This window comes from Pseudoalteromonas sp. CST2, from assembly GCF_028599385.1.
Classification (GTDB): Bacteria; Pseudomonadota; Gammaproteobacteria; order Enterobacterales; family Alteromonadaceae; genus Pseudoalteromonas; species Pseudoalteromonas atlantica.
In genome coordinates, this window is the sequence record NZ_JAQREO010000006.1 from 57,672 (window position 1) to 115,342 (window position 57,671).

Sequence of the window (57,671 nt, forward strand, 5' to 3'; positions counted from 1 at the left end):
GAACAAACACCAGAGTGGGATCAGTTAACGTGGAACTGGACAGGCGTTCCACATTACGACCAAATGTTTGCTGAGGGCTGGGGTACACTGCGTGAAAATACGTTAGCGTATTTAAAGTTTGAGTATGCACTTTCGCCAACATCGCTTCTTACAGTAAGCCCTTATTATCATAAAAACTCGGGCCGTGGCGATTGGATCCCACCGTATTTAACAACTCCAGTAGATGAAAACGGCAACCCAACTACAGAGGGCGGCACTAACGCAGGCTCTTACGGTTTTGTAGATAGCGCAGGTAACGCACTGGCACCAAACGAAGGTTGTACGGCAAGTTTAAGCTGGCCGTGGGAGTCGGGCCCTGGTTTAAACCCTGCATGTTACGATGATACGGCAATACCTGTAATGTCGTATCGTCATACGCATTACAAAAAAGACCGCTTAGGGGTTACTGCCAACTACCAAGCTACGTTTGGCATGCACGACATAGAAGCCGGTTTTTGGTATGAGCAAAGCGACCGTGACGAGTCTCGCGATTGGCACAAAGTAATTAATGCCAGCATTTACCACCACTTTGATAGCACGCCATACTGGACCCAGTATAAAAACACCTTTGAGACCGACACCCTTAAATGGTATGCGCAGGATTCAATGGCACTTGGCGATTTCACGCTTAACGTAGGTGTTAAAAAGTACCTTGTTGATATTGAAAAGTACGACCATTATCAAAATGCCACAACTGCTAAAGTTAATAGTGACTCTGATGTGTTATTTAGTGGTGGTATTTTGTATCAGCTAAATAACTCAACCGAGCTATTTACCAGCTACAGCGAAAACTTTGCAGCCATAAAAGACGGTGTACTTGAGCGCGACAGCTCTGATTTATCAGCCATTGAAGCTGAAACCGCTGAAAACATCGATTTAGGTGTACGTTATCAAAATAACGCGTTAAACCTGACCGCAACAGCGTATTCAATTGAATTTGATAACCGTATTACGTTCATTGCCCCAGGTAGTGACACTGGCGGTATTGATTACACCATAGGTACAAATGGCTCTTACTTAAACGTAGGGGGTATTGAATCGCAAGGTTTAGAGTTGTCGGCAAGTTACATGCTAAGCCCACAATGGAGTGTATATAGCTCGTACACGAATAATGATTCAGAGTACAAAGGCGATGCACCCGGGTTTGAAGCCGGTGAAAAAGTAATAGACTCAGTAGATGACTTATTTGTGCTATCGACCGATTACTTTAGCGGTGATTTCCGCTTTGGTTTATCGGCTAAATACACCGGTGAGCGTGGCGAAGTTGATGGCTATACCGTGGTTGATTTAAACGCAGGTTACGCAACCGATATAAACGCAGGACCATTTAAAGCTATTGATGTTGCCTTTGTTGTTTATAACGTTACCGATAAAAGCTATTTAGCGGGTGGTACGGGTAATGGCAGCACTTACTTTATTGGTGCGCCACGTACAGCAGCACTGACGTTATCGGCTACGTTTTAATTGCCATAATGTACAGTAAATAATTAAAAGCCCATCTTTGATGGGCTTTTTGTTAAATGTACACAGTAATTAGGTACACAGTAATTAGGTACACAGTAATTATGAACTCAATTATAAAAGCCACGGTATTTAGCATCATTGTATTAATCAGCAATACCGCAAGCGCAGCGCAAAATGTAGTGCTAGTGACCCTTGATGGTGTGCGCTGGCAAGAGGTGTTTAGCGGCGCAGATAAAAACCTCATTAATAATGCCGATTTTGTTAAAAACCCAACGCAATTAAATAAGCAATTTGGGGCGCCTACCGCCAATGAGCGCCAGCAATTACTCATGCCATTTTTAACTCAGCATGTGGCTAAAAAGGGCGTAATTGTAGGTGATAGAGCAAAAGGCTCTAATATGTCGGTGAGCAACCCTTGGTATTTTTCATACCCTGGGTATAACGAAATTCTCACCGGTGAAGTAGATGAAAAAATTAATAGTAACAATAAAGTATTAAACGCGAATAAAACCATTTTAGAGCGCCTAGATGAGCGTGCAGACTTTAAAGGTAAAACCGCTTTGTTTGGGAGTTGGGATGTATTTCCTTACATTGTGAATACACAGCGTAGTAACGTGTATGTGAATGCGGGTTTTATGCCCATAGAAAACGATTTATTTGCTGATGCTAAGCTTTTAAACGCATTGCAAAATGAAATTCCAAGCCCATGGGAAAACGTACGCTTAGACAGTTTTACTTACCGATTTGCTAAAGCGTATATGCTGGCAAAAACGCCGCGCTTGTTAGTTACTAGCTTAGGTGAAACCGATGACTTTGCGCACGATGGCCATTACGACCAGTATTTAAAATCTGCAAGGCAAAGCGATGCGTTTTTAAAAGACTTATGGAACACAATTCAAACTACACCGGGCTATAAAAACAATACAACGCTTATTGTTACCACCGACCACGGCCGCGGGGGCAGTGCAAGTGACTGGCAACATCATAGCTCTAAACGTGCGTTGGCTGAGCAGCATTTAGCAGGTAATAAATTTCCTGAGGGCATTGTCGGCTCTGAGCATATTTGGCTTGCTGCCATTGGCCCTGCAATAAAAGGGCACGGCTTAATTAAAACACAAAATGAGCTTAAACAAGCACAGGTTGCAGCCACTGTTTTAAGCGCATTGGGTATAAACCCTAAACACCTAAATTCAAACATGGCACCGCCAATAAGTGAGATTTTAAAATGAAGCAGTTAGTAAAACCTATTACACACGCCGTATTAGCATTAGGGTTAGCGTTTAGCGCAAACGCTATGGCAGCAGCCCCTTCAAAAATTTTATTTGGCTCGTGTGGGCATCAAGATAAAGACATCCCAATATTTGACACCATTAATAAAGAGCAGGGCGATTTATTTATATTTTTAGGTGACAATATTTACGGCGACACCAACGATATTACGGTACTTGCCAATAAATACCAAAAATTAGGTGCAAAACCAGGCTTTAAAACACTAAAAGCGAATACGCCAATCATTGCGATGTGGGACGATCACGACTTTGGTCAGAACGATATTGGTAAAGACTACCCACATAAAGAGCAATCTCGCCAAATTATGCTCGATTTTTGGGGCGAGCCTAAAAGCTCACCCAGACGCACCCGCACGGATGGCATTTACACGTCGTATATGTATGGTGAGGATGAGCAAACCGTACACGTAATAATGCCCGATTTACGCTGGAACCGTGATGCGCTTAACCACGTAAGCGAGCTTGAATATTACACTAAGCGTAAGCTTAATAACCAAGGCCCGTATAGTCCAACAGAGGTGAAAGGCGCGTCTATGCTAGGTGAGGCGCAGTGGCAATGGCTTGAGCAAGAGCTAAAAAAGCCTGCGGCTATAAAGCTAATTGCCTCAAGCTTGCAGTTATTACCCGATTTTACAGGGTGGGAGTCGTGGGCTAATTTCCCAGAGGATCGTAACCGTTTATTTGCGTTAATTAAAAAGCATCAAGTGAATGGGGTTATTATCATCAGTGGCGATACGCACTGGGGCGAAATATCAAAGTATCAACAAAACCTCGATTACCCTTTAATAGAAATGACCAGCTCAGGCCTCACTGAAAAGTGGAAAGACGTAAGCCCCAATAAACACCGTGTAGGTGATTACACCCACAATGTGAATTACGGCGATTTAAGCATAGATTGGCAACAAGCAGATCCAGCCATCTCACTTAAGCTTAAAGGGATAGATGGTAAAGTGATTATGCAAAGCGCATTTAGCTTATCAAGCATTAGCCCTTATAAATAAAATGACCTGACAAATAAAACGCACAGTGATTAAAATTAACGCTGTGCGTTTAAACTCCCTGCTAACCCGCTGATTTATTAGTGCCAATTTGCTGATTGCGCTACCCCTATAAATGAAAATATCTTAAACTGGTTTTACTTCAAGTAAGGACTCCAGTTGTATGCTCAATATTATTCAATCAAACCGTATGGAAGCGCTGCAGGCTCAGTTTAATCAGCTATTAAAAGTAAACCCGTTGCAAAGCCCATTCGATAAAGAAGTGGTATTAGTGCAGTCGCCGGGTATGTCGCAGTGGCTTAAAATTGGTTTAAGCGAAAACCTAGGGTTAGCCGCACAGGTTGATTTTCCGCTGCCATCGAGCTTTATATGGCAGTTATATCAGCAGTTACTGCCCAATGTACCTAAAGAGTCGGCATTTAATAAGCCTAACCTTGCTTGGAAATTATTTGCAATACTGCCCAACTGTATTGATGAACCGCTTTATTTGCCGTTAAAAACCTATTTAGAGGGCGACCTAGACGGGCAAAAAACCTTTGCCCTGTGTGAAAAAATTGCCGATGTGTACGACCAATATTTAATGTACCGCCCGCATTGGATTGCCACTTGGGATAGCGGCAAAGACGAACTTGACGATGTTGATGTAAGCATTGCCCCGTGGCAAAGCGATTTATGGCGAAAGCTGGTGGCGCACAGTAAAGCGCTTGGGCAAAGCCAATTTCATCGTGCCAATATGCAAGGGCAGTTACTCGCCGCCCTTGAGAATATGGATAATAGCTTACTACCTAAGCGCATTAGTTTATTTGGTATATCGGCGATTGCGAGCTCGCAGCTTGAGGTGTTTGAAGCGCTGAGCAAAAAAACAGAGGTGTTTTTATTCTTTTTTAATCCTAGCGAGCATTATTGGGGCGATGTGGTTGATGAAAAAACAGCAGCCAAAATAAATGCCAAATACGCCAAAATGCCGCTTTTAGAAGCGCAGCAAAAAAAACAAACTAACCCTGATGAAGAGTACTACTTTATAGGTAACCCGCTTTTATCGTCATGGGGAAAACTAGGGCGCGACTACTTTGAGCAACTTGTACAACTTGATGCGCGTTGGATTGATGGCTTTATAGATGCGTTTGACGATAGTTTACTGGGTCAAATTCAAAGCGAGATTTACCAACTGGCATTTAAAGGTGAGTCGCTTACCGATAATAAACAATGGTTTATAAATGATGAGGGCAAATTGCCCATTAGCGACACCGACACCAGCATTACTTTAAGCGATTGCCACACACCGCTTAGAGAGGTTGAGCGCCTGCACGACTATTTACTTACTTTGTTTAATCAAAACCCGTCGCTCACTCCTAAAGACATTATTGTAATGATGCCTGATGTAGGTACGTACAGCCCGTATATTGAAGCGGTATTTGGCGGCGCGCAAAACACCAGTCGCTTTATTCCTTATGCATTGGCCGATTTAGCCATAGAGCAAGAAAAACCGGTGCTTAGCTCGTTTGCCAGCTTAGCCAATTTGCCGTTTTCGCGTTTTGGTGTCTCGGATATTCTTGATTTATTGCAAGTAACACAAATTGCCGAAAAATTTGCGCTAGAGGCGCACGAGTACGAACAAATTCAATATTGGCTTGAGCGTGTAGGGGTTAAATGGGGTATAAATGCTGAGCACAAAAGTAGCTTTGATTTACCCGCAATAGATTTAAATACCTGGCAGCATGGTTTAAACCGTTTACTGCTAGGCATAGCCCAGCGCGATGAGCAATGCCCGTTTAACGGCATTTATAGTGCCGATGAAGTAGAGGGCATGGCGCTAGATACCCTTAATAAATTGGTGCATTTTATTGATGTACTGCAGCGCTTTAAAGATGAGCTAACCCCTGATGATACCCTTAGCAATAAAGCGGATATTTTATCTGAGCTAATAAATGCTATTTATTACAATGAAGGCGAAGACAGCTGGGATTTACTGGTACTGCAAAATGTTTTAGAGGAGCTTAAAAAGCACCACGATAATGGCGATTACGATAAACATGTATCGCAACGAATTGTAAGCTACCTGATAAAACAAGGTATTCAAGAAAAAGGCGTAGGGCAGCGCTTTTTAGTGGGGCAAGTTAACTTTTGTACACTAATGCCTATGCGCGCCGTGCCGTTTAAAGTGGTGTGTATGCTTGGCTTAAACGATGCCGATTACCCACGTACGGTGCAGCCAATAGGGTTTGACTTAGTGCCGTATTCTAAAAAACAAAAAGGTGACCGTTCACGTAAATTAGATGACCGTTACTTATTTTTAGAAGCCCTCCTGAGTGCCCGCGAAAATTTATACATAAGTTACATTGGCCGCTCGTGTTTTGACAATCAACCGCGTATGCCCTCGACCTTAGTAAGCGAGCTTTTAGAGTACATAGGCCGCAGCTTTACGTTAGCAAATGACAGCGAAAAAACGCTGCCTGAGTGTTTAATTAATCAACAGCACTTACAGCCTTTTAATCGTGCGTATTACACAGCAGACAGTGAAGCTGAGGCTAAGCTGAGTAATCACAGTTTTAATCCTATTTGGCTGCCAAGCGAGCGTATAGACGCGCAGCCGCTAACAGCCATTGATGTAACCGCGCCCGCGCAATTAGAGCTTGATGTATTTATTCGCAGTGTGTGCAACGCACAAGAGAGCTTTTACCAGCAAACATTAGGTTTACGCCTACCTGAATTTAACGAAGTAGCAAAAGATGAAGAGCCTTTTAGCCTAGATGCGCTGCGCCGCTACTTTTATTTAGACGAAATACTGCAAGCCAACATTAATGAGCAACCTTTAAGTACAGAGCAAATATTGCAACGGGGGGAGCTGCCACAAGCCAATGTGGGCAATTTAGTGTATGAGAGTATGGCGCACCGAGTAGATGCACTAGCTGGGCAAGTAAAAGAGCATATTAAAAGCGGCAAAACCGACCCGCTTGAGGTGTCTTTGCGCATAGAAAGCACCACTATTGAGGGCTGGCTTAATCATATTTACCTTCAAAAACAAGTGTTTTACCGAAGTGCCAGTATAAAGGCCAAAGATTTAATTAAAGGCTTTATATATCACCTTGTAGCACAAAGTATGGAGCAAAATGTTGAAACCCTATTACTAGGGCTTGATAAGCAAATTAGCTTTGCACCACTGAGTAAAAATGAGGCCGATGCCTTGCTCGGTGATTGGTTTTCGTTATACCAAGCCTTGCGCAAAGAGCCTGTGGCATTTTATCCGGTAAGTGGCTATGAGTACGTTAAAAGTGGTGGCGATATTGGTAAAGCCATTAGCAAGTTTAACCCACAATACATAGGGCGCGGCGAGGGCGAAAACCCGTATATTCGTTTAACGGTGCAATCGCTCAATGACTGCCAAGAAGAATTTATTAAGTGGAGCGAAAAATTACTCTCCCCATTACATGCACATGCAAAGGAGAGTGACCATGCAAGCGCTTAATCCGCTAACAATGCCGTTAAAAGGGCAAAGTTTAATAGAAGCCAGTGCGGGTACAGGTAAAACCTACACCATTACCGGGCTTTATTTACGTTATTTATTAGGCTTGCAAATACCAGGGGAGATAAACACCCCGTTAAGCGTTGAGCAAATACTTGTGGTTACCTTTACCGATGCCGCTACGCAAGAAATTAAAGACCGCGTACGCAGCCGTATTATTGCTGCGCGCGATGCATTACTTGGCCAAAACCCAAATGATGAATTAATAGAAGGTGTAATAGCCGCAGTAGATGATAAACACCGCGCCTTTGATTTACTCGATGCCGCCGCTAAATCTATGGACGAAGCCGCTATATTTACCATTCATGGTTTTTGCCAACGCATGTTAAAGCAGCATGCGTTTGAATCAGGCGTTGCCTTTAACCTTGAATTTATTTTAGATGAGCGCGACATACTGCTCGACACAATTAAGGATTTTTGGCGCGCCTTTGTATACCCACTTAATAAAGAACGCACTGATGCTATTTTAGAGGTGTTTGCAGCCCCTGAATCGCTATTTAGCCAAGTCAGTAGTGTGCTAAATAAAGCCAATGCGAACATAGTGCCGCAAATAAACTTAGATGACGTATTTAAAGCTCGCGATGAGTACATTGCTAAAGTACCCGCTTTTAAAAAAGCAGTGCTGGAGCAAGAGCTTATAGCTGCAATAAAGGGCTCGGGTTTAAGTGGCTCTAAAACACCTGGGCGAAAAGGCAGTTTAACGGCCCTTGAAGGATTTTGTTTAGGTGATGAGTTATTTTTTGAATTTGGCACCAATAAATACTCGTTTGAGGTGTGGAGCAGCGAAAACTTAAGTGATGCCAGTAATTATAAAAAAAATCAGCCATTATTTAGCCACCCTCTGCTTAGCTTGTTTGATGAGCTCAGTGCACTTAATACTAAAATTAATCAGGGCCTTAAAATTGCCGTTGTACAAACCGCAGCTCGGTGGGTTAAACAGGCAATTGTAAAACGCAAGCAAGAGCAAAGTGTGATCACCCCAGATGATTTACTGACTAATTTACACAGTGCTTTAAATGCCGAGCAGGGCGAGGCTTTATCGCAAAAAATAGCGCAGCTATTTCCTGTTGCCATGATTGATGAGTTTCAAGATACCGATCCGATTCAGTACGGAATTTTTAGCAAAATATACGGCCAAGAAAAAACGACGCTTGCCATGATAGGCGACCCAAAACAGGCTATTTATGGCTTTAGGGGCGCTGATATTTTTACCTATATTGGCGCAAAAGAGTCGGTAGAGCCTGAGCAGCAATTTACTTTAGGTACCAATTTTCGATCAAGCACCGATATAGTAAGCAGTGTAAACAGCTTGTTTTCTAAACATGCCAATAGCTTTATTTATAACGATGCCATACCGTTTAACGCAGTAGCAGGAAAAGGCAAAAAAGCCGATGAAACATTTACAATAGATGGCAAACCTGCCACCGCGTTTGAATTTAATGTATTTGTAGATGAAGCTGCAGATGAAAAAAACAAACCCACCAGCAAAGGCGTTGGGCAAGGGCATTTGGCCAGCTATTTTGCCAATAAAATAGTGGCATTGCTTGAGCAAGCCGAGCAAGGGCGAGCGTGCATTGGTAAGCATAAGGTGACCGCTGCCGATATTTGTATATTGGTGCGCGACCGTGTAGAAGCGCAAATAATGAAAAAAGCACTGAGCAATGCCAATATTGCTAGCGTGTATTTATCGCGCGACAGTGTTTTTAGCCAAGAGCTTAGCCACCATTTACTTAATTTTTTAACGGCATTGCATGGGCAATACAACGAGTCGTTACTGCGCGGCGTATTAGCCGGGCCATTATTTTGTTTAAGCTACAACGAAATTTACGCCCTTGCTGATGATGAAAATAAATGGCAAGAGCACTTAAACTTTTTTGCTCAACTTAGCCATATTTGGAACAAGCAAGGCGCAATGGCGATGCTTGAGCGTTTGTTAAGCCATAATCAGCTGAGCGCTAAGTGGCAAGGACTTGGCTATAACGTTGAGCGCTGGTTAACCGACTTTAGACACTTAGGTGAAATACTGCAGCAAAAGCAAATAGAGTTAGAAGGCACTTTGCGCTTGCTACGTTGGTTTGCACAAAAAGTAAGCCAGCAAGATGGCGAAACCGTGCAAGTACGCCTAGAGAGTGACGCCAACTTAGTTAAAATTGTGACTATGCATGCCTCAAAAGGGCTCGAGTATCCGCTGGTATTTATGCCTTTTGCCAGTGGCTATCGCGAAACTAAAGAAGCGCTTTATCACCAAAACGGCCAGCTAGTTTACGATTTAAGTAAAAACGAAGACGCCTTAGCACAAGCCGAGCAAGAACGCTTAGCTGAAGACTTACGCTTACTTTATGTTGCCCTTACCCGCGCGGTACATTTTTGTGCGCTTGGGGTGTATAACATAGGGCAAGGGCAAAGTAGCCGTTTGGCTATACAAAGTAGTGCATTAGGGCATGTGTTATTTGCAGGGCTTGAGCTTACAAGTAGCCAAACGTGGCGCACCCACTTAAATGAATTTTGCGACGCTCACACCGAAATGCACTATCAGCAATTTACGGCTGAGCAATTGGCCGAACAAGGCCAATTAACACTTAATAGCGCAGTGCAGCAAAGCCAAGCGTTAAGAGTTAATACGGTTACAGCCAACATAGAGCGAGATTGGCGAGCAACCAGCTTTAGCGCGCTGAGCTTTAAAAAGCACACCGATCATATTGAGCCTGGGCGCAGCGATGAAGATCATGAAAAAGATGAATTTGCTAACAGCCAAGATGAAATACCATCGCCTTACAGTTTCCCCAAGGGGGCGAAGCCTGGAAGCTGTTTGCATGAAATATTTGAGCAAATAGACTTTACCAGTGCGCAAGTACACCCTACAAATCCAGAGCAAAATTTAGCAGAGGTAGTTAAACATGCACTGGATAAATACCATATTAGCGAAAGCTGGCAACACGTGACCGAGCAATGGGTGCTTGATTCGTTAACCTGCCCCTTAAACAATGAGGGGTTAAGCTTAAGTCAATTAGCTCCGACAGATTGCCTAGTCGAAATGGAATTTAATTTACCTTTAGATAGTTTAAGCGCGCCTAAATTAAACGAAATACTGGTTAAGCATTTTGGTTTTACCCAAAGCAAACTCGAGTTTGCTCATGTAAAAGGCCTGTTAAAGGGATTTATAGATTTAATTTTTTGCTATCAAGGGAAGTATTATATTTTAGATTATAAGTCTAATTACTTAGGTAATACGCCCGCTGACTATGAAAGCGACCTGCTAGAGCAAGCCATGAATAGCCATCAGTATCATTTACAGTATTTAATTTATAGCGTTGCGCTGCACCGATTACTCAAACAACGCATCAGTGATTATGCAATAGAAACCCATTTAGGCGGGGTTTATTATACGTTTTTACGCGGCATGCCGGCGGGCAAAGGGGTGTATTTTAATAAGCTTAGCGCAGAGCAAATCACACTATTAGATGGCTTATTTAGCCAAGGAGCCATGTTATGAGTGACTACCCTATGCAGCAAAGCTTGTTTGATGAGCCGCCAGCACCTGCCCAACCGTTAAATACGGTGGAGCTGCTTGACTACTTATTAGATGAAAAACGCATAAGAATGGTAGATGTAAAGCTTGCCTTAATGCTGTGCGATAACCAGCAAAACGACGTGTTTTATATAGTGTTATTGCTGTGTTTAGGACAGCAAAGCCAGCATAGCTGTTTAACATTAAAAGAAGTCGACTGGCAAAACCCGTTTAATTTACGCCAAAGCGACTTTACTAAAACCGAGGGCAATGTACCAAATATTACATCGCCTTTTAACGAAGCCTTTAACTACCTCGATGCGCTTAGCTGTTTAAGTGCCCATAACAGTGTGGGCAAGGCCAAACCCTTACAGTTATTTAACGAACGGCTTTATTTTGCGCGCCTAGCTGATTATGAGCACACCTTAGCTACACGTTTACTTGCGATGAGTGAGCGCCATTTAAATATAAATACCCAGTTACTCAGCCAATTATTAAATGACTACTTTGTTGATAACTCAGCACTTGCGATTGATTGGCAAAAAGTAGCCTGTGCTATTGCCGCAACAAAAGGCTTTAGCGTTATTACGGGCGGGCCAGGGACAGGTAAAACCACCACCGTGACTAAGCTATTAGCTATTTTACAGTCGCTTTATAAAAGTGCACCTTTAAGCATTAAGCTGGTGGCGCCTACAGGTAAAGCTGCAGCACGTTTAAGTGAATCAATTTTAGGGGCAAAAGAGCAACTTAAAATTATTCCTGAGGATATAAAGGCCTTAATTCCCGATAGCGCACAAACTATTCACCGGCTTTTAGGGGTTAAACCCTTTACTAATAAATTTAAGCATAACAGCACCAACCCGCTGCATTTAGATGTACTTATTATTGATGAAGCCAGCATGGTTGATTTATCACTCATGGCTAAATTAATAGAAGCACTGCCTGCGCATGCGCGTTTAATATTGCTTGGCGATAAAGACCAACTTGCCTCGGTAGATACCGGCAGCGTAATGAGTGACTTATGCCAAGGGTTAGCATTGGGTGAAACGCCTAATTACTCGCAAGCACGATGTGATGAGCTCAATGCTTTATGTTTTAAAGGAGAGGCTAAATTAGCGGCGCCTGGACATAGCGATTTTAAACTAGCCGATTGCATTGCGTTTTTACAACACAGCTACCGGTTTGATGCACAAAGTGGCATTGGCCAGCTTGCGCTGGCGGTTAATACTAACCATAACGGTATTTTAAAATACGTAGAGCAGCAAAGCACACAAGGGAAATTTAACGATGTTATTTTAGATTATGACTTTGTTGCAAAACCCATAGAAAAATTAATAAACAGTGCTGCTAAGCATTACGCTCATTATTTAAATTTAATTGCACAAGGGGCTAGTGTTGCAGATGTTCACGCGGCGTTTTCTCAATATCAACTATTAGCGGCCGTGCGTGAGGGTGATTACGGCGTAAATAGCTTAAACAGCCGCATTGAGCGCGCACTTGTGCAACAAGGGTTAATATCGGTAAGCCCAAACCAGCGCCATTACAGTGGTATGCCTATTATGGTGAGCCAAAACGATTATCAACTTAAGTTGTTTAATGGGGATATTGGTATTTTAATGCCCGATGAAAGCGGGCAGTTAAAAGCGTTATTTATTGATGAGCAAAACACGGTGCGGGCGTTTTCACCTGCGCGCCTGCCTGCTCACGATAAAGTGTATGTAATGACCATACATAAATCGCAGGGCTCGGAGTTTAGTTATACAGCTATGGTTTTACCGCCGCTTAAACACGCCAGTATGGGTGTAAATAGACAGCTGGTGTACACAGGCATAACACGTGCTAAAAACACCTTTGAGCTGGTGGCCGATAAAAAAGTACTGCAATTGGCCATGAGCAAAAGCGTATCAAGGGCTTCAGGATTGTATGAGCGTTTAAAATACTAATACCTGTTTATATTTAAAGGTTGAACTAATTACTAAAAAACCTAACGTATTTTTATGCGTTAGGTTTTTTAGCTTTAGTACTGCCGACTACTAGGTGTGTGTAAATAATACTAAATATTGCAATTATTTAAATTTAAGTAATTGAATATACAGTCAATATAGATTTAACAGAATTTAAATGATAATAAATTGTTGCGTTTTTGAGCGTTGTTCCTAATACTGGTCAATGCATGTGCGCCAGCACATGTGTAAATGAATACCTTAAGTACATAGGCATAAAAATAAAACACTGAACACATTAAGGATTTATATGAACAACTCTAAACGAACACACACACTTAAATATCTACTTTTTGCCAGCGCTGCGTTTTTAATGAGCTTTTCTGCACTGAGTAAAGATCACAAAATTATACTGATCCACGGCTTACAGGTATCGCAAATAACCAATAAGTCGGGCAGCGATGTAATAAACGACGGTGAAACCTATTGGCAAACCTATTGGAATAACCGTGCTGATGAACGTATTGATTGGCCTGCCTATGAGCGCATTGAAGGTAAAATTGCGACCGATTGGGTATGGCCTAAATTAAAGCAAATATCGCGTTCTAACTTATGTGCTGATGGCTGTGTGCTAGTGACGCATTCAACAGGCGATTTAGTTGCTCGCCATATTATTGATAACCAAGCTAATTGGCTTGAAAATGCCGGCCTTACACCACTTAATATTGTGGCGACCTTTGATTTAGCGGGAGCAGGGGGCGGCAGCGAGCTTGCCGATATTGCTGTAAGTGCTTTAACTGGCGCAGCATGGAACTTTGCAGTGGATGCAGCACTCAAATGGTGGTTAGGCAGCGATGTAACAGAAGCGGTGGGCGTATTACACGATTTAAAAGTAAATAACGCACGCAAAATTTCGCCGTTTCCAGATGCGCGTACGCCGCGTTTACGTTTTGTAGCCGATGGTAATGAGTACCTAGGTTTAACGGGCGGGTTTTTAAAAGGTAATGATGATTCGGTGGTGGCATCGCATTCATCGTGTGGAGCAAGCGCGGCTAAATCGTTTGGTAGTTGTAGTAGCAGTATTGATACTAATGGCCAGTTAAAATCGCAAGGCGATGCCGTTAATAGCTTTATGCCGCACCATTATCCAATGATGATGAGCGACAGCTACAGCCACAACGAGATCCATAATGCGCAGCGCAAAGGGAATGTCACAATTGCCATGAACAATATAAATGTAGATGGTCAAAATATTGGCTTTAACACATTTGATAAAACAACGGGTACTTGGTTTTGGAAAAAACACTACCGCTATATTAAGGATTCAAACACACAAAGTGCCTCGGCACTTATTTATAGCGTGATCCCTTAATAAGTACCTAAATTTTATAAACGCGTTAGGTATTAAACGCTAGAGCGTGTAGTTATTTGCTGCACGCTTTGAAAGGATTGATGCAACATGAAAAAGTTTTACATTGGTGCCGCTGTAGTCAGTATTGCGATGTTTTTACTGTGGTTTACAAATAAAAATGAAGTTAAAACACTTGAGCCTCCCGCTGCGCTGGCAATAAAAAACAAGACAGATCCAGCAAGCCCAGATAAAAACACGGTAATAACCATTGATGTGCCAAAACAAAAACAGGCAAAAAGCCCTCCCAAAATACATTATGATCAGCACTTGGCCAGTGCCGCAGAGCATGTGGCAATGCAATACCAAAGCGCACTAAAATACCCGCCTTATTCGCAGCCTTTAAGCGCACTTGATGAAGACCGTTTAAAGCCTAATCAGTTTTACCCAGTTACAAGCCCCATTGACGATGCGGGTAATGCCCTCGTTGTTAGTTTAGATAAATATCGGTTTGTATATCCGCAAGAAATAACCATTAATATTGCTGCGCAAAACCTAGCAGAGGTAAATGTAGCGCTAAGCAATACCGATACTAAAGCCTCAATCAGTTCAAAAACCACCACAGCTCAGCAGGGTGAAGCTACGGTTAAATTTAAAGCCAGTGAAGACTACCCGCGAAATTTACAGCTATTCGTAGAGGCAAATGTTGCAGGTAAAAAGGTACCTGCAGTTGCGCAAATACAGTATATGCCACCCAGTGCGACGCTTATTGATTTTGATAATGCCTATGCACAAAACGAAAACATGATAGCCACAGCTCATTTAAAAGTGCTTAAAAGTGGCTTATATAGAATTAGAGCTAATTTATACAGTGATACGACCCCACTTGCACATTTGGTGACTAAAAAGAAACTTTCACAAGGCAGTCAAACGGTGGATTTAAAGGCGCATTGGTCGGTATTACCACAAGGGGTGGTTAACATGCGTTTAAGTGACTTTGTGATAGAGCGCATGTCGCCAAGCCCAGGTGAGCGTAATAGTTTTGGTAGCAGTGAGATTACTGAGTTTGAAATTACAGATTTTGCCTACGATAGTTTGCAACAGTTGCCTTATCAAGCAAACGAGCAAGAGCGAATGAGTTTAGAGTTTTTAAAAGGGTTAGCTGATAAAGGCGCTTAGCAGGATTAATGAGTATAAAAAAAGGGGCAAGTAGCCCCTTAACTGTATTTTTAAAACCGTTAGCTTAGGTTAATAGTAACCACATCAGCTTGTTGCTGTTGGTTTTCATCTTCATCGCTTACAGGCGCGTTAGGTATATCTGGTTTATCGAGTGCTATATCGCCGCCATCAATAACGTCGCCGGTTTTTAGGTTTTCAAAGTCAAATAGCTCTGTATCGGCTAAATGCGAAGGCACCACATTTTGCATTGCAGTAAAAATACTCTCAATACGCCCAGGGTGGTCTTTATTCCATTGCGCTAGCATGTTTTTAGTGTGTTTACGTTGCAGGTTTTCTTGTGAGCCACATAAGTTACACGGAATAATAGGGTAGCCTTGGCTAAATGCGTATTTACTTATATCGGCTTCTTTACAATAAGCGAGTGGACGAATAACCATATGCTCGCCGTTATCGCTCATTAATTTAGCCGGCATGCTTTTAAGTTTACCGCCGTAAAACATGTTTAAAAAGAGTGTTTCGATCATGTCATCGCGGTGATGGCCAAGGGCAATTTTAGTTGCGCCCATTTCTTTGGCTGTACGGTACAAAATACCACGACGTAGGCGTGAGCAAAGCGAACACGTGGTTTTACCCTCAGGAATGATATCGGTAACAATACTGTAGGTGTCTTCTTCTACAATTTTGTATTCAATATCTTGTTTATCAAGGTACTCAGGTAAAACGTGTTCAGGAAACCCTGGTTGTTTTTGATCGAGATTAACAACAAATAAATCAAATTTAATAGGCGCCACACGCTTTAAATGTTTAAGCATATCAAGCATGGTGTAACTGTCTTTACCACCCGATAGGCATACCATTATACGGTCGCCTTCTTCTATCATGTTAAAGTCCATGACGGCTTGGCCAGTAAGACGGCGTAAACGCTTTTGTAGCTTATTTAAGTTGTATTGAGCTTTGGCTTGAGCTGAGTGAGACACTACGCCCCCTTATAAAACAATGCGGCAAATTATTTGCTGAAAATAAAGGGGCGTATTATATACCCAAGTACTATGGGTATTAAAGCGCTAGTTAAGGCTTTGTTTAACTTTTGGCAAGCGGGCTTACATAGCCATCAGGTTTTAATGCCAAGACATCGCAATCTAGGCTATCAATTACGTGCTCGGCAGTGTTGCCAACCAATGCGGCACTTAGCCCCGTACGCCCTACGGTGCCAATCACCACCAGTTCGCTATTTAAGCGATTTGCTACATCGGGGATCACATCCTCCGGTAGGCCTTCTTCTATAAAGCATTGCTCATTAGTTAAACTAAAGGTTTTAGCAAGCTCGTTGGTAGATTCTATGTGGTGTTTTTTTACAGATTCGTTATAAAGCCCAGGGTTAAATTCTGGTATCTCTATAGCAATATTAATGGGTGTAGCAGGGTAGGCATTAACTAAGTTAAGTTTAGCGTTGGCAAGTTCACATAAAAATTGTGCATCTTTAATAATGCGTTTATTAAGGGCTACATGCTCATCGTTTTCACTAACCGCATTGACTGCGGCTAAAATATTACCTTGCTCAGGCCAGGCCATTTCTTTTACAAATAACACAGGTGTGGGGCATTTACGTACTAAGTGCCAGTCGGTAGGGGTAAAAATAACCGATTTTAGCGCACCATGCTGATGGGTACTTTTAACAACTAAATCGTATTCTTGTTCAATAACGGTATTAATAATGGCTTCAAAAGGGCGGTTATGCCAGACCACCTGGGTGGTGATATTTACATCTGGGTAGGTAGAAATCATATCCTTAAGCCATAATTCTCTATCGTTTATAACGGCTTTTCGCATTGCTTCGCGCTCTTCAAACGACAACATGGTGGTCATTTCGTAAGAAAAGTCGTAAACAGTCATAAAGGCGGTAATACTGGCGCCTGACTTTTTGGCTAAATCAATCGAGCGAGCTAAACCGTGATGGTCATCCTTAGTGGGATCAATAACGGCTAAAATACGTTTAATAGTGTTCATATGCTACTCCCTTTTTAACTTACTTTCAGTGTAACGTAAATACACAGCAGTTAAAGGGGTAGCACACAAATTGTTGTTCTAAATCAAAGTTACAACACCTATTAGCTTAGCAAGGCTTAATTATTGCTGCCGTTTTGGCGAGTGCGTCGCTATCTAAAATAGTAATAAATTTACCTTCTACCTTTATTAAGTCCGCTTTTTGAAAACGACTTAATAAGCGGCTGATGGTCTCAACGGTTAGGCCTAAGTAGTTACCTATTTCACCACGAGTCATGGTAAATCTAAACTCTTTACGCGAAAATCCGCGCTCGCCAAAGCGCTCCGAAAGGTTATAAATAAAGCTCGCTAGGCGTTCTTCTGCCGATTTTTTATTAAGAAGTAGCAGCATTTCTTGATCGTAGGTAATTTCGCTACTCATTAAACGCATAATTTGTTGGCGAAGTTTGGGTAATTTACCTGCTAACTCATCGAGTGTATCAAACGGGATTTCGCATACCATTGATGTTTCTAGTGCTTGCGAAAAGCTCTGATGAGCCATTTTGCTAATGGCATCAAAGCCGACTAAATCGCCGGCTAAGTGAAAACCGGTAATTTGCTCATCACCTTGTTCAGACAATGTGTACGATTTAAATGAGCCTGAGCGTACTGCATAAATTGCATTAAGCGCAGCACCGGATTCAAACAAGTAGTCGCCTTTGTGCAGGGGCTTTTTGCGTTCAATGATTTCGTCAAGTTTATCCATTTCTTGGCCATTTAACGAAAACGGCAAACACAATTGGCTGATGCTGCAGTTGTTACAGCTAATTGCACAATTACTTTTAGCGCGACTTTGAGAGAAATCCATAATTTAATCCGTTTTAATTTTATACACAGCAATGAAAATAAACCAAGTGGCTTAATGCCGCTGACGATTAATGTACTAGTTTGTCGATGGCAATGATCAACAGGTACATACCATACCAAATTATAATACTGCCTAACACAATTCGCGTCCATGGGTGGTTAATAACACTATTAAGTTTTTGGGCGGCCAGGCCTAAGGTGATCATGGCCGGAAAGGTGCCAAGCGCAAAACAAAGCATCACTAAGGCACCATCAAATGCGCTAGGGCTGGTCATTGCCCATGTGAGCGCTGAATAAACCAAACCACAGGGTAGCCACCCCCACAACGCGCCGTAACCCAATGCTTTAGCTGTTGAATCTACCGGCATTAAATATTTATTAAGCTTAACAATATGCTGCCAAATAAGTGTTTTACCTATTTTTTCAAGCCATTGCAAAGTGGGGCCTAAGCGCATTATATACACGCCTACCAGCAGCATAAAAATAGCCGCAATGAATGAAAGGGTTACAGAAAAAAACGTATTTTGCTTTGCAAATTGGCTACTTATACCCGCAACGAGTGCGCCAGCCAGCATGTAGCTACAGGCTCGGCCAATGTTATAAGCAAATGAATAAATAACAGATTGGCGCTTGTTACTGGCCAATTGCAATGAGCTGGCAATACCACCGCACATGGCAAGGCAATGCCCGCTACCAATTAAGCCCATTAAAAAGGCGCTGGTGTAAAGTGGGTCAATCATTACTTTTGTTGTGCTGTTCTTTATCATCTTCAAACAAAATACTATGACCTTGTTTGTTTAAATCAGAGAATTGCTCGCTTTTAACGGCCCAAAAAAACACGCCAATGGCAATAATCACAAATAATATGGCAATCGGGATTAAAATATAAATTATGCTCATAACTTTAAAAGCCTTAGTGAATTACTAATCACAATAATTGAGCTGGCAGACATACCAATAACGGCCATCCACGGGGCAACAAGCCCAAGCGCTGCAAGCGGTAAAATGGAAGCATTATACAACAAAGACAGCGTCAGGTTTTGCTTAATGATTCGCCTGGTTTGCTTGGCAACATTGAGTAGGTGCGCAATTGAGGCTAAATCACTGTTTAACAGCACTACATCGGCACTGTTTTTAGAAATGTCGGCTCCGGTTTCCATTGCAATGGATAAATGGGCACTGGCAAATACTGGGCTGTCGTTAATGCCATCGCCTACCATGGCAACTACTTCGTTTTGTGATGACCATTGCTCCACGGCGGTTTGTTTATCTTTAGGCGACAGGGCGCTTTGGCTGCTGTTGAGCTTTAATTGTTTTGCTATTTTTTGCCCAGCATCTGATGCATCGCCTGTGAGCATATGACAGCTTAAGTTTTGTGCTTGTAAGGTACTTATAAGCTCACTGGCACCGGGTTTTACTTTATCTATAAAGTAAAAACGAGCAACTACGCGTTTATTTATAAATAGGCTTGCTTGGGCATTTGTTTTTTTACTGTCAAACCAGCCGCTTTTACCAATAGCGTAATGTTCATCTGCGCTTTGTGCACTAATGCCCATACCTGGGTGTACAGTAATGTTTGTAAGGGCAAGCTCGGTGGTGGCGTATTTATTAAATGCACTGGCTATGGGGTGCTCAGAATAACGCTCTAACTGGGCTGCAATATTAAGCGCTTGCTCTTTAGAGATTGTGTCATCGAGTATATCAATGGCATCTAAGCTAAATTTACCCTGTGTGAGGGTACCTGTTTTATCAAAGGCAAACAGCGTTAATTGCGAGAGGGTTTCGAGCACATGTGCTTGTTTAATTAGCACCCCTTTGCGGGTGAGCGTGGCTACAGCGCATGTTAATGCGGTAGGTATAGCAAGGCTAAGTGCGCAAGGGCAAGTGGCAACCAATACAGAAATAGTGATCCAAAATGCGTGCTCTGGGTCAATTTGGTACCAGCCAATGGCCGTTATAGAGGCAAAAACTAGCAAGCAGGCAATAAACCACTGGGCAACTTTATCGGTAATTTCTACCAGTTTAGGGCGCTTGGTAAGCGCAGTGTGTTGTAAGTGTATAATTTGGTTTAGTAGGGTGTTTTGGCCAATTTTATTTATTTTTATTTCTATTACGCCATCGTGATTAACACACCCGGCATACACATTGTGGCCAATAAACTTATTAACGGGCTGATGCTCACCGGTCATCATCGACTCATCAACGCTTGTTTGCCCCTTGATAAGCTCTCCGTCAGCGGGGATAGTTTCGCCAGCTTTTATGAGTACAACATCATTAAGCTTAAGTTTTTTAGCAGCAATAATATGCTCTTGGCCATTATCATCAAGGGTGCGGGCGGTTAAAGGCAGCAGCTTTTGTAAGTTGGCGGTAAACTCGCTGGCTTTTAATCGGGCTCTAAACTCAAGGTATTTACCTAATAATAATAAAAAGGTAAACATACATACCGATTCAAAATACACTTCGCCTACTTGCATAAATGTGGCATAACAGCTGGCGCTATACGCACCAAAAATAGCCAGCGAAACGGGTAAGTCCATATTTAACTGTTTTGCTTTTAAGCCATTAATAGCATTAGTTAAAAAGGGTAATGCGCTGTATAAAATAACGGGGGAGGCAAGCACTAGGCTTATCCACCTAAAGTATTGCTCAAAGTTATTATCCATACCCGAGAACATGCCAAAGTACATGGCAAAGGCAAACATCATCACTTGCATGGTCATCAGCCCTGCAACACCTAAGCGGCGTATATAGGCTTTTGCTGTTTGTTGCTTTTGTTGGGCTTCGTCATCGGCTTGGAACGGGTAAGCTTTATAGCCAATTTTGGCTAAGGAAGTAATAATTTCGCTTAGCGGGGTTTGGGTTTTATCCCATTGGATCATGGCACGGTTAGTTGAGGTATTAACATCAACGCGCTTTACCGTTTTTAAGCTAAGTAATTGCTTTTCGATAAGCCATGCACACGCGGCGCAGGTAATGCCTTCAACACTTAAAAGTACTTGGGATAAGTTATCGGTTGTGGCTATAAACTCATCTTGTATGTCTTCGTTGTCGTAGCTTTTAATAAACGCGAGTTGCTCAGGGACTAACTGCTCTACTTTACCAGCGCGTACGGTGCGGTATTTGTAATAGTCGGTCATGCCTTGGTCAACAATGTTTTGCGCAACTGCTTGGCAGCCAATACAGCACATAGGCTGTGGCGTGTTATCTATTGTTACGGTTGCGCGAAATCCATTTGGCACACTTTCAAGGCAATGAAAGCAAGAAACGCTCATAGTGGTGGCTACTTATAATTTGGGGTAACTAACAAAGGCTGCTCTGTAGGAAGAGTAATGTTTTCTTTTAACTTCCAACTACCATCCACCGGCTCTATAAATACAGAGTAAGCACCTGGTGTGTAGTTATCTAAAAGGGCAGTAAATTCTTTATTTGCATTAGGGGTAAGCGTTGCTTCAAAGTCATGCGCTTTGATGGTGCGATGATAAAAAGACAGCTTTAAAGCGTGTACGTTACTATAATCGCCTTTGGTAAAGGCAAAACTGGCACGCTCGTTTGTAACATTAAGCTTGCCATGTAAAAAAAGTGCTTTGGCTTTTTCAAACTTAGTAAGTTCTAAGTTTATTGCTTTGCCTTTTTTATAGTAATCATCAACCACCATATCTGGGCCGTTGCCCACAGCAGTAATAATTAAGGTTATGCACCCAATAATGGCCGCTAGCGGAAAAAAGATTAAAAACCAAGGCCAAAAATTTTTATACCACGGAGTAGGTTGCATAGTTGCTCTAAAATTAGTTTAGGTAGGGCTATTTTATAGCAAATATTTGTAAAAGACTAAAAAAAAGCCTCCGACTGGAGGCTTTTTTGATCTGGATTAATCTGTTGAAATAAAAAGATTAATTAATAGTTAACTCGGTGTTTATTTATCTTGCGATAAACTGTAAACATAGGCAGTTAACAGGTGAATTTTATCTTCACCTAAAATGTCTTTCCATGCTGGCATTACACCGGCGCGGCCATGGTTAAGGGTTTCTTCAACAGCGCGTTGAGAACCACCGTATAACCAAATGTTATCTGTAAGATTTGGTGCACCAAACGGTAAGTTATGTGCAACAGAGCCTTTACCATCTGCACCGTGACACGCGGCGCACATCGCAAACTTAGCGGCACCCGCAGCGGCATCTTTTTGGTTAACAGTACGACCAGACAAGCTAAGTACGTGCGCTGTCATTTCTTTAACGCCTTGCTCACCAAGTGCTGCACTCCAAGAAGGCATTGCGGCTACACGACCATAAAGAAGCGTTTCTTTAATTTTGTCTGGTGAGCCACCGTATAACCAATCTTTATCAGTTAGGTTAGGGAAGCCTGTTGCACCACGTGCATCTGAACCATGACATTGCGCACAGTTTTGCGAGAATAAACGCTGACCAATTTCAAGTGCTAACTGGCCGTCTGTTTGTTCATGCTTTTCGCCATTTTCAAGGGCTACTTGCTGCGCTGCATCACCTTCAAATTTAGAGTTAACTAAATCTAATACTGGTACTTGTGCAAGCTTGTTAAAAATAGGACCAAAGCGCTCTTGTGCTGCTTCGTATTCTTTATCAAGCTTTACATAGCGGCCTTCTTCTTTTGCTTTAGCCGTGGCTTCTTTAGATTCCGCTAAAGAGGTAATACCTTGGTTAGAGCTTGTCCATTTACCTAAGCCTTCCCAGTTACCTAAACCTGGATAAGCTGCTAAGTAATATACCGACCAAATAAATGTTGCGAAGAACATGTACGTCCACCATTTTGGGAGTGGATTATTTAGTTCGGTAATGCCGTCATATTCATGTCCGCAGTCTTCACCTTCTTTTACGCCAGCATAGTTTTTAAGGTTCCAAACTAATAAGCTAAAAATGATGATTAAGCAGGCTAGGGTTAATACAATAACCCAAATACTCCAAAAGCTAGTCATTTTTCAGACTCCTTTTCCTCGTTAGAGAGTGTGTTGTTATGTTTTTTTTCATCTTCGAAAATGGCATTAGCAGCGTCATCAAAACGATTTTTGCTACGCTTGCTGTATGCCCATACAACAATCACAATAAACAATACTAAAATTACCAGAGTCAAAATGCCTCTGTATGTTCCGTAATCCATAATAATTACTTCAAGTGGGTGCCAAGTTGCTGTAAATACGCGATTAGGGCTTGCATTTCTGTTGCGCCTTCGCCGTTATTCATAGCGTTAACTTTATCAACATCTGCTTGTAGCTCTTCGTCGCTGCCATAACCTAAACCCAAGTGTTTAGGGTTTTTTGGGTTGATAGCAAAAGTATCACGGAAAATTTGTAGTTTTTTCAGAGTCAGGCTGGTATCAACCTTTGTCTCTGCTAACCAAGGAAAACCTGGCATGTTCGACTCAGGAACCACGGCGCGTGGGTCAACTAAGTGTGCATAATGCCAATCGTCCGAGTAACGGTTACCTACACGTGCAAGGTCAGGACCAGTACGTTTAGAACCCCATTGGAAAGGGTGATCCCATACTGATTCGCCCGCTACAGAGTAGTGACCGTAACGCTCAACTTCATCACGAAAAGGACGAATCATTTGTGAGTGACAGTTATAACAACCTTCACGTACATAAATGTCACGGCCTTCCATTTCAAGCGCGTTAAGTGGGCGCAAACCTTCTACAGGCTTTGTTGTATCGTCTTGGAACATTAGCGGAGTAATTTCAACTAATGCACCAAAACTAATAGCAAAAACAGTCAGAATAGCCATTAGGCCAACGTTCTTTTCTACTATTTCATGTTTGTTTTGTGAATTTTTATTGCTCATCATCTCACTCCGTTATGCTAATTGTGCTTGCGCGTCTAACTTCAGTGATTCTTTCTCAGCTGAAATTGTACGCAGAACGTTGTAAGCCATAACTAACATACCTGTAACGATGAATACACCGCCTACAAAGCGCATAATATAGAAAGGATGTGATGCTTCTAAAGACTGAACAAAGCTGTACATTAATGTACCGTCAGAGTTAACTGCGCGCCACATTAGACCTTGCATAACACCTGAGATCCACATTGCAACAATGTAAAGTACAACACCTACTGTGTGTAACCAAAAGTGCGTGTTAACCAATTTAACGCTGTACATACGACCTTGTGCGAATAACGCAGGGATAAGGTGGTAAATAGCACCAATTGAAATCATCGCAACCCAACCTAGTGCACCTGAGTGTACGTGGCCAATAGTCCAATCTGTGTAGTGAGATAATGCATTTACAGATTTAATTGCCATCATTGGGCCTTCAAACGTAGACATACCGTAGAAAGACAATGAAACAACTAAGAAACGCAGTACTGGGTCGGTACGTAGCTTATGCCAAGCGCCAGAAAGCGTCATTATACCGTTAATCATACCACCCCAAGACGGTACAAACAGGATAATAGACATAACCATACCTAAACTTTGCGTCCAATCAGGAAGCGCAGTGTAGTGAAGGTGGTGAGGACCTGCCCAAATGTAAAGTGAAATAAGTGCCCAAAAGTGAACTACCGATAAACGGTAAGAGTAAACTGGGCGACCTGCTTGCTTTGGTACAAAGTAGTACATCATACCTAAGAAACCAGCCGTTAGTAGGAAACCTACAGCGTTGTGACCGTACCACCACTGAACCATTGCATCTACCGCACCTGCGTAGATTGAGTATGATTTAGTTAACGACACAGGCACTGCCATGCTGTTTACAATGTGTAGCACTGCAACAGTAATAATAAAGCCAGCGTAGAACCAGTTAGCAACGTAGATGTGCGATACTTTACGTTTGATCAGCGTACCAAAAAATACCACTGCGTAAACTATCCATACTACCGCGATTAAAATATCGATTGGCCACTCAAGCTCTGCATATTCTTTAGAGCTAGTAATACCCAGTGGTAATGTAATTACGGCTAATACAATAACAAGCTGCCAACCCCAAAAAGAGAAAGCGGCGAGTTTGTCTGAGAAAAGGCGCGTTTGACAAGTACGTTGAACGACGTAATAAGACGTCGCAAAAAGTGCACTGGTACCAAATGCGAAAATTACTGCGTTCGTGTGTAACGGACGTAGTCGAGAGTATGTTAACCATGGTGTATCAAAGTTAAGTGCTGGCCAAGCTAATTGGGCAGCAATCAGAACCCCAATACTCATGCCAACGATGCCCCAAATCACTGTCATAATAGCGAATTGGCGTACAACTTTATAGTTATACTCAGTTTGTGATGCTACTGTTTGGCTCATTTTCTGGCTTCCGCTGCAATAAATGCGTTTAGAAATGAATTACCCACCGTTTAAAGTGGGGCCTACTATTTTCCCCAAGCGTATTACCTAAAACGTTCAAAGCCTGAATGCTTCAGAAAACAAACTCGAGAAACCCTTATTTTTTGCGGGTGAAATGATAAATTTTTTGGCCTAAAAAAGATAGGTCAATTACATAAAATTATGACATCAATCAAAGTTTGTGAGTTTGTTGTTTATTTTTTGATACAGATTGTACCTATATTAACCAAACATCACACTGGCTATTGTTATTTCAAAGCATGCTAATTAAGATTTGTTTTTATTTAGCGCGGATTTGTTATGCATATATATAGATTATCTTTGTTTTTAATGCTGTTTTTTGTATTAACAGGCTGTGACAATGCCAACCAAAAAGATCAAAAAGCACTGTTAAAAACAAATTGCGACACGAATCAGCGCTGTATTTATAATACCGGTGTTAAAGTATGGTTAAGTGATAAAAATATTACCCCCGAAACCCCCTTTAGTATTTACCTTGATTTACCCGCCCACCTAAAAATAGATAACGCTAAGCTTGAAAGTATAACCATGTATATGGGTTTTATTCCGCAAAAGTTCACTAAAGAAGCAACTATTTATAAAAGTGACACTATGGTGGGCATATGCTCTGAGAAAAATATGCTGTGGCAACTGGTGCTTAATTTAAGCAATGTTCAAACTGGTGAGCAAATCACTCACTTTTATAATTTTTACGTAACGTATTAAGAAACCTTTTCATGCCAATCATTTTTTTAGCTGGCGCATAACAAAAGTCAGCTATTAATTAGGTATTACTATAATAAGCTATTCCTATAATAAGGCATTACTATTTAGCGGTACGTCTTATATATGTAGCGCTGCAATAGCAAGTGTATAAAATTGTATTTAAAGCACTAACACATTTAAACCTCTTTGCTGCCTTGTATGCTGTAACCTTTTTTTTCATTCTCATCTGTTTTATGTTGGTGTGCTTACTCGTTCTTGTTATAGAGTGAATTGCCTTATGCCAATAGGGTGTATTTTACTTGTTTATAGTAAAAGCGTATTGCTTGCATTACCGAGCATGTAAAAGTAGATCCTGCTTAGTTTCATGATAACTATTTTAATAAAGTTAAACGCCCTCAAATTAAGACCCTCTAATGATTTGCTAAATCAAATAACTCCTCCCGATCCGAGCAAACGTTGAAGTCTCGCTGAACAAAAAATATTACCAAAAAGACTAAATAAATAGCTTAATAAGACTACTTAAGCGGTAAATCTGCATATTTATGGTTATTAATTTTATTACAGCTTTACGGTTTTACTAATGCGCTGTGATTAATATGTTAATTTTTCTAAAAAGGGTATATTTATCCATTGATTACATTTGATTACAATCTGCATAACTTTGATTTCAGGTGTGTTTTAATTGCTTTATGTTGGTTCTATTTGCATGATTTTTAATTGTTTTTTTTTATTAACACTGCAACAAGTTATAACCTTTGTACCTCTTTTGGTTATTCTTTTTTGGTGTTGTATATATAATGATCTTTCATTAAGTTTTTGTTCAGTTAACTGAGCCTAAGTTGCCCCCCTGACTCACAATTCTTATAAAAAGTGAGCATTACCAATCAAGGTAAATTTCCAACAAGTAGGGTTTATTCATGAAAAAATCAACTCTTGGTTTAGCTGTAATCGCAGCAATCCCAATGTTCTCAAGTATGCAAGTAGTAGCGGCCGAAGATGGCGCAAACGCTATTGAAAAAATTCAAGTAACGGGTTCTCGCATTAAGCGCGCAGATATGGAAACCGCTAGCCCAGTTACTTTAATCGGTGCAGATGACATTGCTGCAACCGGCGCAGTTTCGGTTGATGCCGTATTACAAAAAATGACTGCTACTGGTGGTGCAATGACCAACCCAGGTATCAATAATGGTTCTGGTGGTAATGCTTCTATCGATTTACGTGGTTTAGGTTCACAACGTACACTAGTACTTGTAAATGGCCGCCGTATGATCAACTCAGGCACAGGTGCTGCCTCTACTGTTGATTTAAACACTATTCCTGTTTCAATGATCAAGCACATTGAAGTACTTAAAGATGGTGCATCTGCAGTATACGGTACTGATGCGGTAGCAGGTGTTGTAAACATCATCTTAAAAGATGACTTTGAAGGTTTAGACTTAAATGTTAAATCTGCAATCACTACAGAAGGTGATGCTGATGAAACGTCTTTCGATATCACTATGGGTGGTAGCTTTGGTCGTGGTAACGTTGTAATCGGTCTTCAGTACACTGACCGTGGTGACGCATCTCAAGCAGATCGTAGCTTCTCTGATTGTCCATTAACAGAAGATGGCGACGGCAGTGCACCTTACTGTTCTGGTTCTTCATACACGCCAAATGGCCACGTATGGTCAGGTGATGAATCACTACAAGGTCAAGCAGACAACGGTTGGCATGACTTTGGTTCTGATGATGCGTACAACTACTCATCAGACAGCTACCTATACACGCCTATGCGTCGTTTAAACCTTACAGGTATCGGTAGCTTCGATTTAACAGATGACACGCGTTTATACTCAGAATTTACATACTCTAAGCGTTGGTCAGAGCAACAAATGGCACCACAGCCAGTATGGTTTGACTTTGATTACACTGAAGAAATGGGCGATTCACTAACAAGCCACAATATTAACTACGGTGATGAAGTTTCTTACGGTCGTCGTATGACAGACACAGGTACTCGTGATTTCTCACAAGTTGTTGACACTGTGCGTACTGTAGTAGGTGCGGCAGGTTACCTTGACAGTGGCTACGATTGGGATGTGTCTGTAATTTTTGGTCGTAACGATTCAGTTGACCGTTTAAGCAACCTTCACAACATGGGCTCTATCCAAGATGCAATCGAAGCGGGTGACTTTAACCCACTTATGCAATCTTCTTGGTCTGCTGAGAACTTAAGCGATTACGTTTACACTGAGCAAAACTCAGGTGGTAGCCAATTACTAATGTTCACTGCATCATTAGCTGGTGAAGTAATGGAACTTCCTGCAGGTTACGTAGGGTTTGCTGCTGGTGTTGAGCGCCGTGAAGAAAAAGCATGGTACATCCCAGATTCAATCACATCACAAGGTCTTGCAAACGACCCACGTGTTGAGCCTACAAGCGGTCGTTTTGACGTAAACGAAGCGTACTTAGAGCTTGCAATTCCTTTAGTTAGCGATGCGTTCTTAGCGCAAAACGTTGAACTAAGCACTGCAATCCGTGCTTTCGATTACAGTACTTTTGGTTCTGACGAAACATGGAAACTTGGTTTAACTTGGCGTGTAAACGACGAAGTAATGCTACGTGGTGTTCGCTCTACAGCATTCCGTGCGCCTACAGTAGCTGAGCTATACTCAGGTAATTCACCTTCGTTTGAACAAGTTAGCTTCCCTGGTGCACAAGACCAAGCAGAAGTAACTGTTGGTGGTAATGACCAATTAACGCCAGAAGAAGCTGATACGCTAACTGCGGGTATTGTGTACGAGCCAGAGTGGTTTGAAGGTTTCTCAATGACGTTAGATTACTACGACATTGAAATTGAAAACGCAATTGCTACTGTTAACAACCAATACATTGTTGACTCTTGTTTAGCAACAGATGGTTCATTAGCTAACCAAAGTACTGCGTTATGTAGCTCTGCTGCGGTATCGTTTAACCAAAGCACTGGCCGTATTGCTTTTAATAACCAACTACAAAACGTAGGTTACGAGCAAACTAAAGGTTACGACTTAAACTTAAACTACACATTTGATGCAGCTGGTCTTGCGTGGAATACATCACTAGATGTTACTTACCTAGACGAGTACCTAGTAGATGTTGTTGAATCAAGCATTGATTACGCTGGTTTAATTACTTCTGGTATCGGTGGTTATGCAGATGTTAAAGCTAACTTTGAACTAACTGTGAAAGGCGACGCTTGGAACGCAAACTACAAAGCACGCTACATTGCAGGAATGGATAGCTACAGCTGTCAAGGTGATGAGTCATCATGTTATGCGCCTACAACGCCTTCAGTTGTATACCATGACATAAGCGGTGCTTACATCTTTAACGAGACTGTGTCAGTAACAGCAGGTGTTAACAACTTATTTGATAAGCAACCTCCTTACTACACAGGTAACAACGATTCTAACACTGACCCGTACACATACGATGTACTAGGTCGCCGTGTATTTGCTGGTGTAAACGTTAAGTTTTAATTAGCACATTAATCGTATTAAGGCTCAGTGTTTACTGGGCCTTTTTTATTGAACAAAATTAAGGAGACCAGTACACTTATACACTCAATAAAAGGAGAGTTGTTTGATAAAACAAGACGAAAATTTATCTTTTGTCATAGAACCAGAGTTATCCCCTCGCTCTGAGCAGCGTATCGACCTGTATTTTTCTATACCCAATGAAATGGGTATAAACGTGCAAACCCTCAGTGAAGAGTCTTATTTTAATAACCACTTTAAATCGCACTTAGCTTATAACGCTAAAAACATACACTTACCCTTAGTGCGTAGCCGCTTTGTTAGTAAAAACAAAGGTGAGCAACAAGATTACCGCCAAAACCTTAATTTGTACTGTTATCAGGTGCGTTTAGCGCTCGACGCTGATATTAAAGATGCATTAAAGATTCAAGAAGTGGATGCTTTTTATGCCCGTGCACAAGAGCTGTTTGAGCAAAGTGAAGGGCTGCTAAAAAAGCTGCGCAGATATACCCCCGATGATGAAAAGCTGGTGCCGTTTTACACCAATGCCGATAACTATTTAAGTTGGCATGTTGAGCAGTCGTTTTTAAAGCTATTAGATGAAGGCCCGCGCAGCAGTGACTTTGCGAAAGAGCGCAACGACTTACTGCAATTTTGTAAAAACGAAAATACATACCGGTTTGAGCAAAATTACAACTCAGAAACCACGTTGCAAGATGGTAACCGCATTACAAATAAAATGCGTTTACTGCAGCGCCTAATAGAGCACGGCGTTATTTTGCATCGCAATACGCGTTATTTAAATAGTTACCTAAAGCGTTTAGTAAAAGGCACGGTTACAGCTGTCATTATGGCATTTGTAATGGTGGTTATACTTAACGCACGCTCAACCTTTACCGAAGTGACCGCTACCCTTATTTTAATATTAGGGGTTATTTACGGCTTGCGAGAAATATTTAAAGAAGACATTACGCGGGTAATTTGGCGCGCTATTGTTCGCGGGCGTCCTAAATGGCGGTTTGTATTTAAAAACAGCATCACTAAAGACCGCGTTGCAAGTCAGTTTGTGTGGCTTGAGTATATGCGTTTTAAAAAAATCCCTAGTGAAGTAAAAACAATATTTTCAAAAAGGCGTCAGCAAAACAAGCTAGCCGCGCAGTGGCTGCATTTTGCCAGTGAAACACGTGTTTCTGCTAAAGAGTTTTTACCAGGTTACGATACTCTACAGCAAAGTATGCGCTTTAATTTGGCGCCCTTTGCACGGTATTTAAAACGCGGCGAGGGCAAGCTGTATCATTTAGATGGTAATAAAATATCAAAGCAAGCGGTTGAAAGGCGCTACCAGTTAAATTTGGTGATGGTACTAAAAGACGAGGAAAGAACTTTATACCAGCGTTACAAAATAACCCTCAATCGCAGTAAAATAGTTAATATTGAACTTATTTACTCTAAAAAATAGAAAATAAAAAAGGGGTAGCAACGGCTATCCCTTAGTGTCATGTAAATTTACCTAATTTAACGTAGTATTACTGTGTAATACCGTGCTTAGAATAAATAGTTACCTTGTCTGAAACGAGTGTTATTTCAATGTTTTTAGACTCATCACCCCATACACAATTAGTATGTAGGGTTTTTTCTACGCAGTTATCAGCAGAGCCTAAAATAGCTTCTACTTCGGCTTTATCCATGCCAACTTCAATTTTTTCGTAGTTTTCTAGGCTTACTTTTGAACAAGCTGCCAGGCTTAGCGTTGCTGCGATGATCAGGAGTTTTTTCATTGTTATGTCCTATTGATTTAGTGTTTATACTTTCGTATTTGTACAATCATGCCCATACGAGGATGATCAAAATAATGGATTTCACCACTAATTACACGTTTAAATTGTGAAAAGCGGGCCGATTCTATATCCCCATTAGGTAGTTTTTCGTTTACGTCAAAATCAGCGGTTATGTAAAGGTAGTGGCGTAAATGTATTTTAAATAAACCATCTAGCTCCCAATAGCTTAGGGGCTGCTCTGAGGTATCAAATAGCTGTGGCTTACTTTGTACTAAGCTAATAAAGTCGGGATTTGAATAATTAGGCGTAGTGTTAACGTCGCGTTTTATATGATCACCAGAAATTAAATGTACGCTTGGCGCACGCGATTTACTTGCCCCTTCAAAGCGCCAGCCAGTATGCAGTAGCGGGGCTAAACCTTTTCTGTCTAAAGCGCGGCGCTGGGCAGTAAATTGTAATTGCTCAGGTGCGAGTAAATAGGGCTCATCCATCGTATCTTGTGCCGGTGCTAATGGCGTAACGGGCAACTCGTCGTAACTTTTCATAAAGTCGATACTGTTATCACACACACCCGATTGTGGGTTGGCATTAACTAAAGAATCGGTAAACGAGCGTTTTTGAAAGCGACTATCGCCATCTATACATGCCTGCATAGCTTGCTCTGTGTATAAAGGAGTGAGTAACTCTAACGTATTTTTCGCCTTAATGGGCTCGTGCTTTAAGCTAAAGTCTTCTTGTAAATAGGGGGCAGGGCGCTGTTTAAATACCAGCACTTCTACTTCAAACCAACGTTCTGCAAATGCGGTGCTGCTAAATAAGCAACATAACACGATAAGCGATTTTTTTAGCAACATTAATGGCTAACCTTTTTTTCGAAATCTGCAATCATTGCAGTGACCATTTTTAAGCGTTCACGAGGGTTTACCTCATTAATCGCAAAGCGCAATTTATTTGCGCCATCCATTTTGTACACATGGGGTGCACTTTGTATCAAGCCTATGATGAAGCTAGGATTAACCTTCGTATTTTGGCTAAATTCAAAGTAGCCCCCTTTAGGGTTTGCCTCTATTTTTGTAATTCCTAAATCGCTAGCACGCATTTTTAGTTGCTGCATACTAAATAGGTTTTTAGTGGCATCAGGTAATAAACCAAAGCGGTCTATTAGCTCTACTTGTAATTCGTCCATATCGGCAAGGTTAGCACAACTTGCAATGCGCTTGTACATACCTAAACGCGCATTAACATCGTGTATGTAATCATCAGGTAGTAAGGCAGGGAGTTTTAAATCAACTTCAGTTTGCTGCTGAAGCAGGTTTTCAAGCGTTGGCTCTTTACCATTTTTAAGGGCATTAACCGCTTGCTCTAGCATTTCCATATACAAGCTAAAGCCAATAGTTTGCATTTGCCCTGATTGATCGTCGCCTAATAGCTCACCCGCACCACGTATTTCTAAATCATGTGTAGCAAGGGCAAAACCTGCGCCTAAATCTTCCAACGACTCAATTGCTTGTAAGCGTTTGGAGGCATCTTTAGAAAGTGCTTTAGCATCGCCGGTTAATAAATAAGCATACGCTTGGTGGTGGCTTCGCCCAACACGACCGCGTAATTGGTGTAATTGCGCAAGGCCAAGTTTATCGGCTCTGTCCATAATAATAGTATTAGCAGTAGGCACATCAATACCGGTTTCGATAATGGTGGTACATACCAGTACATTGTATTTTTGATGATAAAAGTCTGTCATTATTTGCTCAAGCTCTTGCTCGCGCATTTGCCCATGAGCAGAGGTGACACTAGCCTCTGGCACCCATTCGCTGATCTCTTGCGAGACTCGCTCAATAGTCTCAACATTGTTATGCAAAAAGTACACTTGGCCGCCGCGTTTAATTTCACGCAGTATGGCTTCGCGTATTAAGTCGCTGTCGCGTTGGCGTACAAAGGTTTTAACTGCTAAACGCTTAGCAGGTGGGGTGGCAATAATTGATAAATCACGCATGCCGCTCATCGCCATATTTAAAGTACGCGGAATAGGCGTTGCAGTAAGCGTTAATATATCTACATCAGCACGTAATGACTTTATTTTTTCTTTTTGGCGCACACCAAAGCGGTGCTCTTCATCAACAATGAGTAAACCTAAGTCGTTAAATTTAATATCTTGCTGAATTAACTTATGCGTTCCAATAACGATATCAAGTTTACCGTCGGCCATTTTTTCAAGCGTATCTTTTTGCTCTTTAGTTGAATTAAAGCGCGACAACACTCCCACTTCGATAGGGAAATCGGCAAAGCGGTCTTTAAAGTTTTCGTAATGTTGCTGAGCCAGCAGGGTGGTTGGTACTAACACGGCTACTTGTTTGTTATCGTTAACCGCTACAAACGCGGCACGCATAGCCACTTCTGTTTTACCAAAGCCTACATCACCACACACTAAACGGTCCATAGCAAGTCTTGATTGCATATCACCAAGTACGGCTTCAATAGCATTACGCTGATCGTCGGTTTCTTCAAATGGAAAGCTGTCGCTAAATTGGCGATAGCTTTGCCCATCGAGTGCAAATTTATTACCTGGTTTTGCTTGGCGCTGTGCGTAAATATCTAACAGCTCCGCGGCTACATCACGTACTTTTTCGGCGGCCCGTTTTTTGGCTTTCTCCCAGGCATCTGAGCCAAGTTTATGAAGCGGGGCGCTTGCTTCTTCACCGCCCGAATAACGGCTTAGCATATGCAGTGCCGATACCGGCACATACAGTTTTGCTTCACTGGCATAGGTAATGGTAACAAACTCAGTGATTACCCCTGCCGCGTCAATTGTTTGCAGGCCTTGATAGCGACCAACACCGTGATCAAGGTGCACAATTGGCTGGCCCTCTTTAAGCTCGGCTAAGTTGCGAATTAGCGCATCTTGGCTTGCTTCGTATTTATGTTTACGGCGCCTGCGTTGCGACACCTTAATACCTAACAGCTCTTGCTCGGTAATAATAGAAAGGCTAGGTTTTGTGCCCAGTACAACACTTTGCTCAAGAGGGCTTACAATTAAGCCAACATCACTTTGGCTTTGTGTAAATTGCTGTAAGCTTTCAAATTCTTTAAACTTTAAGCCGCTTGGCTTAAGCACGCTTAATAAAGACTCACGGCGACCATCAGACTCAACACTTAATAAAATACGGCTTTTTTTCTTTTTTTGTTCTGCCACATAGTTAATAAATGCGCCGTAGGGTTCGTGTTGTTTATGATCGATTCTTACTGCGGGCAGCTCGCTCACATTTAAGTTTTTATTGCCTGCTTTAGTGGGTAATTTAGCTTGCGATAAGCGTATTCGTGCAAATTCACCTAAATTAGAAAACAACTCATTAATAGGTTGATACAACTCGCTGGGCGCCAGTAGTGGACGCAGGGGATCTACTTTTCGGTTTTCGTAGCGTACGTTTACATCGTGCCAAAAGGTATCTGCGGCGTGTTCTAAATCACCTAGTTGCATAACCGTAGTGGTGTTTGGCAAGTAATCAAAAATGGTGGCAAGCTTTTCAAAAAACAGCGGCATGTAGTATTCAATACCGGCAGGCCAAGTACCTTTGCTTACTTGCATGTAAACAGAGTCTTGCTCTGAGCTGGCCCCAAATTTGTCGCGATAATTTATTCTAAAACGCTCAACGTCTGCTTCGTTGGTTGGAAATTCATGCGCGGGAAGTAACTCAATTTTCTCTACTTTTTCATCTGAGCGCTGGGTTTCTACGTCAAATAAACGAATAGAGTCGAGTTCATCGTCAAAAAAGTCGAGCCTAAATGGGTGCACACTGCCCATTGGGTACAAATCAACAATAGATCCACGAATTGCGTATTCGCCGTGCTCCATTACCTGTTGTACGTTTAAATACCCTGCTTGTTCTAAATTACTGCGCAGGTTATGGGTGTCGAGTTTATCGCCTACTTTAAAATTAAGGGTAGAGCCATAAATAAACGAAGCAGGCGCAGTACGTAGCATTAACGTAGATACAGGCACTATAAGTACGCTTTGCTGCTCGTTTTTTAAAGTGTTTAAAGTGGCTAAGCGCGCTGAAATAATATCTTGGTGCGGAGAAAAATGGTCATACGGCAAGGTTTCCCAATCAGGAAATACCATTACCGGGTTATCTGGCAATAAGTATTCGAGCTCGGTTTCAAGTCGCAATGCGCTTGGCGTATCTGGCGTAACAATAAGCACTAAATCGTTTTGCTGTTTTACACCTTCTGCAATGGCTATACTTAGTGCACTGCCAGTTAGCTGCCCCCATTGAATTTTATCTTTTTGAGATTTTACCCACGGCAAGGCTGCCCATTGCTCAAACGCCATTTAGTGCTCCATTTTTTAGTTGGCGTTTGCTCACAAACGCCATGCAGTTATTTAGTCTCGGTAAATTTTTGTTAAGTCTTGATAGTGATCAATTCTGCGGTCGCGTAAGTACGGCCATATACGTCTTACGTTTTCAGAGGCTTTTTGATCAAGTTCTACTACTAAAATTTGCTCATCAGTATTGTTCGCCTCTGAGAGCATTTCGCCTTGAGGGCCTGCAATAAACGAGTTACCCCAAAATTGTATACCTTCGCTTTGTCCGCTAGGGTCGTTTTCGTGCCCTACACGGTTACAGCTAATAACGGGTACGCCGTTCGCAACCGCATGCGCACGCTGGCTTATTACCCATGCGTCTTTTTGGCGTGTTTGCTCTGCGTTATCATCACGTGGGTCCCAGCCTATTGCTGTTGGGTAAATTAATACCTCTGCGCCAGCCATGGCCATTAAACGGGCCGCTTCAGGGAACCATTGATCCCAGCATACTAAAACACCTAATTTACCTACTGAGGTTTGAATTGGCTCAAAGCCTAAATCGCCTGGGGTAAAGTAAAATTTTTCGTAAAAGCCAGGGTCATCAGGAATGTGCATTTTACGGTATTTACCCGCAATGGTGCCGTCTTTTTCAAGTACCACCGCGGTATTGTGATAAAGCCCAGTGGCACGTTTTTCAAACAGTGAAGCCACAATAACGATGCCTAGCTCTTTAGCAAGCTCGCCCAGTGTATTTGTGCTTGGGCCCGGAATTGTTTCGGCTAAGTCAAATACATCCACATCTTCTGTTTGGCAAAAATACAGACTACGATGCAGCTCTTGTAATACCACAAGCTGTGCGCCTTGCTTAGCAGCATCACGAATGCCAGCAATCGTCTTTGCCATATTTTGGCAGGCGTTATCACTGCTAGTTTGTTGCACTAAGGCAACGGTTAATTTTGCAGGGCTTGTCATTGTGCTGCTCCAGCTAAAAATCCACGAGGTAATTGCATGGTAATGCAATGTAAACTACCAAATTGTTCAATAATAGGTAGGCAATTAACGCCAATAATAGTGTGCGCTGGGTATGCTTTTTGAACTTGCGCTAGCGCCAGTGCGTCGTTGTCATCGTTATACGTCGGGACTAAAACCGTATTATTGATAATCAAGTAGTTTGCGTACGTTGCAGGTAAACGGGTGTTGTCATCATCAAACACTGGTTTTGGCCACGGCAAATCAATTAACGTATATGGGGTATTATTTTGCGTTTTAAAGCTTTGCAGCTGCTTTTCCATCGCATCTAATGCGTTAAAGTGCTCATCTTCTTTAGCATCGCACTTAACATACACAAGTGTATTATTGGGGGCAAAACGTACCAGAGTGTCGATATGGCTGTCGGTATCGTCACCGGCTAAGTAGCCATGATCTACCCATAAAAAGTCAGTTGCGCCTAAATGTGTTGTTAAAATTGACTCAATATCGCCTGATGATAAATCGGGGTTGCGATTTTTATTCAGTAAACATTCGCTGGTTGTAAGCAACACACCGTGTTCGTTAATTTCAATGCCGCCACCTTCAAGTACCACATTCAGGGCTTGGTAATCAGTGTTTGGATTACTTAGCTGGTTTACCAGTACTGCGTTAATTTTATTATCGAGGGCACTTTCGAATTTATTACCCCAGCCATTAAAGATAAAGTCGTAAATTTTAAGTTGGCGAGCGTCGTTAATATTTGCGCAGGTAATAGGGCCGTGATCGCGTGCCCAGGTATCGTTTGTTGGTGTAACAACAAAGTGCACGTGGCTTAAGTTTATATTCGCTTTTGTTAGCAAGGCAGTAATGTGGCTTTTAAGCGCCGTGTTATGGGCAACAATAACAAGCTGCTGCACGGCTGTGATATGTGTTGCAAGCTCAACATAAACAGGCTCTACGCGTTCAAGCGTATCAGCCCAGTCGGTCTGTGTATGGGGCCAAGTAAGCATAACGGCGTCTTGCTCAGCCCATTCAGGTAAAAGTCTAAAGTTCATGAAGTTTTGATACAAATTACGGTGGCGCTAGTTTAGCATTTTACATGCATATGTCAGCTATTTATCGCCGCTAGAATCATCGTCAATTTGCTCGAGTTCTTGGCGTTTTTTTAGCTGGCGTGTTTGTGCATGTAAGCTGGCTCTGACAACTAATTCTTGGTCTGTGGTTCTTATTGCAGTAAACAGTAATGTGTATTGGTAGTGTTCGCTGTCTTGTTTTTCAACGGCCACAACTTCTGTATAACAGTAAACGGCTGAGGCTTCGTGGTGCAAAAATAGCTTTGTTCTAAATGCTTGGCCTATTGCGTATACATCAGGCGAAGTAAAGCGAATGCCGCCTCCGCCGTAGCTATCGCACTGGATGGCGTTATCTTGCGCTTGCTCTGATGCTAAAATGTGGCTCATTATTAAATCAATTTTACGCGACTGTGCTTGTAAAAAAGCCGCCAGCTCTTGTGCTAAATCGCCTAAGTTTCTAAGGGGTCTTAAAGAGGCCTGTTCAAGCTCACTGACTTCGTTAGCTAGCTTAAATAGAGGAGGTATGTCGTCTTCAAGCGCGAGTTGAGATTGCGGCACTAACTGATTTTCTACAGCAAATAAGTTTACTCGAATGCTTTCGTTTATTTGAAAGTATTCTTCAAATTCGCTTAATCTTTGACTGTTCATAATTATCTCCACTGCGTATTCATTAAATAGTAGCGTTGTGGGGAGTAAATTGCTAGCAGATAAAAATGCTAAATGGTTTGTTTATAAGCCAGTTTTTAAGAATGTTAATTAGGGTGTGTTGAACTTTGCGGATTGAAATTTGTTCAATCTAGGGGCGTTTAAATTGCGGCGCGAGGTTTGTAACCTAGTGGACATGATAACTGCTACTGCGTTTCGCCTATTTATGTAAAATAACTACACTTCATAGGCTCTGCCTTGCCTAAAAACCAACCACACTGCTGCAAATTCAACTATTAAAAATCAACACGCCCTAATAAAAAAGCGGCCAATGTCATCCTAACATCGGCCGCTTGGGTATTGATTAATTAGCGCTGGGAGTGCTTATTTAAGTAGAGCGGCTAATTCATGTAAATCTTTCACAACGTGGTCTGGTTTTTTTGCCAGTGGGTAAAGTGTTTTACCTGGGCGGGCGATAAAGGTTGTTTGTAACCCGGCTTCTTTAGCACCTGCTACATCCCAACCGTGCGCCGCTACCATCATTGCTTCATTTGCTTTTACATTTAATTTTGTTAACACCCACTCATAGGCACGTAAGTCTGGTTTATAAATTTTAATATCTTCAATGCTGTAACGCGCATCAAAGAACGACATTAATCCAGCGCTCTCAAACTGGGCTTTAACGCCTTTGTTTGAAGAATTTGTCAGACTTACTAACTTATAGCCCTGTGCTTTGAGTTTTGCCAGTCCTTCTTTCACATCTTTGTGAGGAGGTAGGGTTAAAAGCGGGGTGACAATGGCTGTTTTTGCTTGTTCATTAGTAATGGCTATGTTGTTATTTTTGGCAACCATGCGCAGCGATGCAACGCCAATTTGACCAAAATCGTGGTAATTACCACTTACAGTATCAACGAGTGAATGATGCAACATGGTCGAAAACCAAAGTGGTAATAAATCCTCACGCCCGCCAAGCGTTTTGCCTATAGAGGCGCGCATGGAGGTTAAATCTAACAAGGTTTCGTTTACATCAAAAATAAGTACTTTAGGTTTTACTTGCGCTTGTGGCTCCTCAGCCATAGCGTAGCCAGAGGCAAGGCTAGTACCAACAAGAAGTGATAGGGTAAGGGTTTTTAACGATTTTAAAATAGACATTAGTGTTGCTCCGATTCAAGGGCTGCCAATATATCAGTAGGCTCTGCGCGTAGGGTATAGTCTTCGTTTAAAAAGGCATACGTAATTATGCCTTTTTGGTTAATTACATAGGTTGCTGGTAAAGGTAATGTATAACTTTTATTGCCGTAGTACTTTTCAAAATCAATACCAAACTGGCTATAAAGCGCCACAATACGCTCATCTAAAGTAAACAGTAAACCAAATTGCTCGGCTACCTTGTTATTAATATCTGAAAGCACATCGAATTCAAGGGCATTTTTTTGTGCGCTAGATAACGTCTGGTCGGGTAATTGTGGTGATATCGCAACTAACTGCGCATTGTGCGTTTTAAATTCGGGTAAGTGATCATTAAGTGCTTTTAGCTCTAAATTACAATATGGACACCAGTTACCACGGTAAAAGCTAATTATTACCGGGCCATTATTTAATAAATCAGCGAGCTCAACTTGCTCAGCGCTATGATTGTTTAAGCTGAAATTGCTTACTTTAGCGCCTACCTGTAGCGCATTATCTTTTATATGCTGAGCAATGAGCTCTTCATTTGTCTGCGCCATAAGGGCTAATACATCGCCAGGTAGCTTCGCTTCTTTTTGCACGTTATAGGCATCAATCTGTGATTTTAAACTCATTATTAAATCTCGAATATAACTGTATGGCGATTATGGGTGTTTTAGTTATTTAAATATATATTGCAAAACTGAAAGCTTCATTCGAAAATATTAAATACTAAAAACTGCCTAGCCAAATGTATGTATAATTTAAGTGACCTAGAAACATTTATTGCCGTCGTAGAAAATAAAGGAGTGCTTGCAGCTGCGCGTGAGCAACGTTTGTCGCCGGCAACAGTAAGCCACAGGCTAAGCAAGCTCGAGCGCGAGCTTTCAACCGTGTTAGTGTTTAGAGACAGCAGACGAGTGAGGTTATCGCCCGCCGGTGAGCTATTTTATCATCGTGTAGGGGCTATTATAGAAGCCTTGCACGATGCAGAGCACAGCATTGGCGCACGAAGCTCTTCGGTGAGCGGGTTATTACGTGTGACTATGCCACCGTGGGTTTTTTCAAAGTATGTTATGCCTAAGTTGACCGAGTTTGAAACCCAATACCCGCAACTAAAGCTCGACTTTTTAATTACTGATCATTTTGTCAATGTGGTCGATGATGCACAAGATGTGGCAATTAGAGTAGGGCAATTAACCGATTCTGGCCTGCTTTCTCGCAAAATTGTCAACAACTCCCGTATTTTATGTGCAGCGCCAAGTTATATAAAAAAGCATGGTATGCCTTGTACACTAAGCGAACTGAGCACGCACTATTGGGTGTGTTTACCCTGGCAAAGGCAGTTAAAGCTGTATGATGAAAATAATAAAATACACACCTTTAATGCCAAAACGCGCTTTACTATTTCTAATTCCGATAACATGACGCAAGCAGCGCTTGCCGGACATGGCATAGCTATTAAATCTAAAATTGCGATTAACGATGAGCTAAGTGCCGGAAACTTAGTAGAGGTGATGCCCAATGTAATGGCCCAAAGCGACGCGCCGGTGTGGTTTTTACGGCCTCAAAATAGCTTAACAACCCGTAAAACCGAGGTGTTTTATGAGTTTATGAAGTCTTTATTTGCCAGCTATGAATAAGCGGTAATACCCGCGCTTAATAATGAATAAGGTTACAAAGCCAATAAACTCAGCAAAAATAGCAATAATAATGGCGCTAACTAGCGCTGCTATTATGGAGTCTTTTTTTAACACTATTTGCCCTTCAAAGCGTTGCCATACTTGCTTTTTAATGGTGAGAAAGTCGCTGGTTAAAGTAAATAAATAGGGCGATTGGTTAAAGTTATTAACTGCCGCTTGTAAAGAGTGCTGGCGATTATTGAGGCTTTTAATATGGGTAGCCCCTTTACCAACAATATCATCACCAATATTTTCATAGTGGGTAATTAACTTGTTTAAATCGTTGTTAAAGTAGTTTTGAGCATCTTTTTTAAACGGGGCTAATGCGTTATTCGCTTCAATTAAATGTGCATCTAAAGCGTGCCCAAAGTCGCTTACAAAGGCCGGTATTTGTACCCCTAATAGTAAACCTGCTGCAAAAAAACTGAGCCTTATGTAATCTAATAATTTACTCATTTGATCTCCTGTTTACTCAAAACCCACCTAAACAACGCTAAATTAACATTTGCGCTTGTTTTTATGCCAAAAACTCGTAATCTATCGGTAATAAAAATAACAATAGGCCTATGTTAAGGATGACTACCAAAGTAAATATGACATCAACGTTTGTTGATATCACTAAGCAGTTAAAACACTTTGTGTCGCGTATTGTACAGCCCGATGACGTAGAAGACATTGTGCAAGAAACCTTTATTAAAAGCTACGAAGCTGATTTAAAACAAGATATTCAGTTTAGACGCAGTTACATGCTTAAAACTGCAAAGCACTTAGCGCTTAATCATATAGCCAAGTGGGATAACAAGTTTAATGACTCGTTAGAGCACGACGCAGAATTACCCCCGCTGCTTAAATCCTCACAACTTGAGGATGAATACACCTCAAAAGAGCGTTTTTTACTTTTTTGCAGAGCAACGGATCAACTAAATTCTTCTATCCGTAAATGTTTTATATTTAAAAAAGTGTACGGTATGAGCCAAAAAGAAATCGCCCAGCACATGCAATTAAGTGAAAGCACAGTAGAAAAACACATTGCCAAAGGTTTATTACAAACCATGTTATACATGAAAGAACATGAACAAAATCATAACCAATCTGCGGCACATAATTCTGCTTGTAATTCGGCTCTATCAATTGAGAGGGCAGCAAAATGAGTAATGTTCATCAATTTACATCAAAAGATTTAATTTTAGAAAAAGCCTGCCAATGGATCAGCGCAATTGATAGGGGCTTAAGCGAAATTGAAAAAGAGCAATTTAAGCTGTGGATGATGCAAAGTACCGCCCATCAAGATGCCGTCTACGAACTTGCGCAGCTATGGGATGAATTGGCCGTATTAAACGAGTTAAGCAGTTTATTTCCGCATAGAAGTGTAAAACAGCCCCAGAAAAAAAGATGGGCGTTTTCTAGTGCCATTGCCGCGAGCTTATTTGCAGCATTAATGGTGTGTAGTTACTTATTAATTAACCTTGAAAACGGCTACAACGAAGAGCTGGCTAAAATAAATTACACCAAAATTTATACAACGAAGGTGGGCGAACAAGCCACGTATGTTTTACCCGACGGCACCATAGTGCAATTAAACACGAATAGCCTATTAGAGGTAGCTTATAGCAAAGGGCGTCGTCAGTTATTACTGAGTAAGGGTGAAGGGCGTTTTAATGTAGCAAAAGATGCATCGCGCCCATTTAGTGTGATGGCTGGCGATAAGAGCTTTACGGCACTTGGTACTGTATTTAATGTACAACGCAATACCTCTTCTGATTTAGAGCTGGTTGTAACCGAAGGTAAAGTGATGATCACCGACCCAAGTGTTGCGGTAAGTGCCAACGATTTTAAAGACTACCAACTGGCTGATAATAACGCTAAAAAAGTACGTAAAATCAATGCCAATATTGTTATCTCTGGTGAAAAAGCAATTATAGAGCAAAGCATTACTAAACCTATCACACAGCTTTCTGTGGATGATGTACAGCGTGATTTAGCGTGGCAAAATGGCATGTTAATTTTTAATGGTGAGCATTTAAGCGATGCATTAAATGAAGTGAGCCGCTACACCTCTACGCGTTTTGAGCTTTCAAGCGATGAGCTTGCCAATATAAAAGTGGCGGGTGTATTTAAAGCTGGCGATGTTGAGGGGCTACTTGAGAGTTTACAGACTAACTTTGCAATTGAGCATGAGCGTTTAGGTGAACATATGGTGAGCCTAACACAGCAAACTAAATCATAAGAAATGTTATGCATATCAAACAAATGTTAGGTGAAGTTGCATCTTTAAATGTTATTAGTAAAAAAAAGTTTAAAAAAAAGATAAAAAACTATAGAGGAATTTTGTTTGTCAGCTGTTTATATAAATTGCGCAGTAACCAAACGCATTTATTTAGTGGTTTAAGTGTACTTGCTCCGGCTATTTTTAGCTTGAGTGTGCAAGGGGCAACACAGACCACTGGGCAAATGGTGCAATTTGATATACAAGCGCAGCGAGCAGACAAAGCCTTAATAGAATTTGCTAAACAAACAGAGCAAACCGTGGTGTTTTCTTATGAGTTGGCAAAAAATTACCAAGCAAATTCGGTTTATGGTTTTTATACCCAATTAGATGCACTGCAAGCATTATTAAGTGGGACTGAGCTCGATGCGGTTGTTGAACAAAATGGTTTACTGAGTATAAAACTCAAACAAATCAATAGGAAAGATAACAACATGATGAAGCTTTCAGGGGTTAGTGCAGCTGTATTACCAGCATTGCTTGCAGCAAATTCACACGGTGTGAATGCAGCAGAGGATGTTGCACAAGAGAAAATAGAAAAAATTGCTATTGTAGGTAGCCGCGTAGCAGGGCGCTCAGTAGAAGATTTACCCGTACCCGTTGATATTTTAAGTGCTGAAGCACTTGAAAACACAGGCCAAACCGAAGTTGGCCGTATGTTGCAATCTATTGCACCTTCATTTAACTTTTCAAGCTCGTCAATCAGTGACGGCACTGATGCCTTACGACCTGCAACACTGCGTGGTTTAGGGCCTGACCAAACACTTGTGCTTATTAATGGTAAGCGCCGCCATCAGGCAAGTATTATTCATATCAATACCTCAGTAGGGCGTGGTACCGCAGGTACCGATATGAATGCTATTCCAGCCTCAGCTATTAAACGTATAGAAGTTTTACGAGACGGCGCAGCAGCACAATACGGCTCAGATGCAATTGCCGGTGTAATTAATATTGTACTAAAAGATGGCAGCGAAGGCGGCAAAGCAGCGGTTAATTACGGCCAATACTCAGAGGGTGATGGCGAAACAGTAAACGTTGATTTTAATAAAGGGTTTGCCCTAGGTGATAGCGGCTACTTAAATGCAACACTTAATTACCGCGACCGCTCGCCTACTAACCGCGCAGGTTTGCACGGCTCGTGTCAGTTTTATGGCTGTACAGAGCTTAGCGACGGTACTTTACTGGCAGGCGATCCGCGTGAATTGACCGCCGACAGAGACACTTTTCGTATTGGTGATGCCGACTCACAACAATTTGGCTTAACCGTTAATACAGGGTATGAGTTAGGTGATGGCGAGCTGTATGGCTTTATTACTTATTCAACGCGCGATAACGAATCAGCCGCGTTTTTCCGTCATAATGCAAATGCGGGCGGTAACCCTGTTTTGCAAGATAACGATGCAACTATCCCGCTAGGCTTTTTACCTAAAATTAATACCACAATTGATGATATTTCTTACAACTTTGGTTACAAAACCGACTTTGATAACGATGCAAGTTTAGATGTATCATACACCTACGGTGAAAACAGCATTGATTACACAACAAGTGACACAATCAATGCCTCGTACGCTAACTTTTTACGTTACGAGCAAGGTTTAAGTGCCGCTGATATTCGCAGTACTATTCCACGTGAAGCCTATGCCTATGGCATGGAGTTATCACTGCAAACTATTAATATAGATTTTACACAAAACTTTGATGACTACTCATTGGCTATGGGTGCAGAAATTCGTACCGATGAATACCGTATTTTAGAGGGCAGCGAATATGCTTATCGTGATTACGACACCCTTGATGGGGTAAGTATTTATAGTGGTTTAAGTGGCGGTGTAGGCTCTGAAGATGCCTCTGGCGGTACGCAAGGTTTTGGTGGTTCTTCGCCGGCATCATCGGTTGATGAGTCACGCGATGTAATTTCGTTTTACCTTGATGCAGAAACCTACCTAATTGAAGATGTCATTTTATCAGGCGCACTGCGTTATGATAATTACAAAGGCTTTGGCGACACGGTAAACTTTAAGCTTGCGGGTAACTGGGCAATTACTGATGATGTGTCACTGCGTGGTGCATTAAGCTCAGGCTTTAGAGCGCCATCAATGCAGCAATTGTATTTTAACAATATCAGCACGCAATTTGTTGTGGCTGAAGACGGCTCATTAGTTGCTGAAGAAGTAGGTACATTCAGAAACGATTCAACCCTTGCACAAAGTTTAGGTATTCCAAAACTTAAGGAAGAAAAATCGCAAAACCGCAGCTTAGGTATTGTCTACAACGTTACGGATAACATTAATGTTACTGTGGATTACTACTCAATTGATATTGACGACCGCATAGTAATTAGTAACCGTTTAGGTAAAGGGCTTTCTTCAAGCCTAGATGCTGCATTAATCAGCTCAGGCGCAGGTGCAGGGCAGTTTTTCTTAAATGGTGCAGATACCGAAACTTCGGGTATTGATTTTGTAGCTACTTGGAATACCGAGGGGTTAGGTGGCACGCTTGATTTTACTTTAGCAGCTAACTTTACTGAAACTGAGGTGGTATCGTTATTTACGCCATCGGGCTCAGGGCTTGAAACCGTACCTGTTGAAGATGTTTTCTCTGATCAAGAAATTTCAATTATTGAAGAGTGGCAACCAGAAGATCGCATCAACTTAAGTGCGCTTTACCAGCGTGGTGATTGGACTGTAAACCTTTCACTCAACCGCTTTGGTGAATACACAGTAGAAGATGGCGGACGCCAAACCTACGGTGCAGAAATTTTAACTGACGTTAAAGTTAATTACTTCGTTACTGAAGATTTATCTGTAAATATTGGTGCAAATAACTTATTTGACGTGTACCCAGATAAAAACACCATTGGTAACTCACGCTCGGGCACAATTGTAGATTCAAATGGCAATACGATTGTAAGCAGCGATGGGGTATTTGAATACTCTCGCCGTTCAGCGCCATTTGGCTTTAATGGTGCTTATTACTATGTAGGCGCAGAATACCGTTTTTAATAAATAACACTCCCTTATGTTATTTAAGTTCAAAGGGCCGTAAGGCCCTTTTTTTATAACTTACTAATTTTGAAGTATATTGATTTTTTACTAATGATTTATTGCTTTTTATTCTTGACACGGAGTACTAAAGGATTAGAATCCGCCGTGTTCTGATTGTTTTTCGAACATGCAGAATAAAATTTATTAACATTAATTTCGGCAAATTCACTGAAAGGTGAAGACGCAAAATCTCCGGTCTAAGGGCTTAGCCTATGATAGCGGGATCGCCTCATACAATAAATTGTATGCAGTAAAGCGTCATGCCATCTCATTGGAGATCGTATGAGTATGATGAAGATCAAATTACTACTTACCCTTTTATTAATATTTTCATTTAATATTAATATTGTTTCAGCAGATACTGCTATAAAGTTCAATGGTGCCAATAGTTTTGCTAGTTTTGATGTTTGGCAACCTACGGGCCCGTTTAAAATAGTAGTGTGGCTTGGTGAAACTCCTAGTGACCCATCGAAGAAAACCTATCTACTTTCTAACTCTGATACAAAAGAATTTGTATTATTTAATCAGTCAAGTGTACAAATCAAGCTTGGTGATAAGTATCCCGGTATTTGGAATAAATTAAACTTCTATCAAACACGTTTTCTAGAAATTACTGTAAAAAATGGAGAGTTAATCGCTTCCGATGGGCTAAAAAGTTTTTCAGTTAAAAAAGACTTTATTGACCCTACAGATGTATCATTTAATTGGCTATTTAGAAGATCTAATAAGTTTTCCGAAGGTTCTCTTCAGGGCCTAGGGTTGATAGATCTGAATAACTTTGAGAATAGCCGCAATTTTGGGGTAAGTGCCACAGGTGAGCCACAGTTAATTTCCGCAAAGGAAGACTCATTTTTTGAATTTCACAATATTACACCTGCTGATTTAATAAGCGGTTTAGAAGTTCCTAATCCTAACGTCTCTGATGTAGATAATATTTCAGATTTAGCGGATATGATATCCACTAAATATCCAGGTAACCCAATGATTAACAAGACATCAAATACAGGCAATGAGTATGCTTGGAATGGCTATTACTGGTTACGAACTTACCTACATTTTTACAGTGTAACTAATAAGATCGAGTATTTGGATTTGGCTATTGAACTAGCGAATAAAATGCTTAGTGATACGGATATGACTCGAAATAGAAATAGCTTCTCTCCAAAAAATAGTTATAAACGGGCTCCTAAACTTTTTTTAAATGAACGAGATAAAATTGCACCAGGGTGGGAGAGGTCACTTAATGATTCAAGTATAACTGTATTAACAGATGGTATGATTTTGAATGGTATTATGCGTATAGTCGATACTATTAGATCTGAAAATTTAACAGATTACTTCACTTTTGCTGATTTTTATACATCAAGTGCCCAGAAAATTGTAGATAGTCATAAAAGCTCATACAGCATAAGTAAAAATCCAGCGATCAAAGGGAGTTTTTATTATGTAAACCTTTATAATGATAATTATGGTGATTCTGGATTGTATAGTAATCCTTTAGCACATAACCATAATCTGACCATGGCAACTGCGATGTTATACTTAGACAAATGGAGTGATAGGCCTGATTTTTATAAACCCAAAATAATGAGTATTATAGATTTTTTCACAGATAACCTAGAATACCATAATGATGGTACCTGCACTTGGAACTATAACTGGGACAGACGTGGAGAATCACATGAAAGATATGAAGATATTAATCATGGGCATATTGATGTCGGTTTTTTTGTTGTTGCAGAGCGAGAAGAGTATTTTAACAACTTAGATATCATGAAGTGCTTAGCAAAAACTGCCGTTGAACGGATTGCTATTGGCCCAGGACCTATACCACAATTTGTAACTGGCGAAGGTATAAGTCAAAAAGGTGAACAAATTGCATTTTCTTATGACTGGCGTGAATTATCTAAATTTGAGCCTTCAATTATAAGTCGTTCTAATAATATTATGAGACATGCAGTAGCTAGTCCCACTTGGTTTAGACAATACGCGGCTCTAGCTATGACCTTAGAAAATTAAATTTAAAATGGCTTAGTTACAACATAACTAAGCCATTTTGAGACCTAATGCTTTTGCATACGGCTCATTTCGGTGTGGCAGCTTTGCATCGTTAGCAAGGTTTTCGCTAAGGCTGCTTCACAGTCGGCTGGCTGTGGTTTATCCATCGCTGCTTTAATTTCTTCAAGTGTTTTATCTTCTACCTCTTCAAGCTCTTTAACGTATGTTTTATCGTTGTGAGAACTAAACGTAGTAAGTAGGGCTGTGTAAGCTCTGCGTGCTTCTACAGCAAAAGAAGAGCCGTCTTCACGCTCACCTTTTTCGTTAACAGCATAAGGTTGTAAGCGCTCAACACTTACTTTTCGTGCGTCAATCATGCGTTGAAATAATGCGCCAATGGCTGGGTCTTCAACTTTCTCTTGCGCTTTTTGATAAAAATCAATGCCACTGTTCATTACTTGGATGATGTCAGTAATATGAGTTGCTTCTGTTCCTTGATGGGTATTCATAATGACCTCTCTTTACATGAATTTAAGTTTCATAGTAACTAAAGCAAAGGCCATTCCAATTTCATTTTAATTTTTAAACTATTGTAATTATTGATTATTTCTTTATTCAGCAAGCTGCAAGGCTATTTAAAATAAAATAACCTCGCAAATTTTACATGGCTTTTGTAATAAGGTTATTTAAGCTCATCCGCCACTTCGGCTACTTTTTGGCGTAACCAAATATGACTTGCATCGCGATGCAGTAAAGGGCTCCAAATCATATCTAGTTCAAAAGGTGGTATAGGAAATGGCGGCTCTAAAATTTTAAGGCCTGCATCATCTAAGTAAATATTGGCAGCCTTTGAAGGTAAGGTCGCCACTAAATTTTGCTCTTTTGCTAAATGAATGGCTACGTGGTAATTACGGGTAAACGTGGCAATATTTCGGTGTTTACCAAAATGGGCAAGTGCTTCATCTACCCAACCTAGCTTTTGTACATCTTTAGGGTCCATACCTACGCCAACCCCAAAGCCGGTTTTACTTACCCATATATGGCGGGCTTTTAAATAGCTGTCTAGGCTAAAGTTTTCGATAATTGGGTTGTCGGCTTTTACTAAGCAGCAAAAGCTGTCTTTCCATATGCGTTTATGATGAAAAGATTGCGGAAGGTTTTCAAAGCGGTTAATTGCCATATCCACTTTACCATTTTCAACATCATGAAACGTTACATCACTAGGCGTAAGTATATCTAGGGTTGTATCGGGCGCTTCTTCATGAAGTTTACTTAAAAGCTTTGGCGCTAATGTACTGGCTGCATAGTCACTGGCCATTATTCTAAAAACACGTTTACTTTGGCTGGCTTCAAATTCGCGATTAGGTGCCAAGGTTTCTTCTAGGGTCATTAATATACCGCGAATAACCGGTTGCAGCTCTATAGCACGCTCTGTGGGGACCATACCTTCACTAGTACGTACCAAAATTGGGTCGTTAAACAAGTTTCTTAAACGCTTAAGGCCGTTACTCATAGCTGGTTGAGTAATACTTAACTGGTTAGCGGCGCGGGTTACGTTACACTCACGTAATAGGGTGTCGAGGTAAACCAGCAAATTTAAATCTATTTTACTTATGTTCATTGTGTGTCCTTTAACGCTTACCAGTGATGAATAAAGCGTTGTGCTGTCGGGTATGGGTATATGTGACTAACATGACCCTTTTTTATATTTTGCTGAGCTTGCTTCCAAAAACTAACATCAACAAGCTCGGGGTGTGTACTGAGCAAAAACTGTTTGTACTTTGGGTTTGGCATAACAAAGGTACAAAGTTGCTCAGGAAAAACATCTTGCGGCGCAACTGAGTAACTTTGTTCATCAGTTAAGTAATCATCATAGCTTTTGGCCTTAGGTAAGGCCCTAAAGTTCATATCTGTTAGGTATTGAACCTCATCGTAGTCGTAAAAAATAATGCGCTTGTGTTTGCTTACCCCAAAGTTTTTAAGCAGCATATCGCCTGGGAATATATTTACCGCAATCATTTCTTTAAGTGCTTGGCCGTACTCTTCTATTGCATCGGCAGCACTTTCTTCGCTGGCGTTTTCTAAAAATAAATTAAGCGGTGTCATGCGCCTTTCAATATATAAATGCTTGATAATAAGCCACGGGCCTTCAATTACCATAGATGAGCCAATGGTTTTATGTAGCTGCGCCAGTAAATTACTATTAAAGCGTGCCAAAGGAAATACGACGTTAGAGTATTCTATGGTGTCGGCCATGCGGCCAACCCGATCATGGCTTTTTACCAGTTGATAGCGTTTAAGCACGGTATCGCGGCCAAACGGTTTGCTTTCGCCAAACTTATCTTTAATGACTTTAAATACATAGCCAAAAGAGGGCAGCGTAAATACCATCATCACCATGCCTGGTGTGCCTGGCGCTATAATAAAGTTATCGCCTGAGTGAGACAAGTGATGTAAAAATTCACGGTAAAACTCTGTCTTACCTTGCTTATGAAACCCAATGGCATTATATAGCTCAGCGAGTGTTTTATTAGGCATAAGTTGATTTAAAAATCGCACCATGGCTGAGGGCGCATGGGTTTCAACCATAAAATAAGCCCGTGCAAAGCCAAAAATCACCCGCATTTGCGATGATTTGGTTAATAGCGCATCGAGGTATAAGCCTTTATCTTCATGGTGCAGTACCGCAATAATAAAAGGCTGCACACCGCTTTGAGAGACCACACGGCCGACTATGTAAGCTGCTTTGTTACGATAAAAAGGCGCGTGCAAAATATCAAAGCGCATTTGCCAAGGCTGGTGGTGAGTGTCGGGCGCTTGTTTGTAAAATGCCTTTACGAGCAAACGTATATCCCGCTCTAAATTTACAAACGGGGCTTTAAAATCAAAATGCTCAATAATGCGCTTTATTGTGGGCTTTAAACCATCAATAACTGGAAAGTAGCTGCGGTACTCTGCCTCAACAGGAATGGCAGGGGCATCTTTTAATGTGGCTTGTACAAATATAAAGTCGTTATGAAAATAGCGTCTGTGGTACAAACGGCAAAATACTGAGTTATAAAATGTTTCGGCAAGTTCAGCTTGAGGGTGAAAGCATAAAAAGCGTTGGTACAGTATTTTTACTTCAAGCCAAAGCTGCTCATCTAATTGCTCAGTTAACTGTGCTTGTTTTAATGCTTTAGTGGTTTCGTTTACTCTGTCATCGTAGTAACTAATACGCAGTTTACTAATTTCATTAATTTGCTGCCAATCGCGCTTTGCAAAGGCAAGCGGGGCTTGGGCCGTGGTTTTTTGAAACAGCAGATAATGCTTTTTAAAACCCGTTAAAATTAATTCAGCTATATGGCGTGGCTGCATAAACACTCCTTAAAAAAGTGTATATAACGATTTTAGTACAGCATTTATAAATGTTAGTGGTGCTGTAGTGTTATACACGTTAGAGCTTTAACTCTATAGTTGTTAAGGTTATGTTATTTTAAGTTTAAAACCAAGATAAATATTCTCAGTTTTTATACTTTTAGCTTAAAGCATAATTGAGTGTGATGGCAAAAGCCATGCTATTGGTAGGAGGCTATTTTTTTCTCTAATTTTTTAATGCGCTTTTCAATTTCGGTGGTTTGCTTTTTATGATCTTTATTTATTATTTTTAATTGCTTGGTAATATCTTTGCTAATTAACTTTTTGTCCTCGTCATCTAAAATACGGTTGAGGCGCTGTTGCTGGTTGTATTCTGCGCGGTCTTTTTTACGTTTTATAATCGCTAATTTATTAGTATTACTTCTCAGCTCTGCTTGCAGGTCAAGCACAATCCGTTCGCGCTCTAATGCGTTTAGCTCTTTTGTGTAATCTTGCGCCGGTGCAGTATTAATTCCCGATACTGTATTAATTGTGTAGGCGGTAGCGTTATCGTTACAAGGGAATTGCGAAAAGATAGTGCCGTTTTTTGTCACGCATTTATAGTAAGTTGTGGCATTTTGCGCATGCAGAGAAAGTGGGCATACCATTACTGCGCATAAAAAAAGTGTGTGTTTTTGCATTAATTTCATCCCTGAGCGTTTACTATGATTTAGTAAATATAACCTAGCTTGGTGTTATAGCAAGCTAGGTTAAGGGATAGGGCTATTGTGTGTAGGTTTTTAGCTTTTTAATACTTTGTACTAAAAACGGGATATCGAGGCTTTGCTCAATAGAAAAACCTTCAGCGGCAGATATATTTTTATAGTTACCGTCTGAATCTATTAGCGTAATTCTATCTTTTTTGTAAGCAATAACTACGCCTTGAGAGTAATTAACGCCAGTGTCCGTCTTTTTCTTATACAGGTTTTCACCTAGCATGGTTTGTTTAACCACAGACTTACAGTTTAAGTATTGGCCTACACTGGTTGCAATAATATCACTGGGTTGAATAAGTCCATCTACCTTGGCTATTCGCTTATCTGAGCTGTATAACACCGATGATGTAACTACTTCCGAGCTATTATTAGCTAAGCTAAACGCAAAAATATGGGTGTCGTCACTGCGAGGAGACGGATTATCTTCACCTTTAATGATTTTAATTGCGCTGTTTGAATGCGCTTGATCGTTTATAAAGTTTAGCTTTTCAATTCCAGCAAGCTCTATGCTTCTGCGCTGACTTTGCCACGCGGGCAAGGTTTGCTCTGATAAAATAGCCATTTTATAAAAAGAAGGTAAGCCATACACTAAACTAAACAAGCTATCGCCATGGTGTGTTGGCTGTAAAAACTGATCAGTTTTATGTAGGTTTTTATGCTTGGCAACAAAGCGTTTTAACTGCTCGTTGGTATCAAATACAAAAATATCGACTTGCTGCGCAGTGTAACCTTCACATTTTTGCATTGGCGCAGGTATTTGGTAATTAATATTTTGGTTATTAATTCTTACATTATGAGCTTGTTTATAGCTTTCAATGTCGAGCAAATCATTTTTTGCTAATAAACTTTTAGCGGTCGTAGGGTACGACAGCGGTAAAACGTTATCTTGCTTCGTTATATCAAACTTTAAATTTGCATCTGCCCAAATGTGAATACTGTGGCTAAGTGCAAAACATAATACTAAAAACGAGCTGGCAAAACGTGCAAACTTAAGTTGTTTTAAACGCGCTAAGTGCTGCCATGTATAGTTACTTACAACTAACTGGAAGCCTAAAATGAGTAAAACAATCCCCCCGGCTAACAATGTAGTAAGGGCAGGCGAGCTAGTTAGACGATGCCACAGTAAGGAAATGATTTCCGGTAGCGCAGAAGAGCTTAAATGATAGCCCAAATTAACGTATACATACGCATCAAGCGTTAAAATAGACGCCCCAAGCGTAGCAATAACGGCAGCCATACCTCGAATATGTCGAGGGTAGGGAAACACTAAGCTTAAAGGAAATACCGTCAGCACAAATGCTAAAAAAGCGATAAAGCTCGTATGGCTTAACCACGTCACTAACATATAGGTAATACCCATAAAGCTAGTTGGCGGTGAATCTGCAAATAAAAAGCTTAGGCTAATAAAAAGCGCTAAACCAATATTTGCAAAAGTGAACCAGTGGCCCCAACTTAATAACTGACTCGCTTTTGACGAAAACTGATTGTGCTGCGATAAATTCATATAATTTATTTAACCGACTGAGCTAGTGCTTTTGCAAAGTTCTCAGTTACGGCTTGTCTTTTCCCTGCAGGTACATGCTCTTTTAGGATATGCGTGATAGAATTTCCTAAACACATAAGGCTTAAATCAACCGGCGCATTGTGTTGCGTTAGCACATCAATGAGCTGATCGACGATTTGTTCTACTTCTTCATTAGAGTATTTTGATAAGATTGGCATCAGTTGGTTCAATAAAAGAGTTATATTCTCGTATTTTAACACCAGAGGCGTGAAAAACAAAGATGACAACAGACGTTAAAAAATTAGTCGTTCATTATGTAGACAAAAAAGACGACGATACGCAAATTCACCTACGAAACGATGAAATGGTGATAAACGATAAAGTCGCTGTTTTTATCGAACAACTTCATCATGCATACAACTCAAAGCCAGGTAAAGGTTACTGTGCATTTAGTGGTGATAAAAACAGTGTTGTAGCCTCGGCAATGCAAAGCTATCGTAATGACGAGTTAGGCTTTTGGCACATGACCGAGCAGGCATCCACTGTTTTAAAAGAAGAGTTAGATAAATATGCCTTTAGCGAAACAGGCTACTTAGTATTTTGTCATTATCAGTATGTGGCTACTGATTACATGCTAATAGCTATGATCAATATTAAAGAGCACTACAGCATGACCTCTGAGCTTGATTTAGCAGCGTCGCGCCACTTAGATATATCGCGCATGCAACTAGCTGCACGTATCGATTTAACCGCGTGGGATACTCAAGCTGAGGACAATCGCTATATCTCTTTTATTAAAGGGCGAGCAGGGCGAAAAGTAGCAGACTTTTTCTTAGACTTTTTAGGTTGTGAAGAGGGCATAGACCCTAAACAGCAAAGCCAAGTGATGCTTAATGCCGTTGAAGACTATTTATCGGAGCAATCATTCGATAAATCAGAAAAAGACGAGTTACGTAAGCAAGTATTTGATTACTGTAACGATTGTGTGACCACGGGTGAAGATGCAAGCGTTACTGAGCTCTCGGCTACGCTAACGAAAGGTGACGATAGTCCGTTTGATAACTTTTGCAAAGAGCAAAGCTACGATTTAGAAGACTCTTTCCCGGTCGATAAAAAAACGGTGACCAGTATGGTCAAGTTTTCGGGTTTAGGGGGCGGAGTTAGTGTTAGTTTTGAGCGTAAACATTTAGGTGAGCGCGTAACTTACAATGAAGCGACCGATACACTGCTTATTAAAGGCATTCCACCAAACTTAAAAGATCAGTTACAGCGCTTTATGGAAAATGAAAGCGAATAAACTCATTTGATCTAGTTAAAAGCCGATTTAAGAGCGCGATATTTTTATCGCGCTTTTTTATTGCCTTTAATTTAGTTTTATTAATGCTCTAAAGCGCAGCGCCTCTAAATCTCTTCAAGGATAAATCCTTTATTACAGGCTTTGCCCGTCACACCATCAAGTTTTGCGTCCACAAGTAAAAATAGCCACGATGCTAAAGTTAGGTTGTAGATACCATCTCTCATTTTAAGCTTCAAGGTCGTACTTAACTTTCTTGGAGCTTAAACTCTTCTTGGTTTTTTATTACACCAAAACATATATGAATGAGCTTTCTCATATTCGCACATACAGCTTGCATCGGTGTTTTACCGTTATTTATTAATGTTAACTTGTGTCGTTTTATTCTTTTATTCCATTGCCCAGCGACAATGGCTGCCATGTAGAGTTTACAGCGAATTCTGGCTGGCCCAAGTTTACTGATTGTTGTTCGCCCTTTTAATTTACCCGATTCATTGTGCCGTGGGATTAATCCACAATAAGCTGCAGCTTCTTTGGCTTTATTAAACTTTTTAGCCGCAAACAAATATGTCAGCTCTCTCGATAATACATGCCCAATGCCAGGTATAGACTCTAGTAGTTTCCTGTTTCTTTTTAAACCAGGCTCATTATCTATGTGATCATCAATGTCAGATTTAAGCTGTTTAATTTCGTCATCTAAAAATGCGATAGTCACTTTTATCGATTGGCGAACACGTGCTGAAACGTTGCTGAATTCACTTGCTTCTAATCGGTTAGCTTCTCGTTGCCGGTTACTCTCAAGCGCATCTAAACGACGGATAAGGGCTTTAAGCTCTCTAACTTCTAACGCTTCAGGTTGCCAATAATCAACGACTGCGTGCTTTGCACAGCCGTAGTGGGCAAGCATCGTTGCATCAGATTTGTCTGTTTTATGAATTATGTTTAACGCGTCAGCATACTTTTTCGCTTTGCCTGTATTCGCTAAAATAATATTAAAGCCTTGCTCATGTAAAAAATACATCAGTGCTTCATGATAAACACCCGTTGGTTCGAGGGTGATAACGAGCTCACTAGCAACGCTTTTAGTTGTATTTAAAAGCCACTTTTCTATTTTCTCAAAGTCTTGATGCTTGTTTTTAAAGACTTTTGTTTTAATCTTGTTTGTAAGCTGGTCTCTCAACCACGATAAATCAATTTTCTCTTTACTAATATCAATGCCGATAAACATCATCTCTACTTACTCCCCTTGTACATACAGCATCTACTTAAATAAAAGTGTGCTTGGATACCATTCAGTTTGTGAGAATAGAAAGTCAGGGCTTTATCTACGGAGCAGTATTAAATACTAGGCGCAAAGGCAAGCTCACTGACTTCGATGTGATAAATGATAGCTAATCATTTATCAACGAGAGATACAAGGCGTGAAGCTTGCTCACGCGAGAATCAGCGTTTTGGTTTTTTTAATTTTTTACTAATAAAAACACATGAAGATCTATTGCACAAAGAGAAGCGAAAGAGGAACAAATGAGAAAATACCTTTCAGGACAAGACAGGTATTAAAACAAAAAAGCCGCGCTATTTTACATAGCGCGGCTTTTTAATGAGGCTAAGGCTTACTCAGCGCTCATTGTTTTAGTCATGTCTGAACTAGCACGACCTGCAGGTTTAATTGACCCTGCGCGTAAGCCACTATCAGGAACTAACTCACGTTTATCGTGTGCCATGGCAACTGATGTATGCTTTACGTCGCTATCAGCAACTGGTGTCGGTTGAGCCATAGGTGCGCTTGCAGCCCCTTTGCTAATAACCGTTTTTGCATTGGCATCTTTTTGCTCAGCTAGTTCAGTCTCTGCTTTAACAGGCTCAGGTTTCGCTGGTTGCTCAGCTACTTCAGGCTCTGCTTTAACAGGCTCAGGTTTCGCTGGTTGCTCAGCTACTTCAGGCTCTGCTTTAACAGGCTCAGGTTTCGCTGGTTGCTCAACTACTTCAGGCTCTGCTTTAACAGGTTCTGGTGTTGCTGGTTGCTCAGCTACTTCAGGCTCTGCTTTAACAGGCTCAGGTTTCGCTGGTTGTTCAGCTACTTCAGGCTCAGCTTTAACAGGCTCTGGTGTTGCTGGTTGCTCAGCTACTTCAGGCTCTGATTTCACAGGCTCAGATGTTGTTATTGGTTGCTCAGT

General features: G+C 41.1%; 45 protein-coding genes and 1 riboswitch (2 of these 46 cut by a window edge). Of the genes, 17 read left to right on the forward strand and 28 right to left on the reverse strand.

Annotated features, from left to right (window positions below; genetic code table 11):
- From PSH41_RS10105 to PSH41_RS10140, 8 genes are all read left to right on the forward strand, one after another.
- Positions 1-1,503, forward strand: partial view of a TonB-dependent receptor domain-containing protein gene (locus PSH41_RS10105; RefSeq protein ID WP_273589902.1) — the 3' portion only. Its footprint begins 771 nt before the window's first position; only the last 1,503 of its 2,274 coding nucleotides appear in the window; its start codon lies beyond the left edge, outside the window; it ends in the stop codon at positions 1,501-1,503.
- Positions 1,504-1,604: 101 nt separating this feature from the next.
- Entirely contained in the window at positions 1,605-2,732 is a 1,128-nt protein-coding gene (locus PSH41_RS10110; protein ID WP_273589903.1) for an alkaline phosphatase family protein, read from the forward strand.
- Positions 2,729-3,793 (forward strand): alkaline phosphatase D family protein, encoded by a 1,065-nt coding sequence (locus PSH41_RS10115; protein WP_273589904.1) that lies wholly within the window; start codon positions 2,729-2,731, stop codon positions 3,791-3,793. Before PSH41_RS10110 ends, PSH41_RS10115 begins: the two co-directional genes overlap by 4 nt.
- Positions 3,794-3,953: 160 nt before the next feature.
- On the forward strand, positions 3,954-7,256 hold the full coding sequence (gene recC, locus PSH41_RS10120) for an exodeoxyribonuclease V subunit gamma (protein WP_273589905.1): 3,303 nt from the start codon (positions 3,954-3,956) through the stop codon (positions 7,254-7,256).
- Positions 7,243-10,806, forward strand: a complete 3,564-nt coding sequence (gene recB, locus PSH41_RS10125; RefSeq protein ID WP_273589906.1) for an exodeoxyribonuclease V subunit beta — start codon at positions 7,243-7,245, stop codon at positions 10,804-10,806. The genes recC and recB overlap by 14 nt, the downstream gene beginning before the upstream one ends.
- Positions 10,803-12,764 (forward strand): exodeoxyribonuclease V subunit alpha, encoded by a 1,962-nt coding sequence (gene recD, locus PSH41_RS10130; RefSeq protein ID WP_273589907.1) that lies wholly within the window; start codon positions 10,803-10,805, stop codon positions 12,762-12,764. Before recB ends, recD begins: the two co-directional genes overlap by 4 nt.
- A 310-nt stretch (positions 12,765-13,074) precedes the next feature.
- Positions 13,075-14,136, forward strand: coding sequence for a hypothetical protein (locus PSH41_RS10135; RefSeq protein WP_273589908.1), 1,062 nt, complete (start codon positions 13,075-13,077; stop codon positions 14,134-14,136).
- A gap of 87 nt (positions 14,137-14,223) precedes the next feature.
- On the forward strand, positions 14,224-15,291 hold the full coding sequence (locus tag PSH41_RS10140; RefSeq protein WP_024032582.1) for a hypothetical protein: 1,068 nt from the start codon (positions 14,224-14,226) through the stop codon (positions 15,289-15,291).
- Between the two features lie 59 nt (positions 15,292-15,350).
- Here the strand turns inward: PSH41_RS10140 and ttcA are convergent, their stop codons facing one another.
- The 11 genes from ttcA to ccoN all read right to left on the reverse strand — a co-directional run bounded on the left by ttcA (position 15,351) and on the right by ccoN (position 25,397).
- Entirely contained in the window at positions 15,351-16,268 is a 918-nt protein-coding gene (gene ttcA / locus PSH41_RS10145; protein WP_029774533.1) for a tRNA 2-thiocytidine(32) synthetase TtcA, read from the reverse strand.
- A 103-nt stretch (positions 16,269-16,371) separates the two neighbouring features.
- The gene (gene uspE, locus PSH41_RS10150; protein WP_273589909.1) at positions 16,372-17,298 is read right to left on the reverse strand and encodes a universal stress protein UspE; all 927 of its coding nucleotides are present in this window, start codon (positions 17,296-17,298) and stop codon (positions 16,372-16,374) included.
- Between the two features lie 106 nt (positions 17,299-17,404).
- The gene (locus tag PSH41_RS10155; protein WP_024032585.1) at positions 17,405-18,142 is read right to left on the reverse strand and encodes an FNR family transcription factor; all 738 of its coding nucleotides are present in this window, start codon (positions 18,140-18,142) and stop codon (positions 17,405-17,407) included.
- Positions 18,143-18,209: 67 nt separating this feature from the next.
- Complete coding sequence (locus PSH41_RS10160; protein WP_273589910.1) at positions 18,210-18,881, reverse strand: sulfite exporter TauE/SafE family protein; 672 nt, start codon at positions 18,879-18,881, stop codon at positions 18,210-18,212.
- Positions 18,874-19,041, reverse strand: a complete 168-nt coding sequence (ccoS, locus tag PSH41_RS10165; RefSeq protein ID WP_002963071.1) for a cbb3-type cytochrome oxidase assembly protein CcoS — start codon at positions 19,039-19,041, stop codon at positions 18,874-18,876. The genes PSH41_RS10160 and ccoS overlap by 8 nt, the downstream gene beginning before the upstream one ends.
- Entirely contained in the window at positions 19,038-21,413 is a 2,376-nt protein-coding gene (locus PSH41_RS10170) for a heavy metal translocating P-type ATPase (protein ID WP_248451145.1), read from the reverse strand. Before PSH41_RS10170 ends, ccoS begins: the two co-directional genes overlap by 4 nt.
- Positions 21,414-21,421: 8 nt before the next feature.
- On the reverse strand, positions 21,422-21,913 hold the full coding sequence (locus PSH41_RS10175; RefSeq protein WP_004588822.1) for a FixH family protein: 492 nt from the start codon (positions 21,911-21,913) through the stop codon (positions 21,422-21,424).
- Between the two features lie 141 nt (positions 21,914-22,054).
- A complete protein-coding gene (gene ccoP / locus PSH41_RS10180) occupies positions 22,055-23,089 on the reverse strand; it encodes a cytochrome-c oxidase, cbb3-type subunit III (RefSeq protein ID WP_054982343.1) in 1,035 nt (344 codons plus the stop codon).
- Positions 23,086-23,271 carry a CcoQ/FixQ family Cbb3-type cytochrome c oxidase assembly chaperone gene (locus PSH41_RS10185; protein ID WP_004588824.1) on the reverse strand — a complete coding sequence of 62 codons (186 nt, stop codon included), beginning with the start codon at positions 23,269-23,271 and terminating at the stop codon, positions 23,086-23,088. The genes ccoP and PSH41_RS10185 overlap by 4 nt, the downstream gene beginning before the upstream one ends.
- Before the next feature lie 5 nt (positions 23,272-23,276).
- Complete coding sequence (gene ccoO, locus PSH41_RS10190) at positions 23,277-23,951, reverse strand: cytochrome-c oxidase, cbb3-type subunit II (protein ID WP_256850593.1); 675 nt, start codon at positions 23,949-23,951, stop codon at positions 23,277-23,279.
- A gap of 12 nt (positions 23,952-23,963) precedes the next feature.
- The gene (gene ccoN / locus PSH41_RS10195; RefSeq protein ID WP_004588826.1) at positions 23,964-25,397 is read right to left on the reverse strand and encodes a cytochrome-c oxidase, cbb3-type subunit I; all 1,434 of its coding nucleotides are present in this window, start codon (positions 25,395-25,397) and stop codon (positions 23,964-23,966) included.
- Between the two features lie 339 nt (positions 25,398-25,736).
- Here ccoN and PSH41_RS10200 point away from each other — a divergent pair, with 339 nt between their 5' ends.
- The 3 genes from PSH41_RS10200 (at position 25,737) to PSH41_RS10210 (ending at position 31,118) form a co-directional block, all read left to right on the forward strand.
- The gene (locus PSH41_RS10200) at positions 25,737-26,162 is read left to right on the forward strand and encodes a hypothetical protein (RefSeq protein WP_054982344.1); all 426 of its coding nucleotides are present in this window, start codon (positions 25,737-25,739) and stop codon (positions 26,160-26,162) included.
- Between the two features lie 917 nt (positions 26,163-27,079).
- Positions 27,080-29,662, forward strand: a complete 2,583-nt coding sequence (locus PSH41_RS10205; RefSeq protein ID WP_029774528.1) for a TonB-dependent receptor — start codon at positions 27,080-27,082, stop codon at positions 29,660-29,662.
- Between the two features lie 103 nt (positions 29,663-29,765).
- Positions 29,766-31,118: a hypothetical protein gene (locus PSH41_RS10210; protein WP_024032591.1), complete on the forward strand. Its 1,353-nt coding sequence runs from the start codon at positions 29,766-29,768 to the stop codon at positions 31,116-31,118.
- Positions 31,119-31,185: 67 nt separating this feature from the next.
- On the opposite strand, the gene PSH41_RS10215 is transcribed toward PSH41_RS10210, so the two are convergent.
- The 8 genes from PSH41_RS10215 to PSH41_RS10250 all read right to left on the reverse strand — a co-directional run bounded on the left by PSH41_RS10215 (position 31,186) and on the right by PSH41_RS10250 (position 40,226).
- Positions 31,186-31,437, reverse strand: coding sequence for a hypothetical protein (locus tag PSH41_RS10215; RefSeq protein ID WP_004588905.1), 252 nt, complete (start codon positions 31,435-31,437; stop codon positions 31,186-31,188).
- Between the two features lie 17 nt (positions 31,438-31,454).
- A complete protein-coding gene (locus PSH41_RS10220; protein WP_064386480.1) occupies positions 31,455-32,291 on the reverse strand; it encodes a peptidoglycan binding protein CsiV in 837 nt (278 codons plus the stop codon).
- Positions 32,291-35,764, reverse strand: a complete 3,474-nt coding sequence (mfd, locus tag PSH41_RS10225) for a transcription-repair coupling factor (protein WP_273589911.1) — start codon at positions 35,762-35,764, stop codon at positions 32,291-32,293. Before mfd ends, PSH41_RS10220 begins: the two co-directional genes overlap by 1 nt.
- 51 nt (positions 35,765-35,815) lie before the next feature.
- On the reverse strand, positions 35,816-36,709 hold the full coding sequence (locus PSH41_RS10230) for a carbon-nitrogen hydrolase (RefSeq protein WP_273589912.1): 894 nt from the start codon (positions 36,707-36,709) through the stop codon (positions 35,816-35,818).
- Complete coding sequence (locus tag PSH41_RS10235; protein ID WP_273589913.1) at positions 36,706-37,761, reverse strand: agmatine deiminase family protein; 1,056 nt, start codon at positions 37,759-37,761, stop codon at positions 36,706-36,708. Before PSH41_RS10235 ends, PSH41_RS10230 begins: the two co-directional genes overlap by 4 nt.
- Before the next feature lie 57 nt (positions 37,762-37,818).
- Positions 37,819-38,427, reverse strand: coding sequence for a PilZ domain-containing protein (locus PSH41_RS10240; protein ID WP_054982349.1), 609 nt, complete (start codon positions 38,425-38,427; stop codon positions 37,819-37,821).
- 381 nt (positions 38,428-38,808) lie between these two features.
- Positions 38,809-39,576, reverse strand: a complete 768-nt coding sequence (locus tag PSH41_RS10245) for a haloacid dehalogenase type II (protein ID WP_273589914.1) — start codon at positions 39,574-39,576, stop codon at positions 38,809-38,811.
- A complete protein-coding gene (locus PSH41_RS10250) occupies positions 39,576-40,226 on the reverse strand; it encodes a peroxiredoxin-like family protein (RefSeq protein ID WP_273589915.1) in 651 nt (216 codons plus the stop codon). Before PSH41_RS10250 ends, PSH41_RS10245 begins: the two co-directional genes overlap by 1 nt.
- 120 nt (positions 40,227-40,346) lie before the next feature.
- Between PSH41_RS10250 and PSH41_RS10255 the strand changes: the two genes are divergently transcribed.
- Positions 40,347-41,234 carry a LysR family transcriptional regulator gene (locus PSH41_RS10255; RefSeq protein WP_024032599.1) on the forward strand — a complete coding sequence of 296 codons (888 nt, stop codon included), beginning with the start codon at positions 40,347-40,349 and terminating at the stop codon, positions 41,232-41,234.
- Here the strand turns inward: PSH41_RS10255 and PSH41_RS10260 are convergent.
- On the reverse strand, positions 41,214-41,729 hold the full coding sequence (locus PSH41_RS10260) for a DUF2937 family protein (protein WP_264390911.1): 516 nt from the start codon (positions 41,727-41,729) through the stop codon (positions 41,214-41,216). The two genes, PSH41_RS10255 and PSH41_RS10260, sit on opposite strands and share 21 nt — an antisense overlap.
- A gap of 119 nt (positions 41,730-41,848) precedes the next feature.
- Here PSH41_RS10260 and PSH41_RS10265 point away from each other — a divergent pair, with 119 nt between their 5' ends.
- The 4 genes from PSH41_RS10265 (at position 41,849) to PSH41_RS10280 (ending at position 48,605) form a co-directional block, all read left to right on the forward strand.
- Positions 41,849-42,424, forward strand: coding sequence for an RNA polymerase sigma factor (locus PSH41_RS10265; RefSeq protein WP_264390910.1), 576 nt, complete (start codon positions 41,849-41,851; stop codon positions 42,422-42,424).
- Positions 42,421-43,500 (forward strand): FecR family protein, encoded by a 1,080-nt coding sequence (locus tag PSH41_RS10270; protein WP_004588916.1) that lies wholly within the window; start codon positions 42,421-42,423, stop codon positions 43,498-43,500. The genes PSH41_RS10265 and PSH41_RS10270 overlap by 4 nt, the downstream gene beginning before the upstream one ends.
- An 8-nt stretch (positions 43,501-43,508) precedes the next feature.
- A complete protein-coding gene (locus PSH41_RS10275) occupies positions 43,509-46,544 on the forward strand; it encodes a TonB-dependent receptor plug domain-containing protein (RefSeq protein ID WP_248461319.1) in 3,036 nt (1,011 codons plus the stop codon).
- Between the two features lie 190 nt (positions 46,545-46,734).
- Positions 46,735-46,818: riboswitch (cyclic di-GMP riboswitch) on the forward strand.
- 50 nt (positions 46,819-46,868) lie between these two features.
- Positions 46,869-48,605 carry a hypothetical protein gene (locus tag PSH41_RS10280; protein WP_273589916.1) on the forward strand — a complete coding sequence of 579 codons (1,737 nt, stop codon included), beginning with the start codon at positions 46,869-46,871 and terminating at the stop codon, positions 48,603-48,605.
- Positions 48,606-48,649: 44 nt separating this feature from the next.
- Here PSH41_RS10280 and PSH41_RS10285 read toward each other — a convergent pair whose 3' ends face one another.
- From PSH41_RS10285 to PSH41_RS10310, 6 genes are all read right to left on the reverse strand, one after another.
- The gene (locus PSH41_RS10285) at positions 48,650-49,093 is read right to left on the reverse strand and encodes a ferritin-like domain-containing protein (RefSeq protein ID WP_096041891.1); all 444 of its coding nucleotides are present in this window, start codon (positions 49,091-49,093) and stop codon (positions 48,650-48,652) included.
- A 173-nt stretch (positions 49,094-49,266) separates the two neighbouring features.
- Complete coding sequence (locus PSH41_RS10290; RefSeq protein WP_024032602.1) at positions 49,267-50,205, reverse strand: LysR family transcriptional regulator; 939 nt, start codon at positions 50,203-50,205, stop codon at positions 49,267-49,269.
- Between the two features lie 17 nt (positions 50,206-50,222).
- A complete protein-coding gene (gene aceK, locus PSH41_RS10295; RefSeq protein ID WP_273589917.1) occupies positions 50,223-51,941 on the reverse strand; it encodes a bifunctional isocitrate dehydrogenase kinase/phosphatase in 1,719 nt (572 codons plus the stop codon).
- Positions 51,942-52,141: 200 nt separating this feature from the next.
- Positions 52,142-52,621 carry a hypothetical protein gene (locus tag PSH41_RS10300; protein WP_029772054.1) on the reverse strand — a complete coding sequence of 160 codons (480 nt, stop codon included), beginning with the start codon at positions 52,619-52,621 and terminating at the stop codon, positions 52,142-52,144.
- 82 nt (positions 52,622-52,703) lie between these two features.
- On the reverse strand, positions 52,704-54,200 hold the full coding sequence (locus PSH41_RS10305; RefSeq protein WP_273589918.1) for a DUF3413 domain-containing protein: 1,497 nt from the start codon (positions 54,198-54,200) through the stop codon (positions 52,704-52,706).
- A gap of 5 nt (positions 54,201-54,205) precedes the next feature.
- On the reverse strand, positions 54,206-54,418 hold the full coding sequence (locus PSH41_RS10310) for a DUF1414 domain-containing protein (protein WP_004588923.1): 213 nt from the start codon (positions 54,416-54,418) through the stop codon (positions 54,206-54,208).
- Between the two features lie 62 nt (positions 54,419-54,480).
- Here PSH41_RS10310 and yejK point away from each other — a divergent pair, with 62 nt between their 5' ends.
- Positions 54,481-55,497, forward strand: a complete 1,017-nt coding sequence (gene yejK, locus PSH41_RS10315; RefSeq protein ID WP_273589919.1) for a nucleoid-associated protein YejK — start codon at positions 54,481-54,483, stop codon at positions 55,495-55,497.
- Between the two features lie 244 nt (positions 55,498-55,741).
- Here the strand turns inward: yejK and PSH41_RS10320 are convergent, their stop codons facing one another.
- Both PSH41_RS10320 and rne read right to left on the reverse strand, forming a co-directional pair.
- Positions 55,742-56,725, reverse strand: coding sequence for an IS110 family transposase (locus PSH41_RS10320; protein WP_096739135.1), 984 nt, complete (start codon positions 56,723-56,725; stop codon positions 55,742-55,744).
- 382 nt (positions 56,726-57,107) lie between these two features.
- Positions 57,108-57,671 carry the final stretch of a ribonuclease E gene (gene rne / locus PSH41_RS10325; RefSeq protein ID WP_273589728.1) on the reverse strand. The gene runs 2,721 nt beyond the window's last position, so only the last 564 of its 3,285 coding nucleotides appear in the window; its start codon lies off the right edge, out of view; its stop codon occupies positions 57,108-57,110.

Bases quoted from the DNA above. Each gene is read 5' to 3' on its own strand.
- PSH41_RS10110 (WP_273589903.1), top strand. From the start codon at position 1,605: ATGAACTCAATTATAAAAGCCACGGTATTTAGCATCATTGTATTAATC.
- PSH41_RS10115 (WP_273589904.1), top strand. From the start codon at position 2,729: ATGAAGCAGTTAGTAAAACCTATTACACACGCCGTATTAGCATTAGGG.
- recC (WP_273589905.1), top strand. From the start codon at position 3,954: ATGCTCAATATTATTCAATCAAACCGTATGGAAGCGCTGCAGGCTCAG.
- recB (WP_273589906.1), top strand. From the start codon at position 7,243: ATGCAAGCGCTTAATCCGCTAACAATGCCGTTAAAAGGGCAAAGTTTA.
- recD (WP_273589907.1), top strand. From the start codon at position 10,803: ATGAGTGACTACCCTATGCAGCAAAGCTTGTTTGATGAGCCGCCAGCA.
- PSH41_RS10135 (WP_273589908.1), top strand. From the start codon at position 13,075: ATGAACAACTCTAAACGAACACACACACTTAAATATCTACTTTTTGCC.
- PSH41_RS10140 (WP_024032582.1), top strand. From the start codon at position 14,224: ATGAAAAAGTTTTACATTGGTGCCGCTGTAGTCAGTATTGCGATGTTT.
- uspE (WP_273589909.1), bottom strand. From the start codon at position 17,298: ATGAACACTATTAAACGTATTTTAGCCGTTATTGATCCCACTAAGGAT.
- PSH41_RS10155 (WP_024032585.1), bottom strand. From the start codon at position 18,142: ATGGATTTCTCTCAAAGTCGCGCTAAAAGTAATTGTGCAATTAGCTGT.
- PSH41_RS10160 (WP_273589910.1), bottom strand. From the start codon at position 18,881: ATGATTGACCCACTTTACACCAGCGCCTTTTTAATGGGCTTAATTGGT.
- ccoS (WP_002963071.1), bottom strand. From the start codon at position 19,041: ATGAGCATAATTTATATTTTAATCCCGATTGCCATATTATTTGTGATT.
- PSH41_RS10170 (WP_248451145.1), bottom strand. From the start codon at position 21,413: ATGAGCGTTTCTTGCTTTCATTGCCTTGAAAGTGTGCCAAATGGATTT.
- PSH41_RS10175 (WP_004588822.1), bottom strand. From the start codon at position 21,913: ATGCAACCTACTCCGTGGTATAAAAATTTTTGGCCTTGGTTTTTAATC.
- ccoP (WP_054982343.1), bottom strand. From the start codon at position 23,089: ATGACTAGCTTTTGGAGTATTTGGGTTATTGTATTAACCCTAGCCTGC.
- PSH41_RS10185 (WP_004588824.1), bottom strand. From the start codon at position 23,271: ATGGATTACGGAACATACAGAGGCATTTTGACTCTGGTAATTTTAGTA.
- ccoO (WP_256850593.1), bottom strand. From the start codon at position 23,951: ATGAGCAATAAAAATTCACAAAACAAACATGAAATAGTAGAAAAGAAC.
- ccoN (WP_004588826.1), bottom strand. From the start codon at position 25,397: ATGAGCCAAACAGTAGCATCACAAACTGAGTATAACTATAAAGTTGTA.
- PSH41_RS10200 (WP_054982344.1), top strand. From the start codon at position 25,737: ATGCATATATATAGATTATCTTTGTTTTTAATGCTGTTTTTTGTATTA.
- PSH41_RS10205 (WP_029774528.1), top strand. From the start codon at position 27,080: ATGAAAAAATCAACTCTTGGTTTAGCTGTAATCGCAGCAATCCCAATG.
- PSH41_RS10215 (WP_004588905.1), bottom strand. From the start codon at position 31,437: ATGAAAAAACTCCTGATCATCGCAGCAACGCTAAGCCTGGCAGCTTGT.
- PSH41_RS10220 (WP_064386480.1), bottom strand. From the start codon at position 32,291: ATGTTGCTAAAAAAATCGCTTATCGTGTTATGTTGCTTATTTAGCAGC.
- mfd (WP_273589911.1), bottom strand. From the start codon at position 35,764: ATGGCGTTTGAGCAATGGGCAGCCTTGCCGTGGGTAAAATCTCAAAAA.
- PSH41_RS10230 (WP_273589912.1), bottom strand. From the start codon at position 36,709: ATGACAAGCCCTGCAAAATTAACCGTTGCCTTAGTGCAACAAACTAGC.
- PSH41_RS10235 (WP_273589913.1), bottom strand. From the start codon at position 37,761: ATGAACTTTAGACTTTTACCTGAATGGGCTGAGCAAGACGCCGTTATG.
- PSH41_RS10240 (WP_054982349.1), bottom strand. From the start codon at position 38,427: ATGAACAGTCAAAGATTAAGCGAATTTGAAGAATACTTTCAAATAAAC.
- PSH41_RS10245 (WP_273589914.1), bottom strand. From the start codon at position 39,576: ATGTCTATTTTAAAATCGTTAAAAACCCTTACCCTATCACTTCTTGTT.
- PSH41_RS10250 (WP_273589915.1), bottom strand. From the start codon at position 40,226: ATGAGTTTAAAATCACAGATTGATGCCTATAACGTGCAAAAAGAAGCG.
- PSH41_RS10255 (WP_024032599.1), top strand. From the start codon at position 40,347: ATGTATAATTTAAGTGACCTAGAAACATTTATTGCCGTCGTAGAAAAT.
- PSH41_RS10260 (WP_264390911.1), bottom strand. From the start codon at position 41,729: ATGAGTAAATTATTAGATTACATAAGGCTCAGTTTTTTTGCAGCAGGT.
- PSH41_RS10265 (WP_264390910.1), top strand. From the start codon at position 41,849: ATGACTACCAAAGTAAATATGACATCAACGTTTGTTGATATCACTAAG.
- PSH41_RS10270 (WP_004588916.1), top strand. From the start codon at position 42,421: ATGAGTAATGTTCATCAATTTACATCAAAAGATTTAATTTTAGAAAAA.
- PSH41_RS10275 (WP_248461319.1), top strand. From the start codon at position 43,509: ATGCATATCAAACAAATGTTAGGTGAAGTTGCATCTTTAAATGTTATT.
- PSH41_RS10280 (WP_273589916.1), top strand. From the start codon at position 46,869: ATGAGTATGATGAAGATCAAATTACTACTTACCCTTTTATTAATATTT.
- PSH41_RS10285 (WP_096041891.1), bottom strand. From the start codon at position 49,093: ATGAATACCCATCAAGGAACAGAAGCAACTCATATTACTGACATCATC.
- PSH41_RS10290 (WP_024032602.1), bottom strand. From the start codon at position 50,205: ATGAACATAAGTAAAATAGATTTAAATTTGCTGGTTTACCTCGACACC.
- aceK (WP_273589917.1), bottom strand. From the start codon at position 51,941: ATGCAGCCACGCCATATAGCTGAATTAATTTTAACGGGTTTTAAAAAG.
- PSH41_RS10300 (WP_029772054.1), bottom strand. From the start codon at position 52,621: ATGCAAAAACACACACTTTTTTTATGCGCAGTAATGGTATGCCCACTT.
- PSH41_RS10305 (WP_273589918.1), bottom strand. From the start codon at position 54,200: ATGAATTTATCGCAGCACAATCAGTTTTCGTCAAAAGCGAGTCAGTTA.
- PSH41_RS10310 (WP_004588923.1), bottom strand. From the start codon at position 54,418: ATGCCAATCTTATCAAAATACTCTAATGAAGAAGTAGAACAAATCGTC.
- yejK (WP_273589919.1), top strand. From the start codon at position 54,481: ATGACAACAGACGTTAAAAAATTAGTCGTTCATTATGTAGACAAAAAA.
- PSH41_RS10320 (WP_096739135.1), bottom strand. From the start codon at position 56,725: ATGATGTTTATCGGCATTGATATTAGTAAAGAGAAAATTGATTTATCG.